The 57,671-nt window shown below is 34.0% G+C and carries 48 protein-coding genes, 11 pseudogenes and 1 riboswitch (1 of these 60 running past the window's edge); of the genes and pseudogenes, 12 read left to right on the top strand and 47 right to left on the bottom strand.

Annotated elements, in window-relative coordinates; translation table 11 throughout:
* Window positions 1-218: 218 nt before the first annotated feature.
* The 3 genes and pseudogenes from SB773_RS16400 to SB773_RS16410 form a co-directional block, all read right to left on the bottom strand.
* Window positions 219-692, bottom strand: a pseudogene (locus SB773_RS16400) (SDR family oxidoreductase); the annotation flags it as partial.
* Window positions 683-1,888, bottom strand: a complete 1,206-nt coding sequence (locus tag SB773_RS16405) for a M20 family metallopeptidase (RefSeq protein WP_410590898.1) — start codon at window positions 1,886-1,888, stop codon at window positions 683-685. The pseudogene SB773_RS16400 and the gene SB773_RS16405, both read right to left, overlap by 10 nt.
* A gap of 88 nt (window positions 1,889-1,976) precedes the next feature.
* A riboswitch (SAM riboswitch) is annotated at window positions 1,977-2,078 on the bottom strand.
* 75 nt (window positions 2,079-2,153) lie between these two features.
* Entirely contained in the window at window positions 2,154-4,463 is a 2,310-nt protein-coding gene (locus SB773_RS16410) for an AAA domain-containing protein (RefSeq protein WP_410590900.1), read from the bottom strand.
* A 115-nt stretch (window positions 4,464-4,578) separates the two neighbouring features.
* Here SB773_RS16410 and SB773_RS16415 point away from each other — a divergent pair, with 115 nt between their 5' ends.
* The 3 genes and pseudogenes from SB773_RS16415 to SB773_RS16425 all read left to right on the top strand — a co-directional run bounded on the left by SB773_RS16415 (window position 4,579) and on the right by SB773_RS16425 (window position 6,347).
* Window positions 4,579-4,971, top strand: coding sequence for a VOC family protein (locus SB773_RS16415; protein ID WP_016091726.1), 393 nt, complete (start codon window positions 4,579-4,581; stop codon window positions 4,969-4,971).
* A gap of 73 nt (window positions 4,972-5,044) precedes the next feature.
* Window positions 5,045-5,460 (top strand): annotated as a pseudogene (locus SB773_RS16420) (VOC family protein).
* Between the two features lie 779 nt (window positions 5,461-6,239).
* Entirely contained in the window at window positions 6,240-6,347 is a 108-nt protein-coding gene (locus SB773_RS16425; RefSeq protein ID WP_098712643.1) for a YjcZ family sporulation protein, read from the top strand.
* Window positions 6,348-6,778: 431 nt separating this feature from the next.
* On the opposite strand, the gene SB773_RS16430 is transcribed toward SB773_RS16425, so the two are convergent.
* Both SB773_RS16430 and SB773_RS16435 read right to left on the bottom strand, forming a co-directional pair.
* Window positions 6,779-7,102: a PepSY domain-containing protein gene (locus SB773_RS16430; RefSeq protein ID WP_410590903.1), complete on the bottom strand. Its 324-nt coding sequence runs from the start codon at window positions 7,100-7,102 to the stop codon at window positions 6,779-6,781.
* A gap of 20 nt (window positions 7,103-7,122) precedes the next feature.
* Window positions 7,123-7,593: a hypothetical protein gene (locus SB773_RS16435; RefSeq protein ID WP_002165464.1), complete on the bottom strand. Its 471-nt coding sequence runs from the start codon at window positions 7,591-7,593 to the stop codon at window positions 7,123-7,125.
* A 296-nt stretch (window positions 7,594-7,889) separates the two neighbouring features.
* Between SB773_RS16435 and SB773_RS16440 the strand changes: the two genes are divergently transcribed.
* Entirely contained in the window at window positions 7,890-8,564 is a 675-nt protein-coding gene (locus SB773_RS16440) for a response regulator transcription factor (RefSeq protein WP_410590905.1), read from the top strand.
* A complete protein-coding gene (locus SB773_RS16445) occupies window positions 8,561-9,934 on the top strand; it encodes a sensor histidine kinase (RefSeq protein WP_341113400.1) in 1,374 nt (457 codons plus the stop codon). Before SB773_RS16440 ends, SB773_RS16445 begins: the two co-directional genes overlap by 4 nt.
* Window positions 9,935-10,170: 236 nt before the next feature.
* Here the strand turns inward: SB773_RS16445 and SB773_RS16450 are convergent, their stop codons facing one another.
* The 20 genes and pseudogenes from SB773_RS16450 to SB773_RS16545 all read right to left on the bottom strand — a co-directional run bounded on the left by SB773_RS16450 (window position 10,171) and on the right by SB773_RS16545 (window position 32,854).
* Window positions 10,171-10,569, bottom strand: coding sequence for a DUF1259 domain-containing protein (locus tag SB773_RS16450; protein ID WP_060749934.1), 399 nt, complete (start codon window positions 10,567-10,569; stop codon window positions 10,171-10,173).
* A 341-nt stretch (window positions 10,570-10,910) separates the two neighbouring features.
* Window positions 10,911-11,072 (bottom strand): hypothetical protein, encoded by a 162-nt coding sequence (locus tag SB773_RS16455; RefSeq protein WP_000441003.1) that lies wholly within the window; start codon window positions 11,070-11,072, stop codon window positions 10,911-10,913.
* A 625-nt stretch (window positions 11,073-11,697) separates the two neighbouring features.
* Window positions 11,698-12,327, bottom strand: coding sequence for a LysE family translocator (locus tag SB773_RS16460; protein WP_410590908.1), 630 nt, complete (start codon window positions 12,325-12,327; stop codon window positions 11,698-11,700).
* 209 nt (window positions 12,328-12,536) lie between these two features.
* The gene (locus SB773_RS16465) at window positions 12,537-12,752 is read right to left on the bottom strand and encodes a hypothetical protein (RefSeq protein ID WP_002161189.1); all 216 of its coding nucleotides are present in this window, start codon (window positions 12,750-12,752) and stop codon (window positions 12,537-12,539) included.
* 350 nt (window positions 12,753-13,102) lie between these two features.
* Window positions 13,103-14,548, bottom strand: coding sequence for a L,D-transpeptidase family protein (locus SB773_RS16470; RefSeq protein ID WP_410590910.1), 1,446 nt, complete (start codon window positions 14,546-14,548; stop codon window positions 13,103-13,105).
* Between the two features lie 605 nt (window positions 14,549-15,153).
* Window positions 15,154-15,348, bottom strand: a pseudogene (locus tag SB773_RS16475) (alpha/beta hydrolase); the annotation flags it as partial.
* Window positions 15,349-15,390: 42 nt separating this feature from the next.
* Window positions 15,391-15,705 (bottom strand): annotated as a pseudogene (locus tag SB773_RS16480) (BBE domain-containing protein); the annotation flags it as partial.
* A gap of 165 nt (window positions 15,706-15,870) precedes the next feature.
* Entirely contained in the window at window positions 15,871-17,700 is a 1,830-nt protein-coding gene (locus SB773_RS16485) for an FtsX-like permease family protein (RefSeq protein ID WP_410590912.1), read from the bottom strand.
* Window positions 17,701-17,716: 16 nt separating this feature from the next.
* The gene (locus SB773_RS16490) at window positions 17,717-18,478 is read right to left on the bottom strand and encodes an ABC transporter ATP-binding protein (protein ID WP_410590914.1); all 762 of its coding nucleotides are present in this window, start codon (window positions 18,476-18,478) and stop codon (window positions 17,717-17,719) included.
* Between the two features lie 249 nt (window positions 18,479-18,727).
* Entirely contained in the window at window positions 18,728-19,804 is a 1,077-nt protein-coding gene (locus tag SB773_RS16495) for a HAMP domain-containing sensor histidine kinase (protein WP_060749916.1), read from the bottom strand.
* A complete protein-coding gene (locus SB773_RS16500) occupies window positions 19,801-20,487 on the bottom strand; it encodes a response regulator transcription factor (RefSeq protein ID WP_097915173.1) in 687 nt (228 codons plus the stop codon). Before SB773_RS16500 ends, SB773_RS16495 begins: the two co-directional genes overlap by 4 nt.
* Window position 20,488: 1 nt before the next feature.
* Window positions 20,489-20,635 carry a hypothetical protein gene (locus tag SB773_RS16505; protein ID WP_410590917.1) on the bottom strand — a complete coding sequence of 49 codons (147 nt, stop codon included), beginning with the start codon at window positions 20,633-20,635 and terminating at the stop codon, window positions 20,489-20,491.
* 482 nt (window positions 20,636-21,117) lie between these two features.
* Window positions 21,118-21,840, bottom strand: a complete 723-nt coding sequence (locus tag SB773_RS16510; RefSeq protein ID WP_410591046.1) for a lipoprotein BA_5634 family protein — start codon at window positions 21,838-21,840, stop codon at window positions 21,118-21,120.
* Window positions 21,829-22,983: pseudogene (locus tag SB773_RS16515) on the bottom strand (FtsX-like permease family protein); the annotation flags it as partial. The pseudogene SB773_RS16515 and the gene SB773_RS16510, both read right to left, overlap by 12 nt.
* Window positions 22,958-23,728 (bottom strand): ABC transporter ATP-binding protein, encoded by a 771-nt coding sequence (locus SB773_RS16520; RefSeq protein ID WP_002108271.1) that lies wholly within the window; start codon window positions 23,726-23,728, stop codon window positions 22,958-22,960. The gene SB773_RS16520 and the pseudogene SB773_RS16515, both read right to left, overlap by 26 nt.
* A 142-nt stretch (window positions 23,729-23,870) precedes the next feature.
* Window positions 23,871-24,857, bottom strand: a complete 987-nt coding sequence (locus SB773_RS16525; protein ID WP_410590919.1) for a sensor histidine kinase — start codon at window positions 24,855-24,857, stop codon at window positions 23,871-23,873.
* Window positions 24,857-25,561, bottom strand: a complete 705-nt coding sequence (locus SB773_RS16530) for a response regulator (protein ID WP_410590921.1) — start codon at window positions 25,559-25,561, stop codon at window positions 24,857-24,859. The genes SB773_RS16525 and SB773_RS16530 overlap by 1 nt, the downstream gene beginning before the upstream one ends.
* Window positions 25,562-25,832: 271 nt before the next feature.
* Window positions 25,833-26,783, bottom strand: coding sequence for a class A beta-lactamase (bla, locus tag SB773_RS16535; protein WP_131245519.1), 951 nt, complete (start codon window positions 26,781-26,783; stop codon window positions 25,833-25,835).
* A 719-nt stretch (window positions 26,784-27,502) separates the two neighbouring features.
* Entirely contained in the window at window positions 27,503-30,700 is a 3,198-nt protein-coding gene (gene cypD, locus SB773_RS16540; RefSeq protein ID WP_410590924.1) for a bifunctional P-450/NADPH--P450 reductase, read from the bottom strand.
* Between the two features lie 675 nt (window positions 30,701-31,375).
* Window positions 31,376-32,854, bottom strand: a complete 1,479-nt coding sequence (locus SB773_RS16545; RefSeq protein WP_410590926.1) for a DHA2 family efflux MFS transporter permease subunit — start codon at window positions 32,852-32,854, stop codon at window positions 31,376-31,378.
* A gap of 410 nt (window positions 32,855-33,264) precedes the next feature.
* Here SB773_RS16545 and SB773_RS16550 point away from each other — a divergent pair, with 410 nt between their 5' ends.
* Window positions 33,265-33,867, top strand: a complete 603-nt coding sequence (locus SB773_RS16550) for a hypothetical protein (protein ID WP_410590928.1) — start codon at window positions 33,265-33,267, stop codon at window positions 33,865-33,867.
* On the opposite strand, the gene SB773_RS16555 is transcribed toward SB773_RS16550, so the two are convergent.
* From SB773_RS16555 to SB773_RS16580, 6 genes are all read right to left on the bottom strand, one after another.
* Window positions 33,868-34,101 carry a hypothetical protein gene (locus SB773_RS16555; RefSeq protein ID WP_410590929.1) on the bottom strand — a complete coding sequence of 78 codons (234 nt, stop codon included), beginning with the start codon at window positions 34,099-34,101 and terminating at the stop codon, window positions 33,868-33,870.
* Window positions 34,098-34,241 carry a hypothetical protein gene (locus SB773_RS16560; protein ID WP_410591052.1) on the bottom strand — a complete coding sequence of 48 codons (144 nt, stop codon included), beginning with the start codon at window positions 34,239-34,241 and terminating at the stop codon, window positions 34,098-34,100. Before SB773_RS16560 ends, SB773_RS16555 begins: the two co-directional genes overlap by 4 nt.
* A 39-nt stretch (window positions 34,242-34,280) precedes the next feature.
* Window positions 34,281-34,910, bottom strand: a complete 630-nt coding sequence (locus tag SB773_RS16565) for a class I SAM-dependent methyltransferase (RefSeq protein WP_410590931.1) — start codon at window positions 34,908-34,910, stop codon at window positions 34,281-34,283.
* A 132-nt stretch (window positions 34,911-35,042) separates the two neighbouring features.
* Window positions 35,043-36,038 carry a D-cysteate sulfo-lyase gene (gene cuyA / locus SB773_RS16570; protein WP_410590933.1) on the bottom strand — a complete coding sequence of 332 codons (996 nt, stop codon included), beginning with the start codon at window positions 36,036-36,038 and terminating at the stop codon, window positions 35,043-35,045.
* A gap of 228 nt (window positions 36,039-36,266) precedes the next feature.
* Window positions 36,267-37,499: a DUF4073 domain-containing protein gene (locus SB773_RS16575; protein WP_410590936.1), complete on the bottom strand. Its 1,233-nt coding sequence runs from the start codon at window positions 37,497-37,499 to the stop codon at window positions 36,267-36,269.
* Window positions 37,500-37,950: 451 nt separating this feature from the next.
* Window positions 37,951-38,118 (bottom strand): hypothetical protein, encoded by a 168-nt coding sequence (locus SB773_RS16580; RefSeq protein ID WP_410590938.1) that lies wholly within the window; start codon window positions 38,116-38,118, stop codon window positions 37,951-37,953.
* Window positions 38,119-38,945: 827 nt separating this feature from the next.
* On the opposite strand from SB773_RS16580, the gene SB773_RS16585 reads away from it, so the two are divergent.
* Window positions 38,946-39,599 (top strand): hypothetical protein, encoded by a 654-nt coding sequence (locus tag SB773_RS16585; protein WP_215576460.1) that lies wholly within the window; start codon window positions 38,946-38,948, stop codon window positions 39,597-39,599.
* Window positions 39,600-40,014: 415 nt separating this feature from the next.
* Here SB773_RS16585 and SB773_RS16590 read toward each other — a convergent pair.
* From SB773_RS16590 to SB773_RS16605, 4 genes and pseudogenes are all read right to left on the bottom strand, one after another.
* A pseudogene (locus tag SB773_RS16590) lies at window positions 40,015-40,119 on the bottom strand (IS6 family transposase); the annotation flags it as partial.
* A gap of 42 nt (window positions 40,120-40,161) precedes the next feature.
* Window positions 40,162-40,323: pseudogene (locus SB773_RS16595) on the bottom strand (IS4 family transposase); the annotation flags it as partial.
* Between the two features lie 159 nt (window positions 40,324-40,482).
* Window positions 40,483-40,787, bottom strand: a pseudogene (locus SB773_RS16600) (hypothetical protein).
* A gap of 2 nt (window positions 40,788-40,789) precedes the next feature.
* Window positions 40,790-41,071 carry a DUF2089 family protein gene (locus SB773_RS16605; protein WP_410591048.1) on the bottom strand — a complete coding sequence of 94 codons (282 nt, stop codon included), beginning with the start codon at window positions 41,069-41,071 and terminating at the stop codon, window positions 40,790-40,792.
* A 540-nt stretch (window positions 41,072-41,611) separates the two neighbouring features.
* On the opposite strand from SB773_RS16605, the gene SB773_RS16610 reads away from it, so the two are divergent.
* Both SB773_RS16610 and SB773_RS16615 read left to right on the top strand, forming a co-directional pair.
* Window positions 41,612-42,919, top strand: coding sequence for a condensation domain-containing protein (locus tag SB773_RS16610; RefSeq protein WP_410590940.1), 1,308 nt, complete (start codon window positions 41,612-41,614; stop codon window positions 42,917-42,919).
* A gap of 150 nt (window positions 42,920-43,069) precedes the next feature.
* Window positions 43,070-43,396: pseudogene (locus tag SB773_RS16615) on the top strand (IS4 family transposase); the annotation flags it as partial.
* A gap of 187 nt (window positions 43,397-43,583) precedes the next feature.
* Here the strand turns inward: SB773_RS16615 and SB773_RS16620 are convergent.
* The 9 genes and pseudogenes from SB773_RS16620 to SB773_RS16660 all read right to left on the bottom strand — a co-directional run bounded on the left by SB773_RS16620 (window position 43,584) and on the right by SB773_RS16660 (window position 52,699).
* Entirely contained in the window at window positions 43,584-44,033 is a 450-nt protein-coding gene (locus SB773_RS16620; RefSeq protein WP_410590942.1) for a GNAT family N-acetyltransferase, read from the bottom strand.
* 214 nt (window positions 44,034-44,247) lie between these two features.
* Window positions 44,248-45,654: a hemolysin BL regulatory component HblB gene (hblB, locus tag SB773_RS16625; protein WP_410590944.1), complete on the bottom strand. Its 1,407-nt coding sequence runs from the start codon at window positions 45,652-45,654 to the stop codon at window positions 44,248-44,250.
* A 34-nt stretch (window positions 45,655-45,688) separates the two neighbouring features.
* Window positions 45,689-45,851: pseudogene (locus tag SB773_RS16630) on the bottom strand (hemolysin BL lytic component L1); the annotation flags it as partial.
* 217 nt (window positions 45,852-46,068) lie between these two features.
* Entirely contained in the window at window positions 46,069-47,196 is a 1,128-nt protein-coding gene (hblA, locus tag SB773_RS16635) for a hemolysin BL binding component B (protein ID WP_410590946.1), read from the bottom strand.
* Window positions 47,197-47,232: 36 nt separating this feature from the next.
* Entirely contained in the window at window positions 47,233-48,453 is a 1,221-nt protein-coding gene (hblD, locus tag SB773_RS16640) for a hemolysin BL lytic component L1 (RefSeq protein ID WP_410590948.1), read from the bottom strand.
* A 64-nt stretch (window positions 48,454-48,517) separates the two neighbouring features.
* Window positions 48,518-49,837: a hemolysin BL lytic component L2 gene (gene hblC / locus SB773_RS16645; protein WP_410590950.1), complete on the bottom strand. Its 1,320-nt coding sequence runs from the start codon at window positions 49,835-49,837 to the stop codon at window positions 48,518-48,520.
* Window positions 49,838-50,014: 177 nt separating this feature from the next.
* A complete protein-coding gene (locus SB773_RS16650) occupies window positions 50,015-50,176 on the bottom strand; it encodes a hypothetical protein (RefSeq protein WP_410590952.1) in 162 nt (53 codons plus the stop codon).
* A gap of 768 nt (window positions 50,177-50,944) precedes the next feature.
* Window positions 50,945-51,366, bottom strand: a pseudogene (locus tag SB773_RS16655) (DDE-type integrase/transposase/recombinase); the annotation flags it as partial.
* 103 nt (window positions 51,367-51,469) lie between these two features.
* Window positions 51,470-52,699: a helix-turn-helix domain-containing protein gene (locus SB773_RS16660; protein WP_410590954.1), complete on the bottom strand. Its 1,230-nt coding sequence runs from the start codon at window positions 52,697-52,699 to the stop codon at window positions 51,470-51,472.
* Between the two features lie 201 nt (window positions 52,700-52,900).
* Here SB773_RS16660 and SB773_RS16665 point away from each other — a divergent pair, with 201 nt between their 5' ends.
* A complete protein-coding gene (locus SB773_RS16665) occupies window positions 52,901-53,041 on the top strand; it encodes a cell surface protein (protein WP_410590956.1) in 141 nt (46 codons plus the stop codon).
* 302 nt (window positions 53,042-53,343) lie between these two features.
* The gene (locus SB773_RS16670; protein WP_410590958.1) at window positions 53,344-53,664 is read left to right on the top strand and encodes an MSCRAMM family protein; all 321 of its coding nucleotides are present in this window, start codon (window positions 53,344-53,346) and stop codon (window positions 53,662-53,664) included.
* Between the two features lie 698 nt (window positions 53,665-54,362).
* Here the strand turns inward: SB773_RS16670 and SB773_RS16675 are convergent.
* Both SB773_RS16675 and SB773_RS16680 read right to left on the bottom strand, forming a co-directional pair.
* On the bottom strand, window positions 54,363-54,581 hold the full coding sequence (locus tag SB773_RS16675) for an alpha/beta-type small acid-soluble spore protein (RefSeq protein WP_131245503.1): 219 nt from the start codon (window positions 54,579-54,581) through the stop codon (window positions 54,363-54,365).
* A gap of 573 nt (window positions 54,582-55,154) precedes the next feature.
* Window positions 55,155-56,267: an aminopeptidase gene (locus tag SB773_RS16680; RefSeq protein WP_410590960.1), complete on the bottom strand. Its 1,113-nt coding sequence runs from the start codon at window positions 56,265-56,267 to the stop codon at window positions 55,155-55,157.
* Window positions 56,268-56,557: 290 nt separating this feature from the next.
* Between SB773_RS16680 and SB773_RS16685 the strand changes: the two genes are divergently transcribed.
* A complete protein-coding gene (locus SB773_RS16685) occupies window positions 56,558-57,301 on the top strand; it encodes a class I SAM-dependent methyltransferase (protein ID WP_002066207.1) in 744 nt (247 codons plus the stop codon).
* A 262-nt stretch (window positions 57,302-57,563) separates the two neighbouring features.
* Here the strand turns inward: SB773_RS16685 and SB773_RS16690 are convergent, their stop codons facing one another.
* Window positions 57,564-57,671: the 3' end of an RtcB family protein gene (locus tag SB773_RS16690; protein WP_410590963.1), read on the bottom strand. The gene runs 852 nt beyond the window's last position; the window shows 108 of its 960 coding nt (coding positions 853-960); its start codon lies off the right edge, out of view; it ends in the stop codon at window positions 57,564-57,566.

Raw genomic sequence — 57,671 nt, forward strand, 5'->3', positions numbered from 1 at the left:
TGAACCATCTAAATATCGTTTCACCGCTTGGATTTTTTCTTTTGAAGAAAATTTAGCCATAAAAAATGCACCTCCAAAACGAGAACATTGACATCTTCATGTGAAAATGTACATTTTTTTTGTTTTGGGGTGTTATAAAATTCTTAAGTTGATGGGCATGGGGTGGTGCCTCCATAGCTATTAAAAGATTTTAATTTGATAATTATAGAGTAGTACACCTATAAACAAAAACCACCAGAAACATCTAAAATCTGCCCTGTTACCCAGCGACTATCAGAAGAGGCAAGGAACGCTACTGCATCTGCAATATCTTCTACTTGCCCTATTCGGCCAAAAACAGATGAATTCGTAGCAAAATTTCGTATTTCTGGATTATCTAGCAATTTCGCATTAATATCTGTCTTCGTATATCCCGGCATAATTGTATTAACGGTTATACCTCTTTCTCCAAGATGTTTAGCTAGAGGAAGTGTCATCGTGTTAAGTGCACCTTTACTTAAACCGTATGCAATTGATCCTGTAAAACCAAGTCGTACTTCGGCTGATGAGATGTTAATAATACGCCCTTCTGCTCGCAGTAATGGTAATGTTTGCTGAATTAAGAAGAACGGTGCCTTAATATTGACGGCCATAATTTCATCAAACACTTCTTCTGTCGTATTTTCAATCGTTCCTTGTACACCTATCCCTGATTCCTCTGCGCCTCCCTAAACTCCTCCTTCACCTTCTCTAACAACCCTTCTTCCGTAATTAATCGATATGCCGTATTCGCTAATGCCTTTGCCGATGTAATTAACGCTTTGTCTCCTAGTTCTGAACGAGCTGCTTCTCTAAATTCATTCGTATGCGCAATTAAATCGTCTGGTCCAATTTTAATGTACGGATGAATTGTCGGTACGACTTGGCTTACGTTGCCTGCGTCTGTTGAGCCGATTCCTACTCTTTCTTTACGGTTTACATCTTCACCAAGTTGTTCTAGTTCTTCGGCTACGACGTCATTAAATGTTTCTGTTACGAGCAATTCATCGATTTCATTTTGGAATTGATGAATTTTTACTTTTGTACCTGTTGCTAGTGCTGCTCCTTGTGCGATGTTTCTTACTTTTTCTGTTACTTCCGCACATCTTGTTCTTGTTGCTGCACGGATGAAGAACCTTGCTGCTGCGTAATCTGGAATAATATTAGGCGCTTTTCCTCCTTCTGTAATGACTCCATGAATTTTCACATCTGATGGAAGTTGTTGGCGAAGTGCATTAATACTGTTATAAAGCTGGATAATCGCATCTAATGCGTTTATCCCTTCTTCTGGTGAAGCTGCTGCATGAGCTGTTTTCCCGTAAAAATGAAAATCAAGTGGATCGACCGCTAATGATGGACTTGTCGTCGCTGTTTTTCCGCTCGGATGAATCATAAGCGCCGCATCAATATTTGTAAATAAACCTGCCTTTACATAACTCGATTTTGCGCTACCATTTGGTCCCCCCTCTTCTGCTGGTGTTCCGAACACGACAACTTCCCCGCCGATTTCTTCAAGCGTTTCTGATAATGCGATTGCTGCTGCAACGCTAATTGTTCCAATTAAATTGTGACCGCACGCATGACCGAGTCCTGGTAAAGCATCATACTCAGCTAAAAATGCGATGACCGGTCCTTGTTTTCCGGAACTTTTTCGCGCGATAAACCCTGTTTCATGACCAGCTATATTGTGTTGCAATTGGAATCCTGCGCTTCCTAACAGTAAACTTAACGCTCTTGATGCGTAAAACTCTTGGTTACCAATCTCCGGATTCGCATGAATATCATGACTTGTTTTTATGTATTTTCCCTTATTTCTTTCTATACTCTCTTCAATTGTTTTTCTTTGTGACGTTACTCCTGTCGCTCCCATTTTTCTTCCTCCTTTTATTTTCACGTAAAAAAGCCTCTTTCTAAAAGATAGAAAGAGGCTTCTGTATATACAGTAAAAATGAGCTTCTTTCTTATCTTTCAAGTTACCTTGCTGGAATTGGCACAGTATTCATAAAGAATCCGCTGCCGAGGTTTCGTAGGGCCAGTCCCTCCACCTCTCGTGATAAGAATTTTCATAAAATTATATTAAATTATTTTTATTCTAAGTTCATTCCAGGCAAAAGTCAAGGAATTCCTATCTGAATTTACCGAATATCTAAAAACCCTTTTAATACGCCAATTGTTTCAGGTGCTTGTAATCTTGCACATATGTACGGAAATTCCATACTACCTTCAAACATCATTTGAGATGTAAGAGGTGCCCCTGCCCAAAAGATTTCATCATCGATTACTATAAACGGGAACGCTTTGTTTTGCCTTTGTAATTTTACATTTTTTAATGGAACTGGTCCATCACTATACACCGTTATTTGCGCATTTGTACGCATTAACGCTTGCCATACTCGTTTATCTACTTGCCTTGTACTTGGAAGGGAAATGATAATTTTTCGTTTTGCAGCTAAAATATCTTTCAATAACCCTTTCGGTTCTTCAAGATTCATTTCCATAAACCAGCGTAAACGTTTCGAGATTTTTCGCTCCCACAATTGTCTTGATGTCGTACGGTCATATACATCTCCGTGACGTTCTATATGGGCTGTTAATTGCGACAACGCTTGTTTTCTCGATAAATTTTTACGCATGTAATGGCAATCTGATAATTGAATGAACTTCCCTCTCGCCCTTGTCACTGCAACGTTGACGAGGCGATGATTTTTATGGTCAAAGAATAACACGCCAGGTCGTTCTTGCGGATAACTATCAACCGTATCAAAGATCATCATATCTCTTTCAGACCCTTGAAACTTATGAACTGTCGCCGCTAAAACTGGTATGTTTTGATATTTCGTTCTCTGCAACATTTCTCTAATACACGTTGATAAAAAGCGGGACTGCGCCCTGTACGGCGTAACTACACCGATAGATTGAACACCGTCTAACAATCCAATTAACATCATTTGCATCGCTACTAAACCAGACATAATATTAAAACGAGAACCGGAAGCAGCGTCTTTTAAAGAAAAGGCTCCCATTAAGCTCGTATCAAATAAAACACTCGCCTCATTTGCGAACGGTTGCAGTTTCGCAAGTTCTTTACGCTCTGAAACAGATGGATGATCGTACACTCTATTTTTATAAATAAATGAATTCGTAAACTTCGATATATCCGTATGCATACGTCTTTGCTCCTGCAGCATAAAAAGGTTCGGATGTGCTTCTGATTTATTTACAGAATCAACAATCCCTGCATGATAAAACATATCTTCACCGAGCCATTTTCGAACGAGTTCATGGTTCGCCATCGCAATCGGAGGTAACTGTAAAAAGTCACCACAAACGACAATACGTTTCCCAAGTGAAGCAGCTAATGCGATTTGCGGAACATAAGCCATACTTACTTCATCTACGACAACTAAATCAAATGTACGTTCATAAATAAGTGAATCAATTGCACATTTTGATAGCGTTGCACCGATTACTTTCGCATTTTCAATATATTCTTTTTCTACTTCTTTAATTTTCGCTTTTTGCTTTCGAAGATCACTTTCAATCTCTTGTATACGCTTCTTATCAGCAGAAGTCGCTTTATATGATAAAATCTTTTCACGAAGATCTTGTCGTGTCTCTTCTAAGTAGAGCCTTTCTTCTCCCCAAGATCCGTTCGTCGTTTCAACTAACTTCGACGCAAGTAACGTTTCATGATTTCGTATATGTTCATGTTGACTATAACCGTAACGAACAATTTCTCCAGGCGTCCATTTCTTCTTCTTCTCAATTTGCTTCGTTACTTCACTCATTAATACGTCTACTGCCGCATTACTATGAGCTAACACAAGTACCGATTTTCCTTTTTGATAATGAGCAGAAATAATACGCGATAAATTGTAAGACTTCCCTGTTCCCGGTGGTCCCCACACGTACGTTGTTGGATTGTAAAAAGAACGATACGCCAATTCATTTTTCGTATTTTTCATCTTTTCAATATGTTTCGGACTGCTCGTCCCATCAACAAGACGCTTTATACGATTACGTTTCAGCTTATCTTTATGTGCCTCTTTCAATCTCTCTTGCAGCTGTTCTAGCAATTGCCACGGTTCACTGTATAAAACAGCTTCTCGTATTTCACCTTGTATATAATCATTTAATTTCAGTTCTATTTCTAATCCATGTACAGATAATACTTCCCCTGTTACTTCTTCACCATCGAACTCAATTCGAATTGGTGAACCTTCAGGTAAGCTTACTTCCGAAATAAGCTGAAATACGTATACTGTACTTTCATAATCTGTATATAAGAAACGACCGTTAATGATAGAAATTTTACTACCACCTATCGTCTTCCAATGTTTAATTTCATATGCTAATGCATAATGCCACTCTTTCATCGTTTCCGATAATGAAGGAGTTTGAGTAGTTGTATTCATAGTATAATCTCCTTCCTTCTCCCCAAACATACTTTCTCACTATACCATATTACACTTTAAAATTTGTAAGGTTTTTATCTTGCTTATTTTCTTAATTTTCAATATTATTTTATATATAATTTTCAGAAAGAAGGAAGGAATCTACATGCCAGTTAGAAGAATCGAACACGTTGGACTTATGGTTGCAAACTTAGAAACATCTATTTCATTTTATGAAGAAGTAGTCGGCTTACAACTCATTAAACGTATGGGACATCCAAATCCAGACTTAAAACTCGCTTTTTTAGGTGTGGAAGAATCGAAAGAAACGATACTTGAACTAATTGAAGGTTACAACTCTTCCCTTCCGGCAGAAGGAAAAGTACATCACATTTGTTTTAAGGTAGATTCATTAGAAGATGAAATCAAGAGACTAGAAACCCACAAAGTAACGTTTTTACTAGGTGAAGAAATTGAAACATTACCGGATGGAACACGTTACATATTCTTTGCTGGCCCTGATGGGGAATGGATTGAGTTTTTTGAGACGGAGAGATAAAATATGAAGATGATCAGATAATAATTTTTTACACATAAGGAGATAAAACTATGAAAAAAACAAATTACTAAGAATGGACAATGTCGGCATCGCTGTAGAATCCCTTGATGACGCAATCTCTTTCTTCGAGGAGATGAAGGACGGGCCACTGTCGAAGGTGAATGGGCTGGTCGTGTAACCGGATTGGGTTCTCAGTGCGTAGAGATTGCTATGATGGTTACCCCAGATGGTCACAGCCGAATTGAACTTTCGCGATTTCTCACCCCACCTACTATATCAGATCACCGGACTGCTCCTGTAAATGCCCTCGGTTATCTACGCGTCATGTTCACCGTTGAAGACATTGACGAAATGGTATCTAGACTCACTAAGTATGGTGCTCAGCTCGTTGGCGAAGTGGTTCAGTACGAGAACTCGTATCGGCTCTGCTACATTCGTGGAATCGAAGGACTTCTAATCGGTTTGGCGGAAGAACTTGGTAACAAATAAGTAAGTGACGTTTTATAAAAAGCCTTTACTGAAATATACATTACTGAAGTGAAAATTGAAACAGAAAAGCGGTGTGAAAGTAACTCGAAGAAGTCGGGTACGTCATATAACACGGCATTCACGCTGCGAAAACATTATATGCCAATCCGTCTCGATTTGAAGAAAATTCTTATTCAATAAAAGGGCGCTTTAACGGAGCAACGAAAAAAGCCTAATTTCTCAAATATAAATGTTGAGAAATTGGGCTTTTTAATATGTTCATTTCCTTAACGTTGTAAATCCGCATTTTCCTGACACTACCCCATGCCCATTAACTTAAGAAAAGTAAACACCCCCAAAACAAAAAATGAGCTGACTTCTCAAAATAACTAACTGTAGAGAAAGAAAATTTTCATTTAGGGTGGTACTTCAAAACCTTAGCTTGATGGCGATGTGGGATTACTCCTAAACCAATTAATAGAGCTGTAGCAACCGCTGTGGTACAGGAATCTGGATACCTTCTACAAATAAGAAGTATTGACCATCTACTACTTTAAAACAAACTAATTGCATGGCTAATCCTCCCTTCTGTTAGGATTAATACATTATATTAATTTTTTTATCGCGATAATCAAATAGTCTGTTTTCGCGAAATATATAATATGTTGCTATTCTTAGAATCCTTATGTTTTTTTCAAAAGGACCTGCTCAATTAATCCTTAAAAACATAAAGTAAATTGAATCCATTAAAATACATGAGTGACCTTGAATTTCCCCTCCTACTCAAAGGAGAGATTAAAATGGGCTTTGGTGGTAGTTGTGGCGGAGGCGGCTTTGCTGGAGGATTTGCTTTATTAGTTGTATTATTTATTTTATTAATCATTGTTGGAGCTGCTTGCTTCTGCTAAAAAAACTATCGGAAAAGACACTCTTATATGGGTGTCTTTTCTTTATTACACAATACCAAAGTATACTCTCATTTTCTCGTAAACTTTATGCAATATAATCTTTTTTACCTGCTCATTCTCTCTTCTATCTCGTCGCGCGAGTTATATAGCTCATCAACTTGTTTCATCTTCTTATCATCCATATAAGGGATAGTGTCACATCACCATCAAGCTAAGATTTTAAAATATCTCCAAAACGAAAATTTTATACCTCTACAGTTATTTATGAGAATTCAGCTCATTTTTTCGTTTGGGAGATGAGTGTATTCCTTAACTTGATAGCGATGTAGCGTGCCCCCTTTTAGAATAGTAGAGTATAAACGTGAAAAAAACTCCTAACAAATTTTGTTAGGAGTTTTTAAAATACGTGATATTTTATTGTTCAATATTTTTTAATCTCCATTATTGATTTCTATTGTGCCTGTTCTAGCACTAACCTTTAAAACATTTAATAGATTCTCAGGTGTCTTGATTTCCACTTCATATTCGAATTGAGATTGTGCTAAGTTGTCATCTTCTAATTCGAATTCTTTTTTTACATTAATAATTTCTCCATTTGTATGAGCTAAAGAAATTTCACGAACTTGTTTCTCTGTGTAGTTGTCATTCTTTTTTGCATAATTGTAACCCATACCATAATATCCACCAACAATAGCAATACCACTTACTAAAATAGCAATTACACTTATAATTATTTTCTTTTTATGTTTTAACATTTTCATCCACTCCTTAATGATTAATCATTTATTCCAAATCTTGCTTCAAGTACATTTTCTGCTTGCTCTAATTGATCTTCAAGTATATCTTGTTCTCTTTCTTGTATTTGATATTGTTCAACAGTTATCGTTCCAGCGTGAAAATCTGCTTCTAGCTGATCATCAGATAGATCTATCTTGTCATCTAATTGGTCAATTTCTTTTTTTGCTGCTAAGTACGTATTTAAGTTATCTTCTTTTGCTCCAACTGGTTTCGTATTATTTGCCTTTTCTACAATAGATGTGACTTCGTTTTTGAAATCTTGTGTTTGCTTAGTATCATTCATAGCAGGCCCTGTTTTGTGTGGTTCTTGTTGTAGTTGAGCACCTTCTTTTTGTGATTTATCGTTTTCTACTTTCAGTTGTTGTACTTCTGTATCGTTATCAGCTTGAGTCGAACAAGCTGTTAAGAATAAACAAGACATTGCTCCAATCATCATCCATTTTCCCATTATGTTTTCCTCCCTTTACATGTGCACCTTATCCATGTCCTTATATTACTGAACAAACATTAAAGGAAGATTAATGTGCAAAAAAATAAAGTGAAACTTTAATCAGCCCTCACCAATCGGGCTTTTACGGGCAGCAGGGCTCCCACCTAACTCTCTCGCATTCGCCGAATTTTGAGGTAGGAGTCTTACTGCCCGTTAATACGGGATAAAATGATATAATTAAATAGTTTCTAATCTTTCTTTAATGTTTTGAAATTATAGTGATACATATAAATAAGAAGAAAAGGAGAATGTTAATGCGAGTTCTTATTGTCGAAGATGAACAAGACTTACAAAATATATTAGTAAAACGATTAAATGCAGAATATTATAGTGTCGATGGATGTGGGAATGGAGAAGATGCATTAGATTATATAAGCATGGCTACCTACGATTTGATTGTGCTTGACATTATGATTCCCGGAATAGATGGTTTACAAGTATTACAAAGATTACGCGCGGACAATAATACCACTCCTGTCTTGCTTCTTACAGCTAAAGATACAATTGATGATCGCGTAACAGGACTCGACTTAGGTGCGGACGATTATTTAGTAAAGCCGTTTGCTTTTGATGAACTGTTAGCAAGAATTCGAGTGTTGATGCGAAGAAAAACAGGAAATACATCTAATGTGTTTGAAATCGCTGACCTATTGGTGGATTGCAATATGCATAAAGTAACAAGAGGAGATCAAGTTATCAATCTTTCCAGTAAAGAATTTGCTATTTTAGAATATATGATTCGTAATAAAGAAGTTGTGTTGACACGAGATAAAATTGAGCAACATGTGTGGAATTACGACTATGAAGGTGGCTCGAATATTATTGATGTTTACGTCCGATACCTTCGTAAAAAAATTGATAGCCAGTTTGAAACGAAGTTAATTCATACTGTACGAGGCACTGGTTACGTATTGCGAGTTGAATCATGAAAAGACTATCAATAAAAATGAGAGTGACCCTATGGTATACGGGGCTAGTTGTAATTATTATGGCACTCGTGTTAGCTTTTATTTTAACTTCTTCAGATAAAGTTGTGCTCTTTAATATGAAAAATCAATTGAAGAGCACAGTAAAAGAAAGTGTTGAAGATATCGAATATAAGCATGGACAGTTAAAGATTGACGATGAATTTGAAGCCTTAGAAGATGGAGTAAATATCATCATTTATAGTAAACAAGGTGAGCTGCTGGCAGGACATAATCCAACAACCTTTAATAAAAAGGTATCGCTTAAATCCGATGAAATACAAACCATTAAAGACGGTAATAAGGAATGGATAGTATATGATTTTCTCCATAATGTAGGCGGCGATGAGCAAGTCTGGGTTCGTGGCATAATGACCATGAATCAATTATCATCGACCATGAATACGCTTATTGTGGTAACACTCATCTCATTTCCATTGCTTATTCTCATTGCGGCAGTGGGAGGATATTTTATTACGCAAAGAGCGTTTCGACCTGTGCAACAAATGAGTGATTCAGCCAGTGAAATTGGTGATGGTAAAGACCTTTCGAAGAGAATTAATTTACAAGGTTCATCGAAAGACGAAATGTATCATTTAGCACAAACCTTTGACAAAATGTTTGAGCGATTGGAGACATCATTCGAAAGTGAAAAACAATTTACATCTGACGCATCTCATGAATTAAGAACACCAACATCTGTTATTATTTCGCAATGCGAATACGCTTTATCGCAGAGGAATAATCCGAAAGAAATGGAAGAATCGTTAGAAGTAATTTTAAGGCAATCGCGTAAAATGTCCGCGTTAATCTCGCAACTCTTATTATTAGCACGAGTTGACCAAGAAAAGCATAATACTTTTCAATTTGAATGTATCAATATGAGTGAATTAACGGAAATCGTTGTAGAAGAGCTTTCATTAATGGTTCAAGAAGCTTCGATTAATATAACAACAAATATAGAGGAAGACCTGTTTATTAAAGCAGATCAAACATTGATGATGCGTTTATTAATGAATTTACTAACGAATGCGATTGCTTATAGCAAAGCGAACGGCACTGTGAATATGCAACTGTTCCGGGATGAAACCAACATAATAGGTAAAGTCTCCGATAATGGCATAGGCATCAGCGAGCAACATATTGCGAAAATATGGGACCGCTTCTATCGAGTTGACGCAGCACGAACATCTTCAAACAATGGAAACACAGGTTTAGGATTGTCGATGGTAAAATGGATTATAGAACTACACGGAGGAGAAATTACCGTTGAAAGTGAATTAGGAGAAGGCAGTACTTTTACATTTAAACTACCTATTGAAAACCGAGCATAATGTATGCTCGGTTTTAGCTTTAGAATAAAGATTGATTAAAAAGCTCTCTTCAGTCCTTATTTAAAAGTAAATACAAAAACTCCATTTTGAAAAAAAGCGATCAAAATGGAGTTAATCTTTTTAGCTATATATGAGATTTTATAAAACCATCTACTTAAATCTATTTTCCAAGTATACCATTCAACAATCTGAAATATTCTAATCAACACAATCACTCATTTAACTAAAAAAATTGGTTAATTGCATAACGCTCTTCTGACTTTCCTTGCGAAAATTAGTGGATCATCAACGTCTTCGATATTAACGTAAATTAAATTTGGATCATCACATAACCACTCATTGTGTATAGACGAAACGATTATTCCTTGTTTAATAATTGTAGCAACAAATTCAGTGACTTCCTTTTGTAAGAGTGCTACCCGCCCTAGACATAATGCCCGTCCAGTTTTATTATCTCGTGATTCGAATGAGAAGGAAGTTGTTACTCTAAAACGTTTCCCCAAGATTGTTGCTTGTATTTCATCCCGATTTATTGTTGCCACGCATTTTCCACCGGCGAATCCTTCTTGGCCACCGATAATTCTTGCAAACTGTTGACAAATTAATTCATCATTAATCGCCATGCCTTTAATCATCCCCCCTTTTACTGTTAGGTTATGAATGAATACATCGGTCTGAAACGGTAATGAATCTATTCTATTACAAAAAAGATGATGGCAATCTAACGAAATCTATTAGCTCAATTATTCTTGATTATTTGAATTAACTCGGCTATATATGTTAAGACATTTTTAGAGAGCATAAAAAAGACACCCTAAGGTGCCATCCTCCGACTTGAGAATCATATCTATGTATGGAGAAATTTAGAAAAGACAAATACAAAAGAGAAGGTTCTAACTATAATTTATAGAGCTCTTATACCATGAATTACTTACATACATATTTCCTTATTTACCCGAAGAAGAATCCCGTTATATTACTTTCTGATCAGTCTCGTTAAAGCCATCCCAATAAATCCAGCACCCATCCCTATTAGCCATCCAGCATGAGTATCACCTAATATAGATCCCACTCCTCCGCCAAGAAACATGCAGCCAACGAATACTAATCCTCCAATTCCCCAATTCGGCCGTTCCATAATTCAATCACATCCCTTCAATAAAACATATGCGATTAACTAGCCTAACTTTCTTGCATAGGATAGTTAATTATTTTGCTTAGGTTTAGCACTTTCAGGGAATTCAAAAGATGCGGAAATTGAGCCATTTGAATGGATTGCAGAAGGTGAATTTAATTTTTTTATATTATAATAACTTAACGAAATCTGTTAGCTCAATTATTCTTGATCATATGAATTGTTACCAGAGTTTAAATGGTGCAGAATTTTTTTGTTATAAGGTGTTTTTCCTTTTCAGCTTGATGGGTATGGGGTGCTACTCCATCGCTATTAAGTTAAGAAACACATTCTTTCCCAAATGTTCAGTTAAAAAATGTCTTAGACTGCATTTAGTTGGTATAACTAGATTCCTCTATTCTAGTTTTCTAAATGTAATACTGGAAAAGATTTAACCTTGTCATTGGAGGGCACATATATTCATGACAATTAATTAAAATAGACCCTGCACTATGAAATAAATTTTTAGATAAACCAAAATAACAAGCAAAAAGCCCCTTCAAATTTGAAGGGGCTTTTTAATATATAGAAATTAGCTTAAATTAAAGATAACATCTCTTAAAAGGGGGCATTTTTTTATTATTCAAGTTTATTGAGGAGCCTTCGTTTGAAGCAACTTTAAACCCATACCAATAAAAATCAGTCCTGTTACTTTATTTAGAATCATTCCTACCTTTTGATTTCCTCTTAATTTTTTTGTGACATATGAAGAGAAAAAAGCAACAAATAAACACCACAATAGTCCAGTTACTGTAAAAGTAATTCCTAAAATGATAAAAGGCATAGGAGCTGAAGCCTTTGTATCTATAAATTGCGGAAGAAACGCAATAAAGAATAAAGAGACTTTTGGATTCGTAAGACTTGTTAAGAGTCCTTGTAAATATATCTTTCTAATGTTCAATTTATTGGATGAGGCTTGAAAAGCTACATTTGTCTTATCAAGTATCATTTTAATTCCTAAATATACAAGATAGATAACACCTATAACCTTAATGGTGTTAAATAACACAATGGATTTTGTAAGTATAATAGATAAACCAAAAGCAACCAATAATGTATGAACTAAAGAACCAGTAATAATACCAAAAACAGAATACACACCTGCTTTTCTACCTTGTGAAATACTTCTCCCCACAATATACATGGTGTCTGCACCAGGAATTAGATTTAATAAAATCCCTGTTAGTAAAAACACTTCGTAATTAATAATACCGTACATTCTAGCACCCCTATCTATTTTTTTGGCGCCCTTATTGATATTAAATGAAATAAAAGAAAAAGAAAAGTGTTTTCTATTTATTCAATAAAATTAGTGAATTTTCGATTTACAACCGATAAAACTGATGGAGTGTATCATTCGTATTGCGGACCCAAAACTCACTATTGAATAAGTAAAACCCCAGAAATCCAAAGATCTCTGGGGCTTCATTATATATTTAGCTCTTTTTGCTTTTTATTTTGTTTATGTCTATAAAGCAATTTTCGACTTATGAGAGAAATCAGTAATAAGATCAGTATCAGTACGAAAAGTTGCATAAATGATAAATCAAAATATTTAGCGCCTGTAACTATTAAAAGTGTAGAAATTGTGCCTTTTACAATGAAAAAAATAATAATCCATAATCCGCCTTTTTTCCAGTTCATTTTTATTTTACCCTTTCCTACGCTTAAATTCTTAAATGGGACACCTTAATAGAAATCTATTATATTAATAAAAAAGTAAACTTTTTCACAAAAATCATGTCCAATTACATGCGACGATTTCATAATAAATGAAAATGATATTCAGTGTCAATTTTATTGACTATTTGAATATCTATTTATCATCTCAATCTCTTTCTACTTCGTTTCTTATAGGCAATGAACTCTTGTTTTCAAACAAAAAACACCTCCATTGAAATTGCACACTTAGTATGCAATTTCACGAGGTGTTTTTTCATGTACCATCAGATAAGATTTCCTGCTTTATTTATTTCTTGATACGTAGCTATTTTCTAGTACACAATAACTGGATCATTAGTGTTCAAACTATCATATACAGTTTTTGCAACATTAGGAAGAAGGTTGACACACCCACCTGATCCCCCTGTTAAATAGGCATTATTCGCCCAGTTTGTTCGCCAGCCAGCATCATGGAATCCTTGACCGCTATTTGTGAATGGAACCCAGTAATCTACTTTAACTGCATAATCAGCTTTACCTACTGCGCTTCCTTTCAGCGTGTATGGTGTTCGTTTATATAGAACGTACCACACACCTGGTGATGTATCTTCACTCGTGCTATGTTTACCAGTTACTACATTTGTTGTGACTGCTAATTTTCCATCTTTATAAATCCAAATTTGTTGCCCTGCAATTGAAACTTCCGCATACGTGTCTCCGATGCCATTATTCGATGTTGTTTCATAACCGATACCTTCCTTCTCCCAACCATTTCCGTGAATATTAGAAGCAGAAAGTGATTTTTCGCCTTTCTCAAAGGCTTGTTGAACTTGTTTTGTTTCTTTTTCAACATCTAGTGCCCAGCCATAGCCTTGTCCTTTTACTGATATAACCGAACCGGAATGAGTTTTAAAGCTGAAATTTTTATTTAATGTTGATTTAGCATTATTAATTTCAGCAATCTTATTCTTAATCTCGCTCTCATCGATTGTAACTTTCATATCCTTTGACATAGAGGCATTTTGAATTAAATCTTTCGCTTTTAAAGGATACACTTCATTCTGCACTTTATACTCAACAGACTGCCCAAGAAGATTCTGTAGTGCTTTCTCCTCTTTTTTGATAATCGGATCGTCTTCTTTAATAGGCTGTATGTATGTAGACTTCAGATGAATTTCGCTTTTATATTTCTGCTTGTCGTAATCTTTCAATAGACTAGTAACGTCATACTGTTTGCCATCAACACTCTTCGAAATAACAATTTTTCCTTGTTCGAGCTTCGCCATAGCATCTTGAGGTGCTTTTAATTCTTTATTCATAGAAACAAGCTTTTCTTCTACAAGTTTTTTCATCGTTTCACTACGATACTGATCTGCCTTTTCTGGTAGCACTGAATAATTTTTTTCCTTTGAAGAAGGGAAAAATGTCCACTGGCTTTTTAATAGTTTCTTAACTTGAGGCAAATCTTTTTCCGTAAGTTCTGTTTTTGTCTCTTTTTCATCTAAAATTTGTTGTTGATCAACATAGACTTTGTTTTCTAGTCCAGATGTTTTTAATTTCTGTATTGCCTGATCAGCGTTCAGACCACCGACTTTTGTGTCATTAATCGTAACATTTGAATTGAAGTGAGTTGCCTGATAATAACTCATTCCTCCAATGAGAAGTACAATTACACCAACACCCGCTGCAATAAGCTTCCAATTTGTAAAACGTTTGCTTGATCTTACTCGTTTTCTCTCAACTTCTTCAACTGATTCATTTATTGGATTGTTGTTCATCAATCTTTCCCCCGTATACATTAACGTCAATCGATTTTAAACTAAAACCATTGACTAGTGTACCTTATTTTTCCTAAAATTTCATTATTTTTAAAAAGATTTTATCGCATTTAATTAATTAAATTCAGATTTTTCAATAGTACGATACATTGAATAACCCTTTACAAGTAATAAAGTGAAACTTTAATCAACTGTTACACCAAGGGATTTAGCTAAATCTCTTGTGAAAGCTTTTTCTCTTTACGTAAAATACGAAGTATGTTCTCCATTTTTATGAACATCACCCCTAATTTTGCCAAAAACTTTTACATTATTAGTTTATATAATTCCGTTATTAATGTTAATTTTTTTTTACATTTCAAAAAAATAAACGATAATCCTTCTACATCTTAGATAGAAAGAATACCGTTTTTTCGTTTAGAGTATTTGTATATACTTCCAAATATTAAGATGCTAGCATGGATGATGCCCCCAGGTATGAGAATCTAAAGTATTTGAATAAGAAACTTTACTCCGTTCGTTATAGTTATTTACATCATAATATAATTATATATATTTCTATCTTAAGGACTGAAAATAGCTATTTAAAAATATGGTTGCTAATTTCAGTTTGATCTTCCTTGCACCCACGTAGCAATATCATTTATAACGTACTCAGGGATATTAGCAGGACTATAATATTCATCCGATTGACTTAATTCTCCATCTCCTTCTGTAAAGAAGTGATTTAACTTTGGATATAGTCGATAATCAATGTTATCTCTCTCTTTTAATTGTTCTTTCCAAAAAGGATTATCTATCATTCTTTATAAATTGCAAAATTTAAGGCCGACAAAAGATTTCTATTTTTTATAAACAGGTGGAATGCTTTGTGGAAAATTGAAAATATCTTCTGGGTCGTATTTAGCCTTCACTTGAGTCAATCGTTTGAAGTTTTCACCATAATACAAATCTGACCAATCTTTCATTGAGAGATCAGGTGTGTTAACATAGACACCTTTTGTAAAAGGAATCAACGCGTGACGAAAAGCTTCTACCCAACGAATCCCTTGTGCAGCTCCCTCAGGTTTGTCCCACGTGGAAAATAACACCATATTCATTAGAGCTTTTCGATAAAAATAAGCAGTTGCTTCCTCTGGTACTGCAGAAACAGTGCCCCTTCTTAGATAAAAGATAAATTTTTAATTTAAAATCTAAAATAAATAATAGATGGACCGTAGTGCTAGTCCATCTATTATTTCTAAATTTCTTGTACCCATTCAGGATAATCAATAAAACGGGGTCTGATTATGTTGATACTTTTTATAAATAACATCATTACATTAATTTTTTTTCGGGAGTACAATTCCTTTAAATAATTGAACAGTAATCAAGTAATAAATCGAGTAAATTACTACAAAAATAACAAGTGGTAACCAAATACGAAAGTACGGATCGATTACAAGAGGGCTAAACATGTTCATACCAACTAATATATGAGTAATCCCCACAATTGCGGGGAATAAGAATATGAAGAATAACTCTTTATAAATTGATTTTGTTAATAATTCTCGGCGGACACCAATTTTACGAAGCATTTGATAACGTGCTACATCTTTTGATGCTCCCGACAGAACTTTAAACATTAAGCAACTTGCCATCATTGCTAAAAATGCAACTCCAACGAAAAAACCCATAAACATTAGTCCGCTGGCAAAATCACGACTCATAATATATGTTTGATACTTACTATCCAATTCTTCCGCTTTCACATTTTTATATTTTGCTATCTGTAATTCATCAAGTTTTTTCCATTCTTTTATGTATGATCCAAAATCATCTGTTTTTCCCATAAACACAGTACTTTCTTTACCCTTCAACCCATCGTATATGTTTTGATCTACAATTTTCATTTCATAATCAGGATACAAATAATTTGGCTGGATCGTTCTGAAAGCCTGGATCCATTGTTTTGTGTCTGTCTCTCCTTTAACCCATTTTATTGAAAATGCATCAATTGGTATTCCCTCTGAAACTTTCTCTATTTTCATACCTTGTATGAAAGGGCGATTTTTCTCTACATCTTCTTTAAGATAATAAACATACCTATCATCCACTTTGTAATGATATTCAAGCTTTTCTTGAAATAAGATACTACCCAAAATTGTCTTTTCTTCCGCTGTTGGATTATGAATGACTGAATCGTAAATTCGCATTTGATCTGTCATGTTTACGATGTTGTTTTTAAATGCCATACCACAAGCAATTCCGCCAGCACCAAGAGCCACTAAGATTGCTACTGTTGCAAGCACATTTGTTAGACCATTAATGCGGAAATTTAATTGTGCAAAAGTAAAAGCATTGAGGCCTTTTTCACTACGTTTTTTATTACTCTTTAGCTTGTTAATCATAACTGGGAGAAGTGATCCAAATATAAGGTAAGTACCAACGGTTGATGAGATTAATCCAACGGCCATTAATCCCAAAACAATTAGCGAATTTGCATATGACATATAAATCAGTGATGCATAACCAATACCTAATAAAAGAATACCAAGGAATGCAATTACAACTGTCATTTTTCCTTTTATGGCAACACGTTCTGTTTGTTCATCTGCATGTACAAGTTGCAGTACAGAAATACGAGATAATTTAATACTATTCATAATTGCCGATAAAACAAATAGTGCAAAGAAGAAGACACAAGTAATAGCTATAGATGGCAGATAAAATGCTTTATAACCTTCGCCAACAAACTCGAGTTGTTTCATTAACAGCTGACCGATACCTTCTGCAAGTCCTACACCAATTGTAATTCCAATCAAAAGAGATGTGGCACCTAATATGATTGTTTCGATAAACATAAGTAAGGTAACTTTATGCTTTTTTGCTCCTAACATCATATACATACCAAATTCTTTTTGACGAAGAGCTGATAAGAAAGAGTTTGCATATAAAATATAGAAAAATGTGATAACCGCTAACAAAAAGGAACCAATTTTAAATACAGACACAATATCCCTAATAGAAGAGTTAGATTCAAGGAACGTTTTATTGGATGCTAGCGTTTGAAACATATAAAAAGTTGAAATAGAGACAATAAGACCAACAAGTAAAACAATGTAATCTTGCAACTTACTTTTTAGGCCTGACATAGAAAGCTTAAATAACATGATTGAACTTCCTTCCTTACGCTTTTTGTGTGCCTAAGTTTGCAAGCACTTCTAAAATTTCTTTATAGAATTCTTCACGGGTACCACCGCGATGAATTTCTTTATATAACTCACCATCTTGAATGAATAAAATACGCTGACAGTAACTTGCGCTGTAAGGATCATGCGTAACCATCATGATGGATACACCTTGCTCTTTATTTAAGGTTGTCATGGCATTAAGTAAACTCGTTGCATTTTTAGAATCTAGAGCTCCAGTCGGCTCGTCTCCTAAAATAATTGCAGGTTCATGAACTAACGCACGTGCTGCTGCGGAACGTTGCTTTTGTCCACCAGATACTTCAGATGGATACTTTTGAAGTATTGCTGAAATTCCTAACATATCAGCTACCTTTTCTACTCTCGGCCCAATATTATGTGATGAAACACCTTGAAGTGAAAGTGGAAGTGCAATGTTCTCATAAATAGATAAGTTCTCTAATAAATTAAAGTCTTGGAAAATGAACCCTAACTTTTGTGAACGGAAATCAGAAAGTTCACCTTGCTTCATTTTCGTAATATCCGTTCCTGCAATTTCAACAACGCCGCCTGTCGCTTTATCTAACGTTGAAATTACATTTAATAATGTTGTTTTACCAGAACCAGATGGCCCCATAACACCGACAAACTCCCCCTCTTGAATTGAGAATGATACACCTTTTAATGCGTGTGATTGATTCTCACCTTTTTTACCGTACAATTTTTGAATATTTTTTACATTTACAACTGGTTTTATCATATATATCCTCCTACGTTTTTTTATTTCATTACAATAAGCTATTATGTTTGTTTACTACTAACAAAATAGTCATGTTGCATCCACCCTTAAGCTACAATGAAATCTTTCCTTCTATCTTCTTCACTCACCTCATCACTTTGAATACATCCATGATAAACTATGAAAATTAGGAAACACCCTGTAAAATCCTTAAGAATTCTTAAGTTTTATAAAAAAAAGCTTATGGAACCTGTAATTCCATAAGCCAGTCTATTTGATTGGATGTTCAACAATAAAGGACATCCAGCCATCTTTATATTCTGCATGTATATTACCATGATGAAGTTCAACAATTCTTTTTGAGATAGCAAGCCCCAGACCATTTCCCTGGTCATCTTTTCTTGCCTTGTCCCCCCTGAAAAATCTTTCAAACAATTTATTTGGATCGCTAACAGGCGGCCTCTCGACTTTATTTGACACTTTCAAAATTGCTTTGTTATCCATTAATTCAAGACATACGGATAATTCAGATGGTTTTATGCTGTACTTTATCGCATTCATAAAGAGATTTTCATATACACGTACCATTTTTTCTGCATCTATGAAGATAGGTATTGTTTCTTGTGTGATTGATTTTTGAACGATTAAGCTTTCCTTTTCAAATATAGGAATGTATTCTCCAACTATTTGCTCCAACAAACCTGATAAATCAACTTCATTAAGATTTAACTTAGCATCTATGCCTGATAAACGAGTATATTCAAACAGCTCATCAATTAAATATTTCAGTCTCTGTGACTTTGAATAAGTGGTTTCAAGGTATTCCTGTAATTGTGTTTTACTGTTGTATTGCCCTCTTTTTAATAAATCTATATAGCCAATAATAGATGTTAACGGTGTGCGTAAGTCATGAGATACATTAGTTATAAGTTCATTTTTTGTACGTTCTAATCGTCTTTCTTGTTCAAATGTATTTTCCAATTCCTTGGACATATAGTTGATATTTTGAGCAAGTTGGGTCAATTCGTCATTCCCCTTAATCCCAATGGTCAAACCCAGTTTTCCATTGGCAATATCATTCACACTATCCGAAATAAGCTTCAAAAAAACTATTTTCTTTCGAACCAATAATAAAAAAATTATTATAAAGTTAAAGATTGCGAACGCGAATAAGAACAACAATGCCAAATTGAATTCAAACATACCAAATTCTTCGTGTTTTTTAAATAATGGATCTATGACGTATGCCAAAATGAGGATTGTTAAACCAAATGAAATAAAAAAACTAACTGCAACAGCAGCAAGAAGTTTTATAATGATCTTATTTCTAAAACTAACATTCTTCATATTTTATACCCAATTCCCCAAACAGTTTTAATATAAATAGGATGTTTAGAATCCTCTTCAATTTTGTCTCTTATTTTTGTAATATGCACCATGACGGTATTATCTGATTTATAAAAAACCTCTTTCCAAACTGCTTCATATATTTTTGCTACACTCAGGACAATCCCTTTGTTGCGGGCAAGTAGTTCGAGAATAGCAAACTCTTTTGGAGTTAACCTTGTTTCTTTTCCTCTTACCCATACTTGACGTGTATCTGTATTCACGGTTAAGTCACCAATTTCTAGAATGCTTTTATTATGTTCTATTGATGAATTGTATTTTTTAAACCTTCTTAATTGAGATTTTACCCTAGCGATTAATTCCAATGGGTTAAACGGCTTTGATAAATAATCGTCTGCGCCAGAGGCTAACCCCTGAATTTTGTCTATATCCTCGGATTTTGCAGATAGCATAATGATAGGCATATTACGATTTTCCCTAATCTTCATACAAGCTTCAATACCATCCATATTTGGCATCATAATATCTAAAATAATAAGATCAAATTCCTTTTCTTCTAACAGTTGTAAAGCTTGTATAGCATCTTCTGCCTTTTGAGTTTTTAGGCCTTCATTTTCCAGGTATACAGAGATAAGATTTCTAATCTCTTTATCATCATCAACAATAAGAATTTTTGACTCCATTTTATTCCTCCACATTTTTCTCGTATTGAACAACTAAAAGCATAAACAGGTGAAACATTTCTAACTTCTCTTTATTGTAAACTTGCAAACGGAAGACAAGAATAAACATAATTGATATTATTATCTTAATATACTGTTCGATTTTCACTACTAATCTATATACAAATAACAAGTTTCCTTCTTCTTTAAATTTTGCTTTAAATAATAAATAAAATTCCTTGTTATTTTCCGCTAATAAAATAATAGTCTTGAGATTGCTTCTTTTAATTAATTTTTCTATGAATGCACCTGTACTTGGCCCATATTTTACAATGTAAGATTCAATGTATCAAGTTTGAGCACTAAGTTTTTGGATTACATTTAATAGACAATTTAAGTAATAAATTTGTTCCACTGTAAGATGAGGAAGAAATTTGAGTTGGTATAGTAACGAAAAATGGAATTTGATAGAAAATCTAACCTTAGCTTGATAGACATGTAATACCATCAGCATTTTTGGAACATTACCATGCTAAGCAAAAAAACTCACTTTTTATCTTTTTTCGGATAAGAAGTGAGTTTTTTCGTTTTGGTGTATTTATTTTTCTTAACTTGATGGTGGCCCATTTCTACCCATATAGACGTGATTTTTTACTTTTCTTTAATATTTACAAAATTGACGGCTCTTTTTTCCTCAGTACCTAAAGCCGTACTCACTTTATCTATTTCTTTACTTAATTCTGTTGCTTTCCCTTGATTGACTAAATTAAGATTCCCAAAAGATTTATTAAAAGATAGAATCTGTCTAGTTTTTTCTTTCCCATTTATTTCTTTAAATAATGTATCATCTACAATTAATAGGATTTCGTTGGATCCACCACGATATGGAGATAGCCATGCATCCCCTTTATATTGAACATTCATTTTTTTCTTATCAAATGTTAGTTCTTTCAAGTCTTTATATTCTTTATTTGCAAATATGATAGTTTCATCTTTTTCTATTTTTGGTAACGAATCAAGAGAGTCTGAAGATAGGAGCCCCTCGTTATTATCCCTTTCACGTATAAGTCCCTTTTTATTCATTTTTTCAGCAGTTGTTCTACTAATAAATAGTAAATTACTAGTAGCAGTATCCATAGAATCCCCAAAATTAGTCGGTAGCTTTATGTCGAGCTTGTTATTATCTATCGTCCCTTCTTTTAATTGATATAGGTCTTGTGAGCTTGTTATATCTTTGTATGAGTCAATTATAGAGCTTCTTGTTTGTTCGTTTATCGCTCCTACTTCTATTGAAATTCCATTTGCTGGAGAGTCTTTTGTACTAAATAATGAACATGCTCCTAACACGGTAATCGAAATACCAGCTACTATTATAACGCTTAATAATACATTACTGTTATAAAGAGTATCTGGAATTTGTTTTTTTGAATAAGCTACTTGTTTGAATTTAAACCCACCATTATTCAGTTCGCTTTCAATTGTTTTTAGATGTTCTTTTACTAACTGGTTATTCTTATAAGACTGATAAGAAAATGCAAAAGGGCTATCCGATTCAGCCATGGATGAGTTACCTAATCCCATACAAGTTCCCACTGCGGTGAAGGCAACAGCAGATATAATAGTGACCATAAAAAACATTTTTGCATTATCTTTTAATTGATACACTAAATCTGAAATGGTGAGTATGTTTGTTTTATTAAAGAAAATATTTTCTCTTTTCTTTAATACACGTAACACATACACACTGAGCTGTGTAAATAAGAAGTACGTTCCAAGTACAACAAAACTCACCCCTATCGCCATCATGAATAATACATATTTCATATCCTTGTATTGAATTGCGTTAACATTATGGAAAACAGCCGTATATCCTAATCCAATACAAGTTAGTGCGAACAAAGATAACCAAAGGGATGCTTTTGGTTCAGGCTTTGGCTTTTCTTCTGCTTTTATTAATTCTACTAATTGCTCTACATTTACTAGTCGAGAAGTGAAAAGTGAAATAAATAAAAACAATAAGAAGAACGCTCCAAATGTTATCCCAATTGCTTTAAAGGGCATGTAAAATGGGAGTCCTTTATCAATCATTAACAGATTGTTGCTCATAATTAAGATAAACTTAGAGAACGCCATTCCAATTGTAATTCCTGTTAAAATAGAAGCGATACCAATTATTATATTTTCAATAAATACTAATTTGTTCAACTGTGAACGTGACATCCCATGTAGCATTAGAATTCCAAAATCTTTTTTTCTTGTTTTTAAAAATGCACTTACAGAATATAGGATAAAGAAGAATGAGAAGAAAAATATTAACCCCTGCGATATCTGTAATCCTGACTTTGCAAATGTATTGATTGTTACACTGGTAGCAAGATCGCCTTGTAAATTAGGATGAAATGCAAGTAATGCATAGGTAAAGAAAATCATAATAGCAAACGTACTACTTAAAAAATGAGCCAAATATGTTCTTTTACTACGAATAACGTTATTAAATGCGAACTGTCGAAAAGTCATTTGCATTTCCTCCTAATAATGCTAAAACCTCTAGAATTTTTTGATAGAATACTTTGCGATTATCTCCACAATAAATCTCATTGTATAACTGTCCATCTTTGATAAACACAATTCGATCACAATAACTTGCAGCCATTGCATCATGTGTCACTAACATCATCGTTGTGCTATTTTCTTTATTAAGCTTTGTCAATAATTCCATCACATCACTAGCAGATTTTGAATCCAGATTTCCTGTAGGCTCATCCGCAAGTAATAATTTCGGATTATGAATAGTAGCACGTGCGATTGCAGTTCTTTGTGCCTGCCCACCAGAAATTTCATACGTACGTTTATCTAATATTTCAGTTATCCCTAGTTTTTTAGCAATAGCTTCTACTTTCCCTTCCATTTCTCTAGGACTGACACCATCAAGCGTAAGTGGAAGAACAATATTTTCTTTCACTGTCAATGTATTAAGGAGATTAAATGATTGAAAAACAAACCCTAATTCACGTCTTCGAAATAAAGACAGCTGATTTGGAGATAACAGATACGGATTTTCTCCATGAATTAATACTTCTCCTGATGTTGGAGCATCTATAGTAGACACCATATTTAATAGCGTTGTTTTACCACTCCCAGATGGTCCCATAATTCCTACAAATTCACCTTTGTTTATTTTTAAATCAATATGGGATAATGCTGTATAAGAAATTTTCCCAGGATAAACCTTCCCTAAATCTGAAACATGTAGTATCTCCACAAGTATTTCACCTTCCATTTCTCTTTTCGATACATGAAGTGTAACCTATATATAGTATGTCTCATATCGATTTCCCTAACAGTTATCTAACAAGTTTGTAAGATTCAAAAGAAAAACCGATGAAAAGTATACCTTTCATCGGTTAAAGAGATGCATACGGGAATATGATTCTAACTTTTGTTCCCTTACCTACCTCAGATTCTAGCTCAATCTTATGATTTAATTTTTCACATACTTCTTTAACAAGATATAATCCCATTCCCGTAGACTCTTTAAATTTCCTACCATTTTCTCCAGTATAAAATGGATTGAAAACACGTGGTAAATCAGCAGTAGGAATACCAACCCCATGATCTTTTACTTCCAAAATAATTGCTCGTCCTTTTGAACACGCCGATACTATTACTTTTTCTTGCTTACTTGATGAATATTTAATTGAATTTGACAGTACTTGATTGAGTATAAATCGAAACCATTTCTTATCTGTTTCTACAATAAGATTCGGATCTACTTTTACCTCTGGATACACATAACTACGTATAAATAGACGTTTATTTTCATGAATAGCAGAATCAATCATTTCCAATAACTGCAATCTGTCCACATGAAAATCCTGTTCAAATGTTTCTAAACGAGCAACATATAAGACCATTTCTAATCCTTTTTTGATTCTTTCCGTTTCTTCATTAATACTGTCAAATCGAGAGTCATCTGCATCTTGTGTAATTAACTCAATAACAGAAAGAGGTGTTTTCATTTGATGAACCCATTGATTCATAAAAGTCATTTGTTCTTGTTGTTTTCGTTCCCATTTTTTTAATTGGTTTTGATAATATTGATATTGAGTTTGTAGTAATGTTTCTAAGGCCATTGATAAGGGAGTCAAATCACTATCTTTTATTGATTCATTTAAAGCTTCCATTGGTGTTGATAGACGCTTGTAGAATGAACGATGACTATAATAGCGATATATTAAATAACCCATTAATAAAAAAACACCCAAAAATACAGAATATAATGCTGTCAAAATATGTGGATAACCATCAAACCAATATATAAAAAGAATGATAAGCAATTGGGCAAATGTATAACAAATAAGTGGAATATGTTCTTGTAAAAATAATTTCATTATTCCTTTCCTTCCTTCTCCCAAGTAGTATGCAAACGATATCCAGCACCACGAACTGTTTCCAGTGCGTTTTCGATACCTAAATCTTGCAGTTTCCTTCTAATTCTACCTATATTTACACTCAATGTATTTTCGTCTATATATGAACTATCCCATAATTGTTCTAAAATCACTTCACGTTTTACAAGGAGCGGAGACTTTGTTATCAATATTTCTAATAAAGTTGTTTCTTTTCTAGTAAGTAAAATTGTCTTATCATTTAATTGAAGTTCCATTCTTTCTGGGAACAGGAATAATCCCGATTGCTCAACTATTCGTTCTTTTACTTTAGGAGCATATTCACCGTATGCTCTTCTGAGTTGACTACGGATTTTAGACATTACAACTTCATAATAAAAAGGTTTTGTAATGTAATCATCACCACCATTTTCTAAAGCCATAACTTGATCCATCTCTCCACTCCTTGCAGACAAAAATACAATTGGACAAGTAGAAATAGCTCGTATTTGGTGACACCAATAATAACCATCAAAATTCGGTAAATTTACATCTAATAGCACCAAATCTGGTTTTATCTCTTGAAATATTTCTAAGATATTTTCAAAATCCTCTATAATAACACTTTGGTATCCATATTTTTTTATATGAGTTCCCAGTAATTCAGCAATTTTCATATCATCTTCTACAATCATGATTGTATTCATAACGTACTCTCCTTTAATTTAGGCGCAATTTTTAAAGTTCATTTGCTATTTAATATTTTACTTATGTAAAAAAGATGATATCTTACCTACCCTCTCAAATGCAATAAGTATCCAATAAAGCGTATATTTACTGTTACTTAATTAATAAATTCAATAGGGATGGTTTCTATCTTTTTTCTTTACTTAATACGATTCTTTGTAAAATACACAAAAAGACCGTCACAGTTTTGTGACGGAAAAACGGGGAAATTTTAATAACTAATTACTATTATTATTTATTTGTCGCTTTTAAAGCATCTAACGCTATTTTGGTTGCTTCTGCAATAAGCTTATCATCATATTTAGCATCCTCTTTATCATGATTAGAAAGTATCGCAAGAACAATTGGCTTTTTATTTGGTGGCCAAATAATTGCGATATCATTTCTGGTTCCATAAGATCCCGAACCCGTCTTATCAGCTACTTCCCATCCTCCTGGAACTCCAGCACGAATTAAGTTGTCTCCCGTAGTATTCCTTTTCATCCAATCTATTAATAAATCCCGTTTCTCAGTTGAAAGTACATCTCCTAACGTAAAAGCCTGAAGACTAGTAGCTAATGCCTTTGGGGTACTAGTATCATGGGCGTCTCCTGGATGCACTTCGTTTAACTCTGGTTCAAAACGTTCAGGATTTGTAACGGTATCTCCTATTTCTCTCAGCGATTTTTTGAATTCACTAGGTCCACCTAATTGTTTAAGAATAAGATTTTGTGCAGTATTATCACTATATCGAAGGGAAGCATCTGCAAGCTCTTTCAGAGTCATACCTGTATCAACATACTTTTCTGTAATTGGATTGTAATTAACAAGATCTTGACGAGTATACAAAACTCTTTGATTTAGATCTTCTATTGATTTCTTTTGTAAAAGTACTCCCACAGCTAAAGCTTTGTGGGTCGATGCGTATGCAAACCGTTTATCTGATTGATACGTAACGGTTTGATTCGTATCAGTGTCCAATGCATAAATACCGAGTTTAGCATCAAATTCTTTTTCAAGTTTAGCAAAAGAATCATTACCAGTAGTTTCTTGTTTGATTTGATTTGTTTGTTTCGTTTGTTTAAGTGATTCAGATTGAGTATTACTATCGGAACAGCCTATAAGCGTTGCACATGAAAGAAATACTACAGGTACCATCTTTTTGTAATGTAAAATGTTAAAAAACTTGTTTAAGACTATCATACATTTTCAACCTCTTTCAAGAATATATGGTTTTTCTAGGTGTTATACATATCGATACAATTAAAGAGTTTATAAGATATCACTCTTCTTGCATCTCACTTTTCATAAAATGAGCAAACTATCATGAACACCTATTTTATACGTATACTTAATAGACAACCTAAGTAACAAGTTTGTTCCATCTAATTGTCAAATGAATTACCTATTATTTTTCGACGGCAAAATTCATTCCATAGGCTATAGAAGGTATACCTAATTTGATAAATTCCCCCAGCGATTTGACACTGTGCTAAAAACTGTTTAGCCAGTGCGCAAAGTTTTATATTATAAATTTCAAATCGTGTCAAGAAATTGGTTAACACCTTACCCTTCAAGCTAAGATTATATAGCTTTGGTTTCATATAAGATTTTTTATTTCTCTACAATATCAGTCCCGCTCATTTAAAAATAAGAAAATCCCGCATTCAATAAAAATACGGGATTTTTATAAAGTGAAACTTTAATCAGTGGGGGTTTTGTTCAGCGCCCACTGATTATTAGTTGAACCAATCGGGCTTTTACGGGCAGTTGATCCCCCACCTAACTTCTTTGCTTCCGCTGAATTTTGAGGTGGGGGTCTTACTGTCCACAAATAGCGGGATAAATAAGTTTATTTTTTAATTAACACTTATTCGAAAGAAGTTCATTCGTTACATATTACTTATCTAATTAAGGAAAATTCAGATACCAGCCCAAACATCTTTTCCATATCGCCCTTCATCTTGCACACGATCCAACCAATTCCTTGCTTCTTGTTCACTAACTTCATGAATTTCTTGATATGCTTGACAAAGGGTATCTTCTACATCCGGAGCCATTTTACTTCCATCACCACATATATAAAGATGAGCTCCATTATCTAATAATGAAATTAAATTGATTCTATCTTGTTTTATTAAGTGCTGTACATATGTTTTCGGATTTCCTTCTAGGCGAGAAAAAGCTGTGTGTAAAGAAATCAATCCATCTCTTTCATCATTTTCTAGTTCTGTACGATAGAGATAATCCTTTTCAGGATGACGGCAACCAAAATATAAATGCGCTTGTCCTAAGTTAATACCTTTTTGCTTTTGAACACGACGCGCTTGTAAGAATCCACGGAATGGTGCAATTCCAGTACCTGGCCCAACCATGATAATTGGTATTTCTGGATTTTCAGGTAATTGAAAGTTTGATTGTGGTGTTCGAATGAAACAGATAATCTCATCTTTATTATGACGCTGAGCTAAATAATTAGAAGCGACTCCTTCATATGTCCCTTCCCCACTCCATGCAGGTGCATTAACAACACCAACCGTAATGCTCAGACGATCCTGTGCAACGAGTGGAGAGCTTGAAATAGAATAGTAACGCGGTTTGAGCGCAGGAAGAAGTTCTAAAAAGCGTTCAAATCGGATTTCACAAGCTTCATACTTTTCAAGAAGATCCAACATTGAAATACGTTTATTTAATATTTGTTCATGATAAACTCCTTCTCCCAATAATGATTCCAGTTCCTTTTTATGAGGAGGGCATGCTGTGAATGTCACCATTTCTCGTATTTGTGCTCGAGTGGCTGCTTCTTGAACTTCGACACTATAACTAAGAAGGTCAAATAAACTAACAGGACTGTCTAAAGGTATGTGATTTACACTTCGTCCACTTGCACTCAGTATGACTTGATCCTTCCCATTTAATCCAAAGCGTTTTAAAATTCGGTTGACATTTCTCTGGCTATTAATTGGCAGCACTCCAAGGTGGTCTCCTTCTTGATACGTAGCACCTTCTGGCAAGGATATCTCAATATGTCGAGTGCTTCTATCACTGCTGGATGATTGGAGTTCACGATTTTCTAGTATAGATGCATAAACTGCTTCATATGTTCGCGCAAGAGGAGATCCTCCAAGACGACTGACAAATTGCAGACTCAAAGTACTACGCTCCTTTTCCATATTTTTGTTGAGTTCCAATCCAAATGCCTTCATCGCATCAGACCACATGCTTTGTTTCCATTGCTCGAGCTGTTCCTCGAAATCACCACTTGCATCCGCTTCTCCGCGTTTAGAAAATCTTGTTGCTCCTTTTTGAGCCATTTGCTCATCAATGTATCTTGGAATCCGCTGATAGGTACTAGCCCAATTATGATCTCCACAACCAAAAACTGCGTATTGAACACCTTTTAGCTCATCCGGTTTTAGTTCCTCTAGCCACTGCACAAACTGCCCTGCATTACTTGGCGGCTTTCCATTATAAGAAGAAGTTACAATAAGAACTGCTCCTTCTTTTGGCAGACTTCCAATTCGATCGTTAAGAGCTACCACTTCCGTTTGAACACCTTCTAAACTAGCTGTATCTGCTAGTTCTCTTGCAATACCTTCTGCTACCCCTGTATCCGAGCCATACAGAACAAGAAGCGAAAGATTATCGGCTCCAATAATAGAAGGAATCTTCTGAACTTGCTGCTTGATTTCATGTTCTTTCAGCTTCTCCTCTATAGGTGCAAGGACAGTAGGATGGCTGATCGTTTGATTTCGGGGTAGAATTCTAATCTTAAAATCACCGGGCTTTAGCGTTAATGTTTGTTTTACGTCCAGCTGATAGTTTTGATAATCGATTAATTCAAAATGTTGAAGAAGCATTCCCATTACGAGAGTGGCTTCATGAAGTGCAAACTGCATACCGATACACGCTCGTTGACCATTTCCAAATGGCTTATAAGCATGATGAGGAACCTTATCCGGCTCTTCAAATCGTTCAGGTTGAAATTCTTCCACATTGTCTCCCCATGCGTCTTTATCCCTATGTAGCTGTGGAATAAGAACAGAAATACGATCTTCCCCTTTCTTAATTGGGTATTTCCCACCAATCACTGTATCTTCTTTTGCATAGAGACTGAATGCTGGAGCAGTAGGCCATAGACGTAGCGATTCATTTAAAATCATCCGTATGTACTTAAGTTTCATAACTTGTTGATATGTTGGAGTAGGATCTGTCAATACCCGATCTACTTCTTCATAGGCTTTTTTCAACTTATCCGGATTCTTTAATAAAAAATAGATTGCAAAAGATAATAATCCACTTGTTGTTTCATGCCCAGCTATTAAAAAAGTGATAATTTGAAAACGAATATTTTCATCATCTAATTTTTCACCGGTTTCCGGATCCTGCACATTTAACATACGGGAAAGTAAATCATTTTCTTCCTGATTTCCATTACTTTTACGTTCAGCAATAATATTGTCTACTAAAGAAAACATGGATTGGATATCATGCTGAAATTGACGTTTCGTTCTCCACATGAGTTTGTCTTCTATATCCAGTCGCTGTAATTGGTGCATCGCCTCATCTAGAGCACGGCTCATGCTAGTGATAAAAGGATGAGAGGTCTCACGATAAAAGCTATTGAATCGGTAATTAAATCCACATAGACCAATTGTATCTAATGTAAGGCGAGTCATATCCTCCGGAACATCCACGTTTTCATTCGGATTAAGTCGTGCCCATTTTTGAACGAGTTGTACGGCAATATCAACCATCATAGCATGGTAATCTTTCATTGCCCGTTGGCTGAATGTAGGCATCAAAATATTATGAGCTTTTTTCCAGTTAGGCTCGTGAGTCTCACTTGTAAATAATCCGTCCCCAGCAAAGGCACGAACCTTTGCTAAAGCACCCTCTATACTTTTATCGAACCGTGTTTCGTCACAGACTTCTGCTACCAGTTCATGTCCAGAAACGACAATGATGGCATCACTTAGAGTTTGAATTCGAAAAATGGGACCATACTCTTCCGCCAGCTTGATAAACGATAGAGTCGGTTTATTTTTATCGATTAATGGGAGATTCCCCAGTGGTCCATATGTTTTCGGCTGAGGAATGGCAGATACTTTTTTTTCCATTAAAAACACCCTTTCAAAAAAGCATGAAATAAAATATCCCATTCAATAAAGAGGAGATAGCAATTAATCGCCTGGGATAAAGATATGTAATTGATTACCTTATTTTATCTTTTCCCTAACTATTCATGATTATGATATTGCTTATAAAGTTGGTAATCTAAGTTGTTTGTTGGCATTAGATTTATAACTTGCAGAAAAAATACTAACTTAAAATGAAGCGAATTATTATAATTGGAGCATTATAATGTTTATCAGAAATTGAAAGCAGATGTCATCTCTTGTATTTGTTTATAAATCAAATTCCACACTAAAAACTCCCCACATATTTTGATCAAACTTTATTTTAAAGCTACAGTTGCAGTTGCACTAAATACCCGTCAAGCTAAGAAAAGCGAATACCCAAAACAAAGAAGTTGACGAGCATAAGATTATAGTATTTGGAAAGCCCATAGTTTCTAATGTCCAGTCAAACAAATACGATAAGCAAGTAATTGTGTTACTAGTAAAAAGGATCTGATATGAATATCAGATCCTTTTTACTATGTGTAATTATTTCACTGGTTCTTTTCCAGTTTTAAATACCGGCGCCTTAGCGGCAAATAATTGCATTTCTTCATAGTCTAACTAATCAGCAAAAAAACTTGTAGGAATCATTATCTCGAGTTTTATTTTTCTCTAACGATTTAACCTCTCGACAGCTTCCGCACTTGTATCTACACGTTTAACGAAAAAAACTAATAGTAGTGCAACAACATTCATGCCAAGCGCTACATAGAATGAATATTGAATTCCGGATAATAAAGCCTTCTGAGTTACTATTGCCTTCGTAGCTTCTGTGAAGGTTGTTGGATCTACATCAGACATTAGACTTTCAGCTTTTGTTGTTGTTACAGAATTCATAATCGTAACAAGAATAGCAGTACCAATCGAACCGGACACTTGTTGAGCTGTATTATTAACAGCCGTACCGTGCGGATTTAAGCGAGTTGGCAATTGATTAAGGCCATTTGTCATAAGTGGCATCATCACCATTGCCATCCCAAACATCCGCAGTGTGTAAATAAGAATAATATGTGTGTGACTAGAGTCAATTTGCAGGTTTGCCAACATATAAGTTGAAACAGCTGTAATGGAAAGTCCTACTATGCCAAGAATCCGAGGGCCATATTTATCAAATAGTTTACCTGTAATTGGTGACATAACCCCCATTATTACCGCACCCGGAAGCATCATCAGCCCAGAGTTCAGCGGCGAAATGCCACGGACGTTTTGTACATAAGCTGGTGTTAAAATCATACCTGAAAACATGGCCACCGCGTTGACAATTGCAATTACAGACGCAAGTGCAAACATTGGGTACTTGTAAACACGTAAATCCAATAACGGCTCATTCATTTTTAATTGACGGACAATGAAAGTAATTAGGGCAATAGCGCCTATAATTAAGGTTGTTAAGACAACTTTATCCGTCCAACCATCTGAGCTTGCAGAACTGAACCCATATAACAAACCGCCAAAACCGATAGAAGATAATAGTAATGAGAGATAATCAAGTTTTGCATTTTTATTTTGTTTCATGACATTCTCAGATTTCCAAATCCCTAACAGTAAGCTAATAATCGCTAACGGTAAAATCATTTCAAAAAGCAAACGCCAATCATAATACTCTACAATATAACCTGATAGTGTCGGTCCAATTGCTGGAGCTGTAATCATAACTAATCCAAAAATCCCCATTGCTGTTCCCCGTTTTTCTCTTGGGAAGCTTACTAGCATAATATTCATTAACAAAGGCCCCATGACTGAAGAACCTGCTGCTTGAACCATCCGGCCAGTAAGTAATAAACCAAAGTTCGGCGCTAAAGCCGCTAAGGCAGTACCAAGAATAAAAATCACCATGGATATAATAAATAAACTCCTATTTGAGAAGCGGGTTATTAAAAATGCTGATGCTGGGATTAATATACCACTAACAAGCATATACCCTGTAGAAAGCCACTGAATCGTTGAATAATCTTTAATGTCTAAATCTTTCATTATTGATGGCAAAGCTACATTTAAAAGCGAGTTATTTAAAAATGAAACAAATGCCCCAATAAAAAGAATTACAAGCATTAAATATGGTGGTTTTCTTTTATGTAATGTTTCACTCATATATTTGTTTGCTCCTTCATTATAAATTGCATTGATTAGTTTAAATCGTTTTCATATCTGCACAAAAATACATTACCCTTGCAGTATTTTGCCAAACTCTTCGAATGGATATTCTCTTTTTAGTAATTCCACTTGCTCAACATAACATTTTAAATCTTTTTTATTGACTAAATCCTTTATAAAGTGAAACTTTAATCAGTGGGGCTTTTATAGGCAGCCCAGCCCCCATCTAACTTCTTTGTTTTGAGGCAAGGGTCTTACTGCCCACAAATAGCGGGATAAATCAACAAGACCACGCACCCATTCCTTTAAATTCGGGCTTGTAGATCTAGTTATGTAACCATCCATAAAAAGGAATATTGCATAGGCTAAGTCTAACATTACATTTTTAAGGTGAGGGGAATAAGCGTATGCAACAATATTGGTATTTGAATTCAAAGGGAAACTGGGAACAATATAATAACCAAATTTCAATGGCATCATTATATTCACAGCCCCAAATAACCAAAGCTGAGGGAATGAATGGTCCGAAGATTCCTGAGAATTGGAGTGATCGAGTCTATCCAGTTGGTTGGGATTCATCAGCCAATTATACGGGTTTCAATCCAAATCCCCCTCCCTTCTCTTTGGGCCAGCCAAGCAATTATGCAGGGATGATGCCCCAAGGACATCCTGCTAATTGGGCTCCATTACCAGGCTATGCAGGTTTCAATTTTCAAAAACCCCCCTTCCCCTGGGCCCAACCATTCAATCATACGGGGATGTTCGCACAAGGGCATCTTGCCGCTTTACTATCGCCGCCAGCCAAGGCTTTTAACTTTAGTACCAATAATTGGGGTGTTTTTGGAAATCCTCCAGGATGGGGAGGACAGGTAAATCCCATGGGATGGGGGAATAACGGAGGTAACGGCCAGCCGGGAATGTTTGGAAACTTACTTACAGTAGGAAAAGGCACCATGAATGGAATAGGAATGATTAGTAGTCTAATCGGTATGGGAAAGTTCTTCTTTTAGTTAATTAGAACGGGAGGATAGGTCCGTAGCCCAGACTAAAAAAAACATTTCCTTTTCCATTGATTTAATCTTCTCAAATTTCTTTTTATAAACTAATATCTTTTTTGAAATATCTAATGGATCTGGGCAAAACATAATAAAAAGTACAATGCCAGCTAAAATAAATGCTGTTGCTGATAAAATGAATAGGCCTGTAAGTGATGGAACACCAATAAAAAGAGCAAAATCAATCATATACTTTTATTCAGATAACTTCTCTCCCGTAACAATCCACAACAAAGTGGCTGCATTTTTCCTTCTAATTGAGCATACCGATTATCCCCGGCCATTACTTCTACTTTATCCTTATTAGGACTTATCCAAATTTGATACAACACAGCTTTCGCTTCTATTTCGGTGTTTCTATTATGTAATTATAGTTTTTTTTGACATTTGATCATTATAAATTTAAATGGAGGTTTATTTTCCATGTTTTTATGTGGCTCAACAATTCCCGTAGATTCGATCAGTCCATATTTTCCAAAGTCTTGTTTTACCGAGTCAACATCATAGAAATACATTTTTACCCCTTCCATTATTTCAAAGTAGTCTTTACCCAGTTGTTTACCCTTCCCAAACATTGGGGCATCTTTAGAAATAGTAGTAAAAATCATATACCCGTTTGGTTTTAGCTGACTATAACAATCTTTAATAAACTTCTCTCTCTCATCCTTATTCAATAAATGAATAAGTGCATAACAAAATATACCGTCATACAGTTTGTTATCAAAAGGCATATCCGTTACTGAACCATGGAAGAAATCAGCATTAAGTTCATTTGCCCTCGCCAATTCAATCGCCGTTTTTGAAATTTCAATACCTGTTACATGTATTCCGTTATCAATAAAAACCTTTGCATTTCTGCCATATCCAATACCAGGAATCAATATATCCTTCACTTTATTTTCAAGGAAAAAGTCCTTCGTCAAGATTGCGGAGTCTGAAGGTTCAAATCCCCACATCATTTGATTTTCTATAAAACTTGCTTCCCAAAATTCTGTCATACATCAATCTCCTTTATATATATCGTTGTTTACCGTTGATTGTTGGAAAATCATCGCATATTCACGAAATTGTATCAAATTTCAACATTAATTAAAAACAAAAAGCATTGGATACCCAATGCTTTTTCACACTTACGCAAACAGAGACGTATTCGCATATAAAGCTGGCGAGCCACCTGAATGTACGAATAAAATGTTGTCCTCTTTATTAAATTTACCTTTTCTAATTAAATCGATTAGTCCCGCTACTGCTTTACCTGTATAAACTGGGTCAAGTAAAATACCTTCAGTTTTCGCAAGTAACTGAACTGCTTCAACCATTTCTGGTGTTGGTAAAGCGTATCCTGGTCCTACATATTCATCAAAGCATGTAACATTGTCGCGTGAAATAGAGTTTGGGATACCAACATGCGCTGAAGTTTCCTCTACAAGTTTTGCTACTTTCTCTTCTTGCTCTGCTTTTCCTCTACTTACATTTATTCCGATTACAGGAATTTTGCTTTGCGTTCCGGAAAAACCAGTAATTAAACCAGCATGCATACCAGCGCTACCACTTACACAAACAACTGAACTGAAATCAATTCCTTGCTCGAATGATTGAGCCATAATTTCTTGTGCACAAGCAATGTAACCCATCGCGCCAGTAGGGTTCGATCCACCAACTGGAATGACATATGGTGTATTTCTTTTTTCACTTACTTCTTTCGCTACTTTATGCATTTCTTCCATAAGGTCTGTTCCGTTCGGCACAACAATTACATTTTCAGCACCTAATAAATGATATAAGAAATAGTTTCCATTAAAGTCTGGCTTTGCTTCTGGCTCAAGCCCTTCTTCTAACACAAGAATACATTTCATTTTTTCTTTTACCGCAGCTGCAAGTGTTAGACGACAATGGTTTGACTGAATACCACCAGCTGTAATTAACGTATCTGCACCTTTTGCCTGTGCATCCGCAACTAGAAACTCTAACTTTCTCGTCTTATTACCACCAGCTGTTAAACCAAGTAAATCATCTCGTTTAAAATAAATAGTTGGCCCACCAAGTGCTTCAGAAAAATTGTTTAACTTTTCAATTGGTGTATATGATTCTGTATATTTTTTTCTCGGGAATTTAGCTAAGTTCATCAATAACGCTCCTTTTATACTCTTTCACAGTAAATGTAACCATACTATTATTACATGTAAAAATGATGAAGTCACCTTTCCTGATTAAAAATGTATCGAAATTTGGTAAATGAAATTATATCGGCGATTCGACATAGAATATCGACTTACCAACAAGAAACGACATATAAAACCCATTTCTCATCAAGCAAAAAAGAGCCCACGTATTTAAATGCGGGCTCTCTTCAATCACTTATTTGCCGAAAAACGAAGAAGCTGTGTTAATCCTGCCTCTAAATTCATTTCTCCTTTGTGACGTACATATACAATTTTGTCGCCATCAAACTTTTGGGGTTTTGATGGATTATACGTATTCCACTCGTTCGTTCCTTCTATAGAGTACTCCATATATTCTGTTGCACCGACGATTACATTTTTACTATCATCAGCTGTTACATCTGGTGCCATTTGTGCGATTTTCGCATCACTAATTAATAAATTCTTTATGCCCTTATCCCGTTTATAATCGTAAGCCGTCACGATTACATCGTTACCGTATGCTTTCACTTGCAGTCCTTGTTTAAATGAATATCCATCTGGAGCATTCTTCTCGCCACCATTTGGTCCAGCTGACATCCAGCCTGTTTCAATTCCGCCCGTATTTACAACCGTAAATCCTTTTTCATCTCCGCCTTCAATTTTCTTTTTACCAGCCCAATCTGGTAAGTTTAAATCCCAATGCGTATGACTCGTGAAGAAGACAACTTGCGGATAATCTTTTAATATATCGTACAATTTATCAACATTTAAATAGTCTTGTAAATACGGATTTTGTCTTGATCCAGATACTGTATCAGGTAAAACGTGATGAGAGAAAATGAAAATCGGCTTATTTTTATCTTTTTGACTGTACTCTTCTAAATTTTGTTTTAACCAGCCTAATTGTTCATCACCCATATATACCTCGTCCCACATTTTTGAATCATGGTATTTCATATATTTTTCAGTTCCTAAAAACAAAAGCGGATAACCGTCTAACTCTTTTTTATGATATACCTTTTCTTGTCCACTAAATTTTAAATATCGATTAAACAATGTTTCTTCCGTTACACCATTTGGCCATGTATTTTGAGAGAGTTTCCCATCAGCTGTCCATTTACCTGCATAAAACTCATGATTCCCAACAGTTGACCATACATTTTCCGGATGCTTATTTTTGTTTAACACACGCTTCACATCATCATATTGTGACTGCTGTCCAGTTGGCGTTATATCCCCATTCATAATAAGCGCTCTAGAAAGTGGCGTCACTTTATTCATATCTTTTAATACGTGATCAAAATCCCCTAAATCCCCTTGAATGTCACTAATAACATTAAACATCGTAGCTGTTTTTCTTACTCGCTCTTGCTCTTCCGCATGCACTGAAAACATCGGTAATACTGCTGCCATAACAGCTAGTGAAATAACTGTCTTTTTCATACAATCTCCCCCTAATAATATGATGTACAAACTGACATGTTCTGTTTTTTCTTAGATGCTTGTCCAAGGCATATTATAGGGATGCATTGTAAAATTTGATCACGTAAAAATTTAAGTGTTTTTTAAGAGATTTTGTCTTTTTCACACTTCAAAATTAACAATTGGTACCAATCTAGCTATCTACCCATTAACATTAAATACATGTAAATTTATACGTTAAATCACTTGGTTTGATACGTTGTGTTTTAATCTATTTTACACAATTTCAACAAAGTGCTTTACCTTTTTAAATTCTCTTCATTTAATCCGAACAGTTGATACAAAATAAACAATTAGAAAAACAATATATAAATTCCAAACACTCGAAAGCACAAAAATACATACAGCTGGTACTACCCCATCGCCATCAAGCTAAGAAATACAAATAACCATTTCTCCATTAACCGAGCAGTTAGCTTTTGCTGGCTTCTCTTTCATTTTCCAGTTCTAACCTATTTACCAATTCAACAATGCCGTCGTAATAACTCTCTTCAACAAGAAGCACCTTTCCTACACCTTCAAGATGCTTCTTCTCCCAAAGTGATTTATCTTCTTTAATATCCTGTGCCTTCCTATCCATACCCTTTTCTACAAAATGAAATTTTTATTAACTTCTCAACACATGCATAATATTCAAAAAGCATCCACATAATATAAATAAGTTGGTAACAGCTATTCCATAATGAATCTCAAATTTTCTTGAATTCTTCCTAAGACAAAACAGTTAGCTATGCTAGCAGATTTATTGTATTGAATTTCAACATAAGTACATTCTATTTATGAAATGCTTGATTGATTGTCATTTGAGATGCACTTCAAATTCAGTATTCCCGCTCCTTAGGAGAACAGCCTATGTATCTGTTCTCCTATTTTACGTTTAATTTTTACCTTAAAATAAGAAAATCATCAATTCTATTGAGTCGATCTCTTGTTATTATTGAAGCTCGTCTTTCAAGAGCACTTACAAATAGCGCTCTTTTTTGTATAAAATAAATTCTTTATCTTCTTTTACATATTTTTTAGCTAAACTGCACACGATACTTATAAGCCATTCGAACTAGTGGCTTCACTCTTCTTGTAAAAGAATGGGAAGACGATTTATCGCAATTGTCTAACTCATTCAACCCACAAGCAGGCAAAGAAACTTTGCCTGCTATTTTTGTATAACTTTCTTAATTTGAAGCATACTATCCAGGAACCTGTTTACCAATACGAGTCATTTTGGTGTTTTGAAGCATCCCCTTCTTCTAGGACAAGCAATTTTGCTTGTCCTATTTTCCATTAAATTACTATTTATATACCTCTCTTCCCTAGTCTCTAAATTTATTTTTTAGTATTAAAAATAAGAATTTGTACATTATAAAAATGTTCCACACTATTATGTGGTTACATAAGGAGGAGTTAAAAATGGACAAACGTACTGAGAAGAAAGTTGAAGCTGTGGCACGTAAAGCTGCTGATTTAGAAGTTTCACAAGAATTAACTAGTCTTAAAAGTCAAATTCAACAGTTACATCAATCTTTATCTCAAGCATCTCAAGGTCAACAGCAAGGATTACAACAAAATCAACAAATGGGTGGCCAACAAGGATTACAACAAGCTAATCAATTAATGCAACAACTTCAACAATTTAGTAACCAATCTCAACAACAAATGCAACAAGCTGATCAACAATTACAGCAAACAATTCAACAAGCTATTCAAACATTAAACCAAGGATTACAGTATCTACAATCTAATCAAACGTTAAGCCAAATAAATCAAGCTATTTCTCAGGCTCAATCACAAGTTGATCAAGTGAGCCAACAAATGGGTGGCCAACAAAGTCAACAAATGGGTAACCAACAAGGCCAGCAAATGGGTAACCAACAAGGTCAACAAATGGGTAACCAACAAGGTCAACAAATGGGTAACCAACAAGGTCAACAAATGGGTAACCAACAAGGTCAACAGATGGGTAACCAACAAGGTCAACAGATGGGTAACCAACAAGGTCAACAAATGGGTAACCAACAAGATCAACAAATGGGTAACCAACAAAATCAACAACAATTTCACTAGGAATATTCTTAGTAATCCCAGCCGTAATAAATTTTCCTTAACTTATATAACAGTAAGCAAACTCCAATTTCTTTTTGTTAGTTGTTATTGAAGTTAAATATATAACAATACAAATTTTCAAAAGAGCACTTTTTATAGTGCTCTTTTAAAGTGGATAATTTTAGTATCAAATAGCTTTTTTGTTAGACATTCTTCTTTCACTCTTTATGAGAAAATACATATATTAATTTGAGCGCACATTTATATATGTGCTCTTTTTATTTAAATTTGTTTTCACAATTAAACCGGACAAGCATATGTTATTGTATGGAGACCCTCTACGCATAGAAATCCACCTTTCAAAGCGCATACTCGTTCTGGTGCAAAAATAAAACGAAAGAAAATACAGCACATATATTCCTAACGAAATCGTATCTTATGTTGCAAGTCCAAACAATTGATGGATGAATTCTTTTTGGTTTTGGACAGACTGGTTCCGTAAAGCAATCTGTTCTTTTTTAATCATATGCATTGCTTCTAATCGACTACATAATTGTGTCAATGAAGAATGAGCTACATTTTAGCTTAACTAAACGCACAGAGCTACTAAATCTTGTGCTTGATATTTACTTCTTCGTTGAACAAATCCGATATCCCTAGCTAAATGTTCTAGGGCATGTGGTGACATATATCGTTGCAATTCTTTAGAAAACAATTCTAGTTCATCAGAAATCGATAAATTCATACTAAAAACGCCATCCCTTCTGTATATTTTTACAAAAAGGATAACGTTTTTTTGTTGTATGGATACTAATTTACATTAGTCTTTCTGATGATGTGATAGTATCTCATGCTGCTTTATAAAATGAAAAAGAGACCTTAACAATACAAAGATCTCTTAAAATTAGAGATTCTGTAACTCCATTAGACCTAATTCTAATTTTAGATCTAATTCTTTTTGTCTCTTTTTTTTAAAACGTTTTCTACCTGAAGCCCATATACTTACAAATCCGCATAAACCAGCCATTATCATTATCCATGTAGAAAAATAATCACCATTAGCTATAAAAGTTTATTAAAAAAGAAGCTAATAAAACCTATGTATGCTACAGGGAGAATTCCACCTAAATAAGGGGGTTTTCGAGATGATAAAAAGATTTGAGTAACTATTATAACAACAATAACTAATATTCCAACTACAGGTTTCATAATTAAACATCCCTTTCTTTTTTATATTTTTCTATGATGATTTTAGCGACGTCTAGACTAATTCGTTCGTCAATAACAAATCCTTTAATCATATTTACAAACTCTACATCATCTTCTTTACTATGTACTTCGATCTTTTTTATTAATCTATGTAATTTGGCACGTACTGTTGGATAAGAAACATCATATAAGTTAGACATATTTTTTAAAGAACCAGAATTCAATATAAATTTTCTAATAAATTCTACAGATTTTTTATCTAACGCGAGAATCCATGAAGGAATTTCTTATCTTTCCATAAAAAACCATTTTCTCTCTTTAATAATATTAAACTTTTATTAAAAATTATTAAAATTACAGATTGATGGACTATTATATATTTCATAAAAAAAGGATCTTTTACGCAAATAGATTATCAAGTTTTGCATTCTTTTAGGGATAGTACCCTATGCCCATCACCCTTTTATTATGAAGTAACACCTGAACGTATTATATTATTGTTTTTTATTAACAGACATAAAAATGATTTATTTGTTTTATTGATAATTCACAAACATTATTATAAAATGTTTGTATATATATAAACTAAATTAATTTGCGTTTGATTTTCTCGAAAGAGATAGGAAGTATTAATAACAATAAAATAATGGGTATATCATCTACAAAGAGCCGCAAAAAGAATGGAACCAGTACGGAAAAGATACTTTCATAAAAAAATTCAAAAAATAATAATTATTCATTCTTGAATAAAATTGACTAGAAAAGTTACAACTATATGGAGAATAAGGTTATACCAAAAAAAGTCTTAAAAGGGGGACAAAATTATGGAACAAAGAAAGTTTTCAGTAACACCTCAAGATCGAATGAATTATTTATTAGGTCTTTATTCTGCAGATCAACAAATTAATGCAGTTCTTTATTTTCCTGTAGGTATATCAAAGGAAATACTTGAACAATCAGTAAGGATAACGTTACAATTGCAGCCGGTTTTGAACAGCCGGTTTGTAGAAAATGATATTCCTTACTGGGAGGAACATTCATCTGCCACTAACTCACCTATTTGCCTTTTTGCAGAAGGAAATAATCAAGAACTTGAAATAATGGCAATAGATTTTATTAAGGAACCTGGTGATCGTATTCAGGGGCCTATGGTTCAAACAAAATTATTACGAGGCACTACAACAGATATGTTAGTTGTGAAATTATCTCATCTATGTTCAGATGGTGCAGGGGTCAAGGAATATATTAATTTACTTGGAGCAATTTATACTCAACTTTCCCTCGGAAAATCTAAGGATCAAATTATAAAGGAATTTGGTACGGGGAATGAGAGTTTTCGTGATCAATCACATGTATTCAAATATGCTGGAATATCGGACATAAAAAGCGCGTATCATCCTAACCAAGAACAACAGGCATCGTTATGGTCTTTTCCATCTCAACCCAACAAAAATAAATCCCCTCAAATGTCCGTACGGCGGTTGAGCCATGAGCAATCTCTACGTCTAACCCAATGGACAAAAGCACAACAGGCTACCTTGAATGATGTAATCATGACTGCCTACTTCCGAGCTTTATCACATTTCACTGTGTATGCAGAACCTCGCACCGCAGAAAAAATGATCGGTTTAACAATTGATTTACGTCGATATCTGCCTAATTATACAACTGGTGCTATTTGCAACTTATCCGGCATGGAAATGCCAGTGATTAAAATGGAGGATAATGAATCATTTAATCAGACTCTCGTTCGAATTAAACAATCAATGGATAAAATAAAGTCTCAAAATCCAGGTCTGTCTTCAGCAGCAGGTATGGAGCTACTGGCAGGTATGAAGCTATCTGTGGTGAAGGAAATGTATAATCAGCAATACGAACAGGCTTTACAGATGGGGATGGCGTTGCCATTACTGACAAATTTCGGGGTGATCGCTGATGAACCTATTCAGTTTGGTGAAGTTCAAGCTGAGGACGGGTATATGACATCACCCATTATGTATGCGCCATTCTTTTCAATGGGTGCAAGCTTTTATAATGGAAGACTTACATTTACGATTGGTTATCATACACCGGATACATCAAAAGAAAAGGTAGACAAATTTTTAGAAAGTGTTGTTAATCAACTATCATAAATAAAAGAGAATATAGCGCAAAAATTTCTAGCGGAATTGTATTTTAAAGGCTCGTCCCCATTGCTATCAAGCTAATAAAAAGGAATGCCCCCTAAAATGAAAAAATACGCTATTCTTTCTGTAGAATCATAGGAAAGGATGGCGTTTTTTATGTCTGTTTCTGTGTCTGACGAATTACAACTATTTGCTCAAGAGATTCAAAGTTTTTTATCTCCAAATACCTTACGGGATCTTGCTAGAGATGTTGGTTTTGTACAACGAACCAGTAAGTACCAAGCAAAAGATTTGGTCGCTTTATGTGTATGGGTGAGCCAAAATGTAGCTATGACTTCTTTAACTCAGTTATCTAGCTGTTTAGAAGCATCAACAGCAGTAATTATCAGTCCTGAGGGACTGAATCAACGATTTAATAAGGCGGCCGTCCAACTTTTACAACACCTACTAGGGGTCCCTCTTGGCAAAGTGAGTCTATCAACTCCTTAATGCTCCCTTCGGTCCGCTTCCCGTTGACAGACGCCAAATGTGGCAGCACTCCTTTTTACAAGGAGTATGGCCGTATTTATAAAAGCAAAAAACACCGTTCGCATAATGGGAACGGTGTTAAAAATCTTAATCTTAAAGAACTAACGCACCCGTTAGTTTAAGTGTTATACTTCACAAATTATTAAAAAATATTTAATTCTAGAAATTCATCAGTTTCCATAAAACCAAACTTCTTATACACTAGTCTACCCATTTTTGAAGCCCCAAGCCATATTTGTGAAATACCTGAAATCTTAACTTCATCAACTAATTTAGTTAACAGCTTTGTTGCGATTCCTTGCCCACGATGATTTTCATTAGTATACATATTTGTGATATAAGCCTTTTTTCCAGTCTTATTGGTGTAACAAGGTGGAAATTCATAAAAAATTACTGCACCACAAACTATAATTTTTTCATTATCTTCCACTAGCCATTGAATTAAAGTACCATCACTTAGTTTGTTTTTAAAGAAAACATATAGTTCTCTATCAATATCTATATTAGGTTCTATCCCCTCATCAACTAATTGCTTTTTTCTTAACTCGACCAATTTATCAATATCATCGATATTTGCTTTACGATATTTCAACTTCTCACAACTCCTTTATAAAATTACAACTGACCAGCCCCATAGCATAATTACTTCTCATCATTTACTAAGAATTGCATAAAATCCATCTGCAATCATACCAACTTTTTATCTGTTAAAAAACTTTGCAACAGAACTCTCTGAATCATCTTTTTCACTTAACTTAGTGTCCAGTTTAGTGTACCATCTCCAATTGCTGCGTCACTTTTCGGGTTCAGTTCATTATATTTTCTACTTTATCTTTATATACAACATATTCTTTCCCATCCACTACTGCTACGACCGCAAATTCATCTTTTGGATTGAATGAAAGCCAGTCAGCCCACATGTTTGTATTTGGTCCTCCACTCCACATATTATGAACAGTGTTTTTAGTTAAATTCATCACTTTATAAGACGCATTTGGTGCATTTGTTCCAGTCTTTATTTCAAATGTGTATGCATTATGAATTTTTTTATAAAAGTAGAAAACGTTTGATGGACGAAGCTGATTCATAAGATCCTGTTCTTTTTTCTCTGCAATTTTTATCCCTTCTTGTAATGTGACAACATCTGTTCTTAATGTTTTCCAACTTTTTTTAGCTGAATTCAAGTTAGGGTTTAAGAATTTATATCTATTTTGATCAACTTTTTGATCAGCTTTATCAATATGTCCCAGTACGCCCGAATATTGAGAGTCTAGATCATCCCATTGCGTGGACATATAAGTAAGAGCAGTAATAGCATTATCAATCGTACTATGCATATCACTAATATTATGAAACGCAACTCCAACTACACGATTTAATGTTATTTTATAATCTACATTCTGACGTAATTTTGCTAATTCCGGCTCTAGCCAAGCTAACTTACCTCTTGCATCACCTATCATTATACCACCAGCAATCAACGTGGGAATAAATGGGATCTTTACCATGTCTAATCCCTTAGATTCTATGCCTTTCTGATAGTTTACTTGCCCTAAAACTTCATCTAAACGCTTTTGGTCAGTCTCCACATCAGCACCTTGGTTTTTTAAAATCAATTGCAAGGTCTCTTTATGGCTTCCAAATGCTCTAACATCTTCTCCAATAGCGTTTTTTAATTTAGTTAGTTCTTCTATTAATGCTTTTGCAGACTTTTGGTTTTGTTGAATTTCCCCCCGTAAATCTGTAATCCCTTTTTTTAAAGTATCCCCATTCCCAGTATTGATTGCCTCTACTAATGTTTCATAATGATCTTCAAATTTTGTATCGTATTCAATAATGCCTGTCAATGTATCTAAAAGCTGTTTTTTTACTTGCGTATTCCATGTAACAGCATGTGCTCTTGCATTCTTTTGATCTTGTACAATTTTACTAGGTAAATCTGCATACCCATTAATAGTAATTCCTTCAAAACTCACATCTGGATTATTAATTAGCAAATAAGAATATTCATTCATAGCTCTTACAAATAAACCAGCATCTTGCAAAGCTTTTTTCATCTGTTCTTCATTTGCTGAAAAAGACATTTCTCCATTGTTAGTTTGTTCAATTTCACTTTCAATTGCAAAAGTTGCCACTGGTGTGACTGCATAAGTAGTTGTCATAGTTAAAAATGTTGATACAGCGAGTATTTTGTAAGGAATTTTTTTCATCATTTCATATTCCTCCTATAGGGTTTGATTTCAAGTTCTATTCTTCTTTAAAAGCGATGTCTTTCGAAATGAGTTCTACATCTTTTATGAGTATCATTCTAACTTTCTTTAGCAGCCTTTAAATCATCCAGTATTAAAGAGAATCTATGTTGTTTCATAGAGTCGATATTATCAAGCAAATCTTTATAATCTGTCCCCAATTAATCGGTTCTGTTTCAAAGTTTTAAAAAACGAGTAAAACGGCACGGTTACCTTTTTATTTGGATGAAACTTATATATATATCAGAAAGGCGAAGTCTTTAATGGGACTCCGCCTTTCTGATATATAAGGATTTATTAATTGTCGTATTACTGTTTAGCAGTATAATCATAGACTCTCTATGTTTTGGTTCACTTTGCAACAAAACTAATATTCCCCTATTTTTGTGGAGTAACAGTTTCCACTTTTAATTCTTTTATCCCTTCTTTTAATGTGACTGCATCTGTTCGTAATGTTTTCCAACTGTCTTTAGCTGCATTCAAGTTAGGTTTTAAGAATTTAAATTTATTTTGATCCGCTTTTTGAGCTACATTCTCAATATGCCCCAGTACTCCCGAATATTGAGAATCTAAATCATGCCACTGCGTGGACATATAAGTAAGAGCATTAATAGCATCATCAAGCGCCTTATGCATTTCACTAATATTATTGTAAGCAACTCCAACTACACGATTTAATGTTACTTTATAATCTACGGTCTGACGTAATTGTGCTAATAAAGGCTCTAACTGACCTAAATTATCTCTTGCTACACCCACTATGATACCGCCGATTATCGGTAGGCCCAAAATGGCACCCTTCATTACATTAAACCCATCAGATTCTAATTGTTTATAATAGTTTACTGATCCTAAAACTTCATCTAGACGCTTTTGATCGGCCTCAACATCTGCGCCTTGGTTTTTTAAAATCGACTGCAAGAGATCTTTATTGCCTCCAAATGCTCTAACATCTTGTCCAATAGCGTCTCTTAATTTAGTTAGTTCTTGTATTAATTGTTGTGCTTGCTTTTGGTTTTGTTGAATCTCACCTCGTAAATCTGTAATGCCTTCTTTTAAAGTATCTCCATCCCCTGTATTAATCGCATCTACCATTGTTTCATAATAATTGTCAAATGTTGTGTCGTATTCAACAATGCCTGTCAATGTATCTAAAAGTTGCTTTTTTACTTGCGTATCCCATGTAAGAGCATGTGCTCTTGCATTCTTTTGATCTTGTACAATTTTACCAGGTAAATCTGCATACCCATTAATAGTAATTCCTTCAAAGTTCACATCTGGATTCTTAATTAACATATAAGAATAGATATTCATAGATTTTGCAAATAACCCAGCCTTTTGCAAAGTTTCTTTCATCTTCACTTCATTTGCTGAAAGAGACATATCTCCATTGTTAGTTTGTTCAATTCCACTTGCAAAAGTTGTTACTGGTGAAACGACAGATGTTGTCGTCAACGTTAAAAACGTCGATACAGCGAGTAGTTTATAAGGGATTTTATTCATCATTTCATATTCCTCCAATATAGGTTTTAATTTGAAATTCTATTCTTGTTTGAAAGCAATGTCTTTTGAAATGAATTCTGCATCTTTATGAATATCATTCCAACTTTGTTTAGCAGCTTTTAAATCATCCGGTATTAAAGAGAATTTATGTTCTTGCATAGAGTCGATATTATCAAGTAAATCTGTATAGTTGGCCCCCATTGTATTCCATTGCTTTTGAATATTTGTTAAAGACAGTATCGCTTGATCCACTGTCTGATACAGATATGCCAATGTGTCTTTCGCATTAGTAAGCGAAATAACTGCTTGGTTAGCACGATCAGCTTTCGTACCTAATTCTCCGATTTTTTTAGATATTTCGTTATAGGAGTTCATATGATTAGACGCCGTGACACCAGCTGCTGTTCCTAAACCGATACCAGCTGCACCGAGAGCAGTAAGGCCACCAACAACAGCTGGTGTTGCTGTACCGCCAGTCACAACAATTACTACCGCTCCGGCAATAGTCGCAATAACTAAAATGGCTGCTCCTAATCCACCACCAATTGACCAGGCTAATACATCATCAAAATGTTTTTTCTGAGTAGCACTTAGTTGCTCAACTTCAGCTTGAAGTTGTGGAATCAGTGCTTGTTGTCCCGCTAATATTGCCGTTAATCCACCTTTCCCATCCGGGCCACCAACATTATTTTTAAAATCTGTTGAATTTGTATACAGTTTTGATTTGAAGTCTTGTAACATCTTAATTACATCTGTAACTTCTTTTGAATTTGTATTAATTGTAGTGACTAAATCATTTATGCCCTCTTTTAGGCCTGCCTTATCTCTCTTTTGTACAGTATCTACTAATGTGTCGTAATAATTTTGAAATTGTTCATCGTAATTTACAATATTACGTGCTGTTTTTTGAATCTGTGGCTTTGCTGTATCTAACCAATAATTCGCATTGATTCGCGACAGCTCTTGATTAAGGTGAATATTTTTGAGTAACTCTCCACCTCCTGAACCTAAATCGATATCAGATAAATTAACATTCGGTTGTTTAATCATTGTTTTTGCGTACAAATCCATTACAAGAATATGAGACCCTGTTTCAGCTAATGCTTTCTTCAGTCCTTCAGGTCCTAATGCATAATTCCCTATTTTCTGTTCTTGAGCGGTCTGTTCTTGTGCAAATGCATGAATAGTGTTACCGGTAGTAGAAGTTATAATCGTTGCCAGCGTAGCTAAAGTTAACACTTTAAATGGAAATTTCTTCATATATATTTTCCTCCCTATTTTTCGATAAATTCTTATAATATCCATTTTTTATAAATTCCTTATATTAAAATTTATAAACTTGTTCTTCAAGGTAACTTGTTACATTTTTTAATTGTCTTAATGTATCTTTTTGAGACCCCTGATTAGTAGTATCAACATTAGTAGATAAAGTTGTAATACTATTTTTTATTAGATTCAAATCTTCTTTATAGCGTTTCATTAGGTCAAGTTCTACATCCACTTGATTTGCAAACGTATGTAAATCATTTTGCATAATAAGAAGCATTGATTTTTGTAAATCTGCTATTGATAGTTTCGTTGTTAAATCATATATTTTTTGGTTTTGTTTCTCTAGATCATCTAAATGTGCTTTTTGCTCTGCTGTTAGTTTATTTACTTCAGCGAAAGCACCAAATGTTTTCTTAATTTTTTCAGTGTCAATGGCTTTCATCAAGTCATACTCTTGCGTTTTTGCGGCCGCAGCTGCAGCTATTTCACCTTGTTTGCTTTTCTCAATTGCTTCACGAGCTGCTTTTTTTGCCGATTCAATCTCTAAAGCAGTTTTACCCTTTTCTTTCGCTTCTTGCGCTGCTTTTGTCTCTGCTTCTAAAATAGAGTTGTTAATTTCTTTTCCTTTGTTATACGCTGCCAACCCTGCTTGAGCAGCCGGTTCAATGATTTCTTTTGAAAGACTATAGACTTCTTTGAATATAACAAATCCTTGTTCATTTAAAGCTCCTGGTACTAATGCTATTTGTTGTAAATCATTTTGAATTGCATTTTTTGTATTTAGTAATTCATTTTTTAGCTGGTCTATTTTCCCTGTTCCATCTGAACTTAGTACATCCTGCGCTTTTGTCACATCAGTATCGAGATCTTTAAGTTTTTTATCAAGCTGTAATTTAAGATCTGTTAATTCATTAATCTGACGTTGTACATTGTCTTGGTTCGTCATAGCCATTTCTTGAAGAACTTCAAGTCTATCCACAAAACCTTCTTTATCTTCTTTATTGTCTACAAACGCTTTTAATGTTGAATAATAGCTATTAAATTTCGTTACAAACCCTTTACTTTTTGAATTTACTAGAATTAAATGTGGATAAAGTTCTGCTGACCATTCCTTCATATCTTGCTTGATTAGGGATTGATTTGTATTTAAAGCTGGGACTTCCTCTAACTGTACATTAGGACTCATTAAAGCTTGATCAATATATGTTTGGATTAATTTAGATTGTGCACCTAATTTTCGTAATGATGAGGAAATATCTATGCTTCCCTGTTGAGTTTCTGCTTGAACGATTGGTGTTGCGAGAGTATTGATAGGAATAGTCGATCCAGTTACAATTGATGTCATTAAAAATCCTGTAATTATTTTATTTTTCATTCCGTACACCCCTTCACTATTGTTTTTTTTACAACTTTATTCATGACAACTTGTACAACCTAGCGCTAGGTTCTCTCCTTGCACACGCTTGAGGAAGGAGAAGTCTTTCGGATAGAGTGTTAAACCCTCGTTATTATTTACTTCTCATAGAATGTAAGAATTTTACTTCTTCCTCATTTAAATAGTATGTTTTTCACAAGTAAACAATAAAGTTTCATCAGCTATATTTGAATTAGCTGCCCAATGAATAGTAAAATATTTATTTTTCACTAGATTTCCTGTTTGCCTTACAAGAGTCCAGATAGATAAGCCCATTGCTCCTACAGCTAACCCTGCCATGACTTTTTGATAATAATTTCATAATATCTCTCCTAGTTTTGTCGCAAGGGCCTTACAAGATTACAAAAGATGAAATTATAATGTACATTGCTTATACTTTTATTGCGGACTAAAATCACTTTTGCTATGTAGAAACTTAAAACACTTTTTTACAAATGTGATACTTTTGAGATGCTAAACCCTTTAAAAATAAACTGAGTATTAAGATAATTATTTTCGACATATTGTTACTTGCAACTTTACTAAACTCCTATTAGCGTAATCTTCTCCTTTCTGTGTGGTCATACCAGTTATGTTGTTCATTAAAACATTAAACTTCCAATGCGTAAATAGCAAAATTTTGTCGATTGTACTCGATAATTAAATTTTTATGTGCTTACACGAGCGAAAAATATTATACTAATATAAATATATATTAAATTTTATCTTTGTAATTATACTGATTACAAATTAATATATATATGGTTAAAAAATAACTATTTTATTTTTAGCGAGCTAGTTTTATTTTAGAAAAAATACTTATAGAATAATTTAATAGGATTACTTATACTTTTTTCCCTTTATTTGGACATGTATAATTACATATAATATAGATATATCAAGTAATCTATGTTATATTATTAAATTTTATGGAATAATTCCCGATATTACTATTAATACATACTTAATTTATCATGCTCTTTAATTTACCCTATTCTTCAAAAAAATCTTTATATAGTCATTAAAAACCTCTGAAATACAATTCATTTCCTTCCAACCACCTCAATACTTAACATGAAGATAATAAACTGGATTCTTATCGATCGCTATAACAAGAAGTTTTGAAACATGAAAAGGCCGCAAAGCTTTCTTGAAAAAGCGCTTTGTAGCCTTCTGTTTTTTTGTTTTGCTTAGAAAAAATGGTTTGTGTTTCCTTTCAAATGAACACCATGATATAAATATATCCATTGCCCTTTTACTTTGATATATGTTTCATGGACTCTTCAAGAGCTATTTATTTGAGGTGACGTCAGATTCGTTTGTCCAATTCAGAACCATACTGATGAATCCAACGCATAATCGTTGTAGGAGAAATGGATAAGCCCCGTTTCTCCATTATTTTCACCAAATCACGAAAAATGAGGTTGTTCGGTTAACATAATAATATTAGGCTGATCATGCGTCAATTTGAATACATGTTCCTTTTCCAGACCAATCACGCACTCTTTGTAGAGTAATAGGTTCAGTATGTCCAAGTTTTAGAGACTACTTACATGTATATTAAAGTTTTTGCACCAGAAACAGATACCAAGATTATATTACGGTATGTTTTTCACGATACTGTCTAGGAGTCATGTAAGTTGATTTTTTGAAAACCCTTGTAAAATAACTTTGGTCGTTAAAATTAAGCCAAGCACAAATATCTGATAATGGATATGTAGTGAGTGTTAATAATTTTTTTGCTTCTTCCACTCGTTCCCTTTGAATATATTCACTTAAAGGAATCCCCACTTCTTTTTTAAATAATTTAGATAAATAAGTAGGAGTAATACCCAAATGATTAGCGAGTTCATTGAGAGATATTCCATCGTAAACATTTTTACTAATATGATTCATACATGTAGTAACCGCATTTGAAAATTTTTGCGCATTGAATTCTTTCACCCGATCTGCAAAAGTACGTAAAGCGTCTCCTGACAATCGCCTTACAGAGTCCACGTTATCTAGTTGTTCCATGGTTTGGATATACAAAATACTAAGAGCAAAAGCAATGTCTGGTGGGAGGTTACCTTCTATCGCATATCGAGTAGCTAAAGTAATCGCAATAATTCCAAGAATTTTTTGGTTTCTGAGTGGATCCGCTATTAAAATAGGTTCAACATCTTCTTGTGAAACTGCATACATATATTGTATTAACTTTTTTTTATTTCCTTCTTTGATTGCTGAAAAATAATCATGTACTAATGCCATGTTGTGAGTCTTAGGTTTATTTTGTCGGCGTTTTAAAATATATAAATCAGGTTTCACAATTTTATCGGGAACTTTCTCTAGCACTCTATTTTTTTCTAAAACAATACCTACATCTAACTTTTCATTGAAAATCATGTAATGTAATAAAATTCCCATATCAATTAAAGTAGTTTTTTTAATCTCAGGTAGGCTCTGATAATAGGCTAGTCTTTCTTGAATAGTATTATTTGAGTTACATTCTTTTCGAAGTTTAAAGGTTATATCATCTGAGCCCTTTGGATGTATAGTGGGACCGATTATAATAGTCCCTTTTATATAATCATGATTTGCTATATGAATTAGGACGAAATTTTCAAGATAACTGTTACCTCTGAAAATTGGCAAGTTATAGGGATCATTTTCTTGATAAATGTCACTAAGATGTTCTTCTTTAGAAGAATAGAAAGGACTACAAACATCATCAGAAGTAGAATGATATAAGATTTTTTTGTCTGTAGATAAAATGTGAACAGGTACATGAAAGACTTTATGTGCGAGATCACACAAGTGTTGTATATCGATGGAATTATTCATTACCTTCTCCTTTTAATTAGATTAAATGATAAATTTTTACATTTTTTATAAATTCAATTTTTTTCCGCCAGGTATAACTCACGACAAAATATTACTATAAAATATCAAAATAGTACAATTCACGACAAAATATTACTATATTTTTTTTATGCAAATCATATATTATTTATATGTAATTAGCATCTAAATATCGAAGTAGAGATGAAAACAGTGAAGAACCTACAAAATACAAATACAGAAATAGGGGATGAACTGGAGTATACGATTCGAACAAGAAATACGCTTCTTGCTAGTCTCGCGGAAAAATTATCCATTTCTGATACATTGCCAGAAGGATTGTAATATGTCCCAGGCACATTACAAGTAGCTGACCAAACAGTGGCATATGCAGTCGACACAGACAAGGGTGAATTTGACGTAGGAAAAGTAAACGAAAATTTTGGAGATGTGACAAATACAGAGTGGCATACAGTCGTATTCCATGCGAGGGCCAAGCTGGAAAAAAGATTCAAAATACAGCGAAAGTCAAAGGAGATACTGTACCACCGCAAGACCAACAGCCAAAATTTCAATTCAATCACTTAGGCAAATTGAGATTGAGAAAGTGATTGCTGCTGATGCAAATGCAAAACTGAAAAAATACTGTGTTCCAAATTTTAGACAAAGATGGTAAAGATGTTGGGAAATTAACAACAGATGAGAATGGCAAGGCTACTTCTCAACCACTACACTTCAGAAAATACACAGTGAAAGAAATTCAAGCACCAAATGGATATATGTTATTGAGAGATCTATTTGAGGTAGAGGCTTCATCATCAGTACAAAAAATAAAAGTAGAAAACACTAAAAATGAATGGAATATTCCCAATACTGGCGGTATAGTGGCAACTATTTTTTATCTTATTGGCACTATATTAATGGTCGCAACATTAGTTTTATTTTTCCGCAAAAGAGGAAAAAAATAATAGATTTCAAAATTAATAGAAATTGCAAGAGAGACAAGGCATATGAAAAAAATCTTTAGTATTTTGTTAATCTTTGTATTAATATTTTCTATGCTGCATAGCTTTATTACCGCATCACATAATATATTTTAAATTTTCCGAGTACAATGGTTGTTAATTAGCAAAAAAACCTCTAATTAAGAGGTGCTGCAATATAAATCCAAATTAAAAGTAGACATTAGACACTTAGTGCACAGTAAATTGACCTCAAAACAGTAGTTACTGCAATACCTGGATTTGTTTATTCTATAACAAAAGAAATGTCACTTAGGGATTATTGCTTTATATCCATTTTTGTATTAGGCATTCTTTGTATGCCACTTTTTATTGATAAATATATATGGCTACTTGAATTTTTCACTTTATTTTTAATTGATAATCAGATTACCTATAGAAAGTGTATTATATCAAATTGGTTTAAGTATTATACACTTTAAATTACGAACGAAAACAAAAGGACGTTTAACCGCCTTTATATCCCTATTACGGGATTATATTTCGATCGATACGTATGGCATTAAGTTGAAGATTCAAAAAGATTATAAAGGAATCTGAGAGGTTGATTTTCAAATTCATAATCATTCATTTGAATTCCATGTAAATAAAAGGGAAAAGAATCCATTTTATTTACATGGATTCTTTTTTATTACTTCTATAACTTAGTGTAATCTATATTGTCCTGTTAACTGCTCCTCAGCCATTCGAACTAAGCGTTTTGTAATTTCTCCACCGACAGAACCATTTGCACGTGCTGATGTATCTGGTCCAAGTGTGACTCCTAATTCACGAGCAATTTCATACTTCATTTGTTCAATAGCACTTGCAGCGGCAGAAATAAGAACTTCATTTGTATTATTTTCATGTCTTTGAATATGCATAATTGCACCTCCATTATATTTGTATATAACATGTGCTTAATTATAATATTTATACATGAGATAAATATTTTCTTCTAGTATTTTTAGGGACAACTTGTTTCTCCTTATTATATTCCACTAATTGAATTTGAAACACATCCAAATCCTTATTACCTAAAACATTCATTTCTTCTCTAAATGAACGTCAGAACTCTACTTTCATTGTTTTTTCTCGGCCATTTCTTAAAGTTTAGATCCTTGAGTACTCTATAATTAACCCTCCTCAAACGTTTAAATACACATTAATATTAATAGTAACTAATTTTATAGTATGGGGTCCCGCCAGATGCCTATCAACTTAAGAACAGAAACTTACGCTTGAACATAATATCAAATTTAGATGAGCAAAGCTATTTCAAGTGAATAGAACCCACTCTTTAAGAATACATAAAATATATACATACAAGCTTAGTCTGATCACTACAACATTAGTGAAAGTAGAATTCTATAAATTTTGGAGGAAAGTGATACGATAAATCACTTAGTTTGATATGTTGTATTTTAATCTACTTTACACACTCTAAATAAAGCTATTTACCTTTTTAAATTCTCTTCATTTAATCCAAACAACGTTGGTAAAACAAAGCGTCCATCTTTTCTAATCAGTACGTCATCAAACCAAATTTCACCCCCGCCATACTCTGGTCTTTGAATACTTACTAAATCCCAATGTATCGCTGATGTATTCCCGTTGTCTGCACCTTGTAACGAATCTCCAATCGCTAGATGATAATTACCATTTATTTTTTCATCAAATAACGTATTGTTCATCGGGTGTAATATATAAGGATTAAAAGCTAGTGCAAATTCTCCAATATATCGTGCTCCCTCATCCGTATCAAGAATTTGATTTATTCGCTCTGTATCATTTGCATATGCCTCTATTATTTTCCCATGCTTAATATGTAACTTTATATTTTGAAACGCATAACCTTGTTGAACAGATACTGTATTGAATGTTACTATTCCATTCACTGAATTTTTAACGGGCGCTGTATATATTTCACCATCAGGTATATTATCTATACCATCTCCTTTTAATACACCAATTCCTTCAATTGAAAATTTCAAATCCGTATCTTCCCCAATAATCCTTACTTCCTTTGTCTTTTCCATTAATTCTTTTAACGGATCCATCGCTATCGACATTTTTCTGTAATCTAACGTACAAACATCATAATAAAATTTTTCATAAGCCTCAGTACTCATATTCGCTTCTTGCGCAGAGGCTTCGTTCGGGATTCTTGTTGTCACCCATCTTGTTTTATACACTGCTTCACTATGCGCTTTTCCAAATATCTTTTGATATAATTTCATTTTTTCTGCTGGTACATCTGCTAATTCATATGCATTTCTAGGGCTACGGAGATTAATATATACTTGCATCTTACTTAGGCGATAACATTCCCAATCTGCAAATAGCTTAAATTGTTCTTCAGATCCTGATAGAATTAATTGCCTTGTAACAGAAACATCACGCATTGATACATGCGCATATCCTCCTGCTTTTTCCACTGATTTAATAATTTCACGAACTACTATAGGATCTATTTCAGTAACACTTTGAATTAATACTTGATCACCATGTTGTACTTTAGTTGAATGATTGACTAGTACATCCGCTAATTTCGATAGTTCTCGCTTCATTACGCTCTCGTCCCTTCACTATCGTTTCAATAACTTAATAAAAAATAAAAGGCTCTTTTCGTAAAGGTTGTTGCTTATAATTAAAATAAAGGTTAATTTTCTTAATACGGTATAGTATTTACAGCAGATTATTCAGCAAACGGGCAGGATTGTGAAAGTATTGAGTTCGAGATATCTTCCTAAAAACCATTACTATAATAAAAGGATGACAAAATTTTTATGGTTAGTATGATAATTTGGAAACAGAAGTCAGCTTAATCTATGAAAACCTTATCTGAGGAGTGATGTAAGTGAAACAAAATATTTACGATAATCCGAATTTCTTCAAAAACTACACAGCATTGCGTGAAAGTGGAATAAACGCTAATGACTTCATAGAACAGCCAGCAATCAAATCATTAATTCTGTGTTTGAAAGGAAAATCGGTATTAGACTTGGGTTGCGGTGATGGTCATTTTTCAAAGTATTGTATAGAAAATGGTGCAAAAAACGTAATAGGTGTAGACATATCCAAAAATATGATTGAACGTGCTAAAAAGTTAAATCAGGATGATAACATAGAATTTATGTGTCTTCCTATGGAGGATATGGGACTAACCAATCAAAAGTTCGACCTGATTATAAGTTCCCTCTCTATACATTACATTGAAGATTACTCGGCAATGATTCAAAAGATTAATGAACTATTAAAAAGCAGTGGTGAATTTATCTTTTCAACCGAACATCCAATAGCAACAGCTCGCAAAGGAAGCAACCATTGGATAAAAACTGAGGATGGTAATACATCACACTGGGCATTAGATAATTATCAAGAAGAAGGAATCCGAGTACACAACTGGTTTGTTGACGATAGTGTGGTTATTTATCATAGAACTGTTGCCACATTAATAAATACTTTGATTGAACACGGGCTTTCGCTGGATAAAATAATCGAACCACAATCAACTTTGGCAGGGATAGAGAAAATGCCAGATTTAATAAACGAATCGCGAAGTCCATCTTTTATTATAATCAAGTCAAAAAAAACAAAATAATATTTAAAAATATCTACCGCAATCTGGGAGCTTTTATTGAATTACGAAAACAGCCGTTTCACTAAGGAATGGCTGTTTTTTATACTTCACGCAGAAAATTCACAGTGATTTGATTACTGTAAGGATTAAAATAAAGGAAAATTATAGAAAGGATTAAAATGCTTTTACATTATTTTTCATAATCCTCCTACTCTACTCCCAATAGTAATATACTGACCACTTTCCAATACTATATTTCATTACAATACAGGTTACTCATCTTTTAATTAGCCTTAAAATTGTAAATTGGCTTAATAATATGTTTGATATCGATTGTTTCTTTTGTATTCTCAACAATTTCATCTATTGGCTTATATACCATTGGAGCTTC

The sequence above is a fragment of the Bacillus sp. SIMBA_074 genome (genome assembly GCF_046534555.1).
GTDB classification, from domain to species: domain Bacteria; phylum Bacillota; class Bacilli; order Bacillales; family Bacillaceae_G; genus Bacillus_A; species Bacillus_A mycoides.

Coding starts and splice junctions, on each gene's coding strand:
- SB773_RS16525 (WP_410590919.1), bottom strand. CDS start 24,857: ATGAAATTATTTTTACAAGAACATATTCCACTTATTTGTTATACATTT.
- SB773_RS16650 (WP_410590952.1), bottom strand. CDS start 50,176: ATGGCAGGGTTAGCTGTAGGAGCAATGGGCTTATCTATCTGGACTCTT.
- SB773_RS16610 (WP_410590940.1), top strand. CDS start 41,612: ATGGAACAAAGAAAGTTTTCAGTAACACCTCAAGATCGAATGAATTAT.
- SB773_RS16660 (WP_410590954.1), bottom strand. CDS start 52,699: ATGAATAATTCCATCGATATACAACACTTGTGTGATCTCGCACATAAA.
- SB773_RS16485 (WP_410590912.1), bottom strand. CDS start 17,700: ATGTTATTTAAGCTTTCTATGTCAGGCCTAAAAAGTAAGTTGCAAGAT.
- SB773_RS16555 (WP_410590929.1), bottom strand. CDS start 34,101: ATGATTGATTTTGCTCTTTTTATTGGTGTTCCATCACTTACAGGCCTA.
- SB773_RS16565 (WP_410590931.1), bottom strand. CDS start 34,910: ATGACAGAATTTTGGGAAGCAAGTTTTATAGAAAATCAAATGATGTGG.
- hblB (WP_410590944.1), bottom strand. CDS start 45,654: ATGATGAAAAAAATTCCTTACAAAATACTCGCTGTATCAACATTTTTA.
- hblD (WP_410590948.1), bottom strand. CDS start 48,453: ATGAAGAAATTTCCATTTAAAGTGTTAACTTTAGCTACGCTGGCAACG.
- SB773_RS16430 (WP_410590903.1), bottom strand. CDS start 7,102: ATGTTAAAACATAAAAAGAAAATAATTATAAGTGTAATTGCTATTTTA.
- SB773_RS16445 (WP_341113400.1), top strand. CDS start 8,561: ATGAAAAGACTATCAATAAAAATGAGAGTGACCCTATGGTATACGGGG.
- SB773_RS16500 (WP_097915173.1), bottom strand. CDS start 20,487: ATGGAGTCAAAAATTCTTATTGTTGATGATGATAAAGAGATTAGAAAT.
- SB773_RS16425 (WP_098712643.1), top strand. CDS start 6,240: ATGGGCTTTGGTGGTAGTTGTGGCGGAGGCGGCTTTGCTGGAGGATTT.
- SB773_RS16575 (WP_410590936.1), bottom strand. CDS start 37,499: ATGAAAAAGACAGTTATTTCACTAGCTGTTATGGCAGCAGTATTACCG.
- SB773_RS16585 (WP_215576460.1), top strand. CDS start 38,946: ATGGACAAACGTACTGAGAAGAAAGTTGAAGCTGTGGCACGTAAAGCT.
- SB773_RS16680 (WP_410590960.1), bottom strand. CDS start 56,267: ATGAAGCGAGAACTATCGAAATTAGCGGATGTACTAGTCAATCATTCA.
- SB773_RS16415 (WP_016091726.1), top strand. CDS start 4,579: ATGCCAGTTAGAAGAATCGAACACGTTGGACTTATGGTTGCAAACTTA.
- hblA (WP_410590946.1), bottom strand. CDS start 47,196: ATGATGAATAAAATCCCTTATAAACTACTCGCTGTATCGACGTTTTTA.
- SB773_RS16545 (WP_410590926.1), bottom strand. CDS start 32,854: ATGAGTGAAACATTACATAAAAGAAAACCACCATATTTAATGCTTGTA.
- SB773_RS16490 (WP_410590914.1), bottom strand. CDS start 18,478: ATGATAAAACCAGTTGTAAATGTAAAAAATATTCAAAAATTGTACGGT.
- SB773_RS16465 (WP_002161189.1), bottom strand. CDS start 12,752: ATGAACTGGAAAAAAGGCGGATTATGGATTATTATTTTTTTCATTGTA.
- SB773_RS16435 (WP_002165464.1), bottom strand. CDS start 7,593: ATGGGAAAATGGATGATGATTGGAGCAATGTCTTGTTTATTCTTAACA.
- SB773_RS16470 (WP_410590910.1), bottom strand. CDS start 14,548: ATGAACAACAATCCAATAAATGAATCAGTTGAAGAAGTTGAGAGAAAA.
- cuyA (WP_410590933.1), bottom strand. CDS start 36,038: ATGAACTTAGCTAAATTCCCGAGAAAAAAATATACAGAATCATATACA.
- SB773_RS16405 (WP_410590898.1), bottom strand. CDS start 1,888: ATGGGAGCGACAGGAGTAACGTCACAAAGAAAAACAATTGAAGAGAGT.
- SB773_RS16460 (WP_410590908.1), bottom strand. CDS start 12,327: ATGTACGGTATTATTAATTACGAAGTGTTTTTACTAACAGGGATTTTA.
- SB773_RS16410 (WP_410590900.1), bottom strand. CDS start 4,463: ATGTTTGGGGAGAAGGAAGGAGATTATACTATGAATACAACTACTCAA.
- hblC (WP_410590950.1), bottom strand. CDS start 49,837: ATGAAAAATAAAATAATTACAGGATTTTTAATGACATCAATTGTAACT.
- SB773_RS16665 (WP_410590956.1), top strand. CDS start 52,901: ATGAAAACAGTGAAGAACCTACAAAATACAAATACAGAAATAGGGGAT.
- cypD (WP_410590924.1), bottom strand. CDS start 30,700: ATGGAAAAAAAAGTATCTGCCATTCCTCAGCCGAAAACATATGGACCA.
- SB773_RS16530 (WP_410590921.1), bottom strand. CDS start 25,561: ATGAATACAATCATGATTGTAGAAGATGATATGAAAATTGCTGAATTA.
- SB773_RS16440 (WP_410590905.1), top strand. CDS start 7,890: ATGCGAGTTCTTATTGTCGAAGATGAACAAGACTTACAAAATATATTA.
- SB773_RS16495 (WP_060749916.1), bottom strand. CDS start 19,804: ATGAAGAATGTTAGTTTTAGAAATAAGATCATTATAAAACTTCTTGCT.
- SB773_RS16455 (WP_000441003.1), bottom strand. CDS start 11,072: ATGGAACGGCCGAATTGGGGAATTGGAGGATTAGTATTCGTTGGCTGC.
- bla (WP_131245519.1), bottom strand. CDS start 26,783: ATGATAGTCTTAAACAAGTTTTTTAACATTTTACATTACAAAAAGATG.
- SB773_RS16550 (WP_410590928.1), top strand. CDS start 33,265: ATGCAACAATATTGGTATTTGAATTCAAAGGGAAACTGGGAACAATAT.
- SB773_RS16675 (WP_131245503.1), bottom strand. CDS start 54,581: ATGCATATTCAAAGACATGAAAATAATACAAATGAAGTTCTTATTTCT.
- SB773_RS16580 (WP_410590938.1), bottom strand. CDS start 38,118: ATGGATAGGAAGGCACAGGATATTAAAGAAGATAAATCACTTTGGGAG.
- SB773_RS16450 (WP_060749934.1), bottom strand. CDS start 10,569: ATGATTAAAGGCATGGCGATTAATGATGAATTAATTTGTCAACAGTTT.